General features: G+C 70.8%; 50 protein-coding genes (2 of these 50 cut by a window edge). 12 read left to right on the top strand and 38 right to left on the bottom strand.

The features are described 5' to 3' along the window. Positions 1-1,001: the 3' portion of a LacI family DNA-binding transcriptional regulator gene (locus ACFQS2_RS10005; RefSeq protein WP_377793602.1), read on the top strand. It extends 43 nt beyond the left edge of the window; only the last 1,001 of its 1,044 coding nucleotides appear in the window; the start codon falls outside the window, past its left edge; its stop codon occupies positions 999-1,001. Positions 1,002-1,154: 153 nt separating this feature from the next. Here ACFQS2_RS10005 and ACFQS2_RS10000 read toward each other — a convergent pair whose 3' ends face one another. From ACFQS2_RS10000 to ACFQS2_RS09985, 4 genes are all read right to left on the bottom strand, one after another. After that, complete coding sequence (locus ACFQS2_RS10000) at positions 1,155-3,521, bottom strand: TIM-barrel domain-containing protein (RefSeq protein WP_377793601.1); 2,367 nt, start codon at positions 3,519-3,521, stop codon at positions 1,155-1,157. 70 nt (positions 3,522-3,591) lie between these two features. Next, positions 3,592-4,542, bottom strand: a complete 951-nt coding sequence (locus ACFQS2_RS09995) for a carbohydrate ABC transporter permease (RefSeq protein WP_377793600.1) — start codon at positions 4,540-4,542, stop codon at positions 3,592-3,594. After that, the gene (locus ACFQS2_RS09990; protein ID WP_377793599.1) at positions 4,539-5,486 is read right to left on the bottom strand and encodes a carbohydrate ABC transporter permease; all 948 of its coding nucleotides are present in this window, start codon (positions 5,484-5,486) and stop codon (positions 4,539-4,541) included. The genes ACFQS2_RS09995 and ACFQS2_RS09990 overlap by 4 nt, the downstream gene beginning before the upstream one ends. 32 nt (positions 5,487-5,518) lie before the next feature. After that, a complete protein-coding gene (locus tag ACFQS2_RS09985) occupies positions 5,519-6,736 on the bottom strand; it encodes an ABC transporter substrate-binding protein (protein WP_377020229.1) in 1,218 nt (405 codons plus the stop codon). A 504-nt stretch (positions 6,737-7,240) separates the two neighbouring features. Between ACFQS2_RS09985 and ACFQS2_RS09980 the strand changes: the two genes are divergently transcribed. Beyond that, positions 7,241-8,680 carry an MFS transporter gene (locus ACFQS2_RS09980; protein ID WP_377793597.1) on the top strand — a complete coding sequence of 480 codons (1,440 nt, stop codon included), beginning with the start codon at positions 7,241-7,243 and terminating at the stop codon, positions 8,678-8,680. A 157-nt stretch (positions 8,681-8,837) separates the two neighbouring features. Continuing rightward, positions 8,838-9,410, top strand: a complete 573-nt coding sequence (locus tag ACFQS2_RS09975; RefSeq protein ID WP_377793596.1) for a pyridoxamine 5'-phosphate oxidase family protein — start codon at positions 8,838-8,840, stop codon at positions 9,408-9,410. Between the two features lie 228 nt (positions 9,411-9,638). Here ACFQS2_RS09975 and ACFQS2_RS09970 read toward each other — a convergent pair whose 3' ends face one another. The 9 genes from ACFQS2_RS09970 to ACFQS2_RS09930 all read right to left on the bottom strand — a co-directional run bounded on the left by ACFQS2_RS09970 (position 9,639) and on the right by ACFQS2_RS09930 (position 21,075). Beyond that, positions 9,639-10,109, bottom strand: coding sequence for a ribose-5-phosphate isomerase (locus ACFQS2_RS09970; RefSeq protein WP_377020226.1), 471 nt, complete (start codon positions 10,107-10,109; stop codon positions 9,639-9,641). A 128-nt stretch (positions 10,110-10,237) separates the two neighbouring features. Continuing rightward, the gene (locus tag ACFQS2_RS09965) at positions 10,238-11,941 is read right to left on the bottom strand and encodes a dihydroxyacetone kinase family protein (protein WP_377793594.1); all 1,704 of its coding nucleotides are present in this window, start codon (positions 11,939-11,941) and stop codon (positions 10,238-10,240) included. A gap of 286 nt (positions 11,942-12,227) precedes the next feature. Next, entirely contained in the window at positions 12,228-13,616 is a 1,389-nt protein-coding gene (locus ACFQS2_RS09960; RefSeq protein ID WP_377020224.1) for an RbtT/DalT/CsbX family MFS transporter, read from the bottom strand. Positions 13,617-13,756: 140 nt separating this feature from the next. Further along, complete coding sequence (locus tag ACFQS2_RS09955; protein ID WP_377793592.1) at positions 13,757-14,755, bottom strand: D-ribose ABC transporter substrate-binding protein; 999 nt, start codon at positions 14,753-14,755, stop codon at positions 13,757-13,759. A gap of 113 nt (positions 14,756-14,868) precedes the next feature. Then, positions 14,869-16,098: an ABC transporter permease gene (locus tag ACFQS2_RS09950; RefSeq protein ID WP_377793591.1), complete on the bottom strand. Its 1,230-nt coding sequence runs from the start codon at positions 16,096-16,098 to the stop codon at positions 14,869-14,871. 26 nt (positions 16,099-16,124) lie between these two features. Continuing rightward, positions 16,125-17,642, bottom strand: coding sequence for a sugar ABC transporter ATP-binding protein (locus ACFQS2_RS09945; protein WP_377793589.1), 1,518 nt, complete (start codon positions 17,640-17,642; stop codon positions 16,125-16,127). Further along, on the bottom strand, positions 17,639-18,310 hold the full coding sequence (locus ACFQS2_RS09940; protein ID WP_377020220.1) for a DUF2291 family protein: 672 nt from the start codon (positions 18,308-18,310) through the stop codon (positions 17,639-17,641). The genes ACFQS2_RS09945 and ACFQS2_RS09940 overlap by 4 nt, the downstream gene beginning before the upstream one ends. Before the next feature lie 438 nt (positions 18,311-18,748). After that, on the bottom strand, positions 18,749-19,852 hold the full coding sequence (locus ACFQS2_RS09935; RefSeq protein ID WP_377793588.1) for a zinc-binding dehydrogenase: 1,104 nt from the start codon (positions 19,850-19,852) through the stop codon (positions 18,749-18,751). Between the two features lie 272 nt (positions 19,853-20,124). Further along, positions 20,125-21,075, bottom strand: a complete 951-nt coding sequence (locus ACFQS2_RS09930; RefSeq protein ID WP_377793586.1) for a sugar-binding transcriptional regulator — start codon at positions 21,073-21,075, stop codon at positions 20,125-20,127. A 299-nt stretch (positions 21,076-21,374) separates the two neighbouring features. Between ACFQS2_RS09930 and ACFQS2_RS09925 the strand changes: the two genes are divergently transcribed. The 4 genes from ACFQS2_RS09925 (at position 21,375) to ACFQS2_RS09910 (ending at position 25,176) form a co-directional block, all read left to right on the top strand. After that, a complete protein-coding gene (locus ACFQS2_RS09925) occupies positions 21,375-22,865 on the top strand; it encodes an FGGY-family carbohydrate kinase (protein ID WP_377793585.1) in 1,491 nt (496 codons plus the stop codon). A gap of 137 nt (positions 22,866-23,002) precedes the next feature. Continuing rightward, complete coding sequence (locus ACFQS2_RS09920; protein WP_377793583.1) at positions 23,003-23,329, top strand: cupin domain-containing protein; 327 nt, start codon at positions 23,003-23,005, stop codon at positions 23,327-23,329. Positions 23,330-23,511: 182 nt separating this feature from the next. After that, positions 23,512-24,258 carry a FadR/GntR family transcriptional regulator gene (locus ACFQS2_RS09915; protein WP_377793581.1) on the top strand — a complete coding sequence of 249 codons (747 nt, stop codon included), beginning with the start codon at positions 23,512-23,514 and terminating at the stop codon, positions 24,256-24,258. A 69-nt stretch (positions 24,259-24,327) separates the two neighbouring features. Further along, entirely contained in the window at positions 24,328-25,176 is an 849-nt protein-coding gene (locus tag ACFQS2_RS09910) for an SMP-30/gluconolactonase/LRE family protein (RefSeq protein WP_377793580.1), read from the top strand. Positions 25,177-25,212: 36 nt separating this feature from the next. On the opposite strand, the gene putP is transcribed toward ACFQS2_RS09910, so the two are convergent. The 4 genes from putP to ACFQS2_RS09890 form a co-directional block, all read right to left on the bottom strand. Then, positions 25,213-26,772: a sodium/proline symporter PutP gene (gene putP, locus ACFQS2_RS09905; RefSeq protein ID WP_377793579.1), complete on the bottom strand. Its 1,560-nt coding sequence runs from the start codon at positions 26,770-26,772 to the stop codon at positions 25,213-25,215. 419 nt (positions 26,773-27,191) lie between these two features. Then, on the bottom strand, positions 27,192-28,727 hold the full coding sequence (glpK, locus tag ACFQS2_RS09900) for a glycerol kinase GlpK (protein WP_377793578.1): 1,536 nt from the start codon (positions 28,725-28,727) through the stop codon (positions 27,192-27,194). A 53-nt stretch (positions 28,728-28,780) separates the two neighbouring features. After that, on the bottom strand, positions 28,781-29,500 hold the full coding sequence (locus ACFQS2_RS09895) for an MIP/aquaporin family protein (RefSeq protein ID WP_377793577.1): 720 nt from the start codon (positions 29,498-29,500) through the stop codon (positions 28,781-28,783). Between the two features lie 125 nt (positions 29,501-29,625). After that, positions 29,626-31,368, bottom strand: a complete 1,743-nt coding sequence (locus ACFQS2_RS09890) for a glycerol-3-phosphate dehydrogenase/oxidase (RefSeq protein WP_377793576.1) — start codon at positions 31,366-31,368, stop codon at positions 29,626-29,628. 105 nt (positions 31,369-31,473) lie between these two features. On the opposite strand from ACFQS2_RS09890, the gene ACFQS2_RS09885 reads away from it, so the two are divergent. Continuing rightward, complete coding sequence (locus ACFQS2_RS09885) at positions 31,474-32,433, top strand: sugar-binding transcriptional regulator (RefSeq protein ID WP_377793574.1); 960 nt, start codon at positions 31,474-31,476, stop codon at positions 32,431-32,433. A gap of 11 nt (positions 32,434-32,444) precedes the next feature. On the opposite strand, the gene ACFQS2_RS09880 is transcribed toward ACFQS2_RS09885, so the two are convergent. From ACFQS2_RS09880 to thiD, 16 genes are all read right to left on the bottom strand, one after another. Next, positions 32,445-32,861: an ASCH domain-containing protein gene (locus ACFQS2_RS09880; protein ID WP_377793815.1), complete on the bottom strand. Its 417-nt coding sequence runs from the start codon at positions 32,859-32,861 to the stop codon at positions 32,445-32,447. A 192-nt stretch (positions 32,862-33,053) separates the two neighbouring features. Then, a complete protein-coding gene (gene fdhD, locus ACFQS2_RS09875) occupies positions 33,054-33,926 on the bottom strand; it encodes a formate dehydrogenase accessory sulfurtransferase FdhD (RefSeq protein ID WP_377793573.1) in 873 nt (290 codons plus the stop codon). A gap of 178 nt (positions 33,927-34,104) precedes the next feature. Beyond that, positions 34,105-34,560 carry an ArsR/SmtB family transcription factor gene (locus ACFQS2_RS09870; RefSeq protein ID WP_377793571.1) on the bottom strand — a complete coding sequence of 152 codons (456 nt, stop codon included), beginning with the start codon at positions 34,558-34,560 and terminating at the stop codon, positions 34,105-34,107. Further along, on the bottom strand, positions 34,557-35,051 hold the full coding sequence (locus ACFQS2_RS09865; RefSeq protein WP_377793569.1) for an SRPBCC domain-containing protein: 495 nt from the start codon (positions 35,049-35,051) through the stop codon (positions 34,557-34,559). Before ACFQS2_RS09865 ends, ACFQS2_RS09870 begins: the two co-directional genes overlap by 4 nt. Positions 35,052-35,206: 155 nt before the next feature. Beyond that, positions 35,207-35,677 carry an SRPBCC family protein gene (locus ACFQS2_RS09860; RefSeq protein WP_377793568.1) on the bottom strand — a complete coding sequence of 157 codons (471 nt, stop codon included), beginning with the start codon at positions 35,675-35,677 and terminating at the stop codon, positions 35,207-35,209. Between the two features lie 151 nt (positions 35,678-35,828). Next, a complete protein-coding gene (locus ACFQS2_RS09855; RefSeq protein WP_377793567.1) occupies positions 35,829-36,665 on the bottom strand; it encodes an SDR family oxidoreductase in 837 nt (278 codons plus the stop codon). Further along, positions 36,665-37,615 (bottom strand): ABC transporter substrate-binding protein, encoded by a 951-nt coding sequence (locus ACFQS2_RS09850; protein WP_377793566.1) that lies wholly within the window; start codon positions 37,613-37,615, stop codon positions 36,665-36,667. The genes ACFQS2_RS09855 and ACFQS2_RS09850 overlap by 1 nt, the downstream gene beginning before the upstream one ends. Positions 37,616-37,709: 94 nt before the next feature. After that, the gene (locus tag ACFQS2_RS09845) at positions 37,710-38,381 is read right to left on the bottom strand and encodes an ABC transporter permease (RefSeq protein WP_377020200.1); all 672 of its coding nucleotides are present in this window, start codon (positions 38,379-38,381) and stop codon (positions 37,710-37,712) included. Beyond that, positions 38,378-39,028 carry an ABC transporter permease gene (locus tag ACFQS2_RS09840; protein ID WP_377020199.1) on the bottom strand — a complete coding sequence of 217 codons (651 nt, stop codon included), beginning with the start codon at positions 39,026-39,028 and terminating at the stop codon, positions 38,378-38,380. The genes ACFQS2_RS09845 and ACFQS2_RS09840 overlap by 4 nt, the downstream gene beginning before the upstream one ends. Continuing rightward, complete coding sequence (locus ACFQS2_RS09835; RefSeq protein WP_377793565.1) at positions 39,025-39,843, bottom strand: ABC transporter ATP-binding protein; 819 nt, start codon at positions 39,841-39,843, stop codon at positions 39,025-39,027. The genes ACFQS2_RS09840 and ACFQS2_RS09835 overlap by 4 nt, the downstream gene beginning before the upstream one ends. Positions 39,844-39,935: 92 nt before the next feature. Next, the gene (locus ACFQS2_RS09830; protein WP_377793564.1) at positions 39,936-40,805 is read right to left on the bottom strand and encodes a class II glutamine amidotransferase; all 870 of its coding nucleotides are present in this window, start codon (positions 40,803-40,805) and stop codon (positions 39,936-39,938) included. A gap of 95 nt (positions 40,806-40,900) precedes the next feature. Continuing rightward, positions 40,901-41,731 carry an amino acid ABC transporter permease gene (locus ACFQS2_RS09825; RefSeq protein WP_377793562.1) on the bottom strand — a complete coding sequence of 277 codons (831 nt, stop codon included), beginning with the start codon at positions 41,729-41,731 and terminating at the stop codon, positions 40,901-40,903. After that, positions 41,728-42,429, bottom strand: a complete 702-nt coding sequence (locus ACFQS2_RS09820; protein WP_377793560.1) for an amino acid ABC transporter permease — start codon at positions 42,427-42,429, stop codon at positions 41,728-41,730. Before ACFQS2_RS09820 ends, ACFQS2_RS09825 begins: the two co-directional genes overlap by 4 nt. A 176-nt stretch (positions 42,430-42,605) precedes the next feature. Beyond that, positions 42,606-43,298: a glutamate ABC transporter substrate-binding protein gene (locus ACFQS2_RS09815; RefSeq protein ID WP_377793814.1), complete on the bottom strand. Its 693-nt coding sequence runs from the start codon at positions 43,296-43,298 to the stop codon at positions 42,606-42,608. 431 nt (positions 43,299-43,729) lie between these two features. Further along, positions 43,730-44,524, bottom strand: coding sequence for an amino acid ABC transporter ATP-binding protein (locus ACFQS2_RS09810; RefSeq protein WP_377793559.1), 795 nt, complete (start codon positions 44,522-44,524; stop codon positions 43,730-43,732). 338 nt (positions 44,525-44,862) lie between these two features. After that, a complete protein-coding gene (gene thiD, locus ACFQS2_RS09805; protein WP_377793558.1) occupies positions 44,863-45,663 on the bottom strand; it encodes a bifunctional hydroxymethylpyrimidine kinase/phosphomethylpyrimidine kinase in 801 nt (266 codons plus the stop codon). Positions 45,664-46,063: 400 nt separating this feature from the next. On the opposite strand from thiD, the gene ACFQS2_RS09800 reads away from it, so the two are divergent. Together ACFQS2_RS09800 and ACFQS2_RS09795 are read left to right on the top strand one after the other, a co-directional pair. Continuing rightward, on the top strand, positions 46,064-46,585 hold the full coding sequence (locus tag ACFQS2_RS09800) for a GtrA family protein (protein ID WP_377793557.1): 522 nt from the start codon (positions 46,064-46,066) through the stop codon (positions 46,583-46,585). 176 nt (positions 46,586-46,761) lie between these two features. Beyond that, entirely contained in the window at positions 46,762-47,985 is a 1,224-nt protein-coding gene (locus ACFQS2_RS09795; RefSeq protein ID WP_377793556.1) for an aminotransferase class I/II-fold pyridoxal phosphate-dependent enzyme, read from the top strand. 229 nt (positions 47,986-48,214) lie between these two features. On the opposite strand, the gene ACFQS2_RS09790 is transcribed toward ACFQS2_RS09795, so the two are convergent. The 3 genes from ACFQS2_RS09790 to ACFQS2_RS09780 all read right to left on the bottom strand — a co-directional run bounded on the left by ACFQS2_RS09790 (position 48,215) and on the right by ACFQS2_RS09780 (position 52,710). Further along, positions 48,215-49,234 carry a hypothetical protein gene (locus tag ACFQS2_RS09790; RefSeq protein ID WP_377793555.1) on the bottom strand — a complete coding sequence of 340 codons (1,020 nt, stop codon included), beginning with the start codon at positions 49,232-49,234 and terminating at the stop codon, positions 48,215-48,217. Between the two features lie 183 nt (positions 49,235-49,417). Then, positions 49,418-51,640 (bottom strand): 3-hydroxyacyl-CoA dehydrogenase NAD-binding domain-containing protein, encoded by a 2,223-nt coding sequence (locus tag ACFQS2_RS09785; RefSeq protein ID WP_377793554.1) that lies wholly within the window; start codon positions 51,638-51,640, stop codon positions 49,418-49,420. A 155-nt stretch (positions 51,641-51,795) separates the two neighbouring features. Beyond that, positions 51,796-52,710: a hypothetical protein gene (locus ACFQS2_RS09780; protein ID WP_377793553.1), complete on the bottom strand. Its 915-nt coding sequence runs from the start codon at positions 52,708-52,710 to the stop codon at positions 51,796-51,798. 285 nt (positions 52,711-52,995) lie between these two features. On the opposite strand from ACFQS2_RS09780, the gene ACFQS2_RS09775 reads away from it, so the two are divergent. Then, the gene (locus ACFQS2_RS09775) at positions 52,996-53,409 is read left to right on the top strand and encodes a hypothetical protein (protein WP_377793552.1); all 414 of its coding nucleotides are present in this window, start codon (positions 52,996-52,998) and stop codon (positions 53,407-53,409) included. A gap of 134 nt (positions 53,410-53,543) precedes the next feature. Here ACFQS2_RS09775 and ACFQS2_RS09770 read toward each other — a convergent pair whose 3' ends face one another. After that, a complete protein-coding gene (locus tag ACFQS2_RS09770) occupies positions 53,544-55,199 on the bottom strand; it encodes a hypothetical protein (RefSeq protein WP_377793551.1) in 1,656 nt (551 codons plus the stop codon). Then, entirely contained in the window at positions 55,196-55,966 is a 771-nt protein-coding gene (locus ACFQS2_RS09765) for a hypothetical protein (RefSeq protein WP_377793550.1), read from the bottom strand. Before ACFQS2_RS09765 ends, ACFQS2_RS09770 begins: the two co-directional genes overlap by 4 nt. Before the next feature lie 258 nt (positions 55,967-56,224). On the opposite strand from ACFQS2_RS09765, the gene ACFQS2_RS09760 reads away from it, so the two are divergent. Continuing rightward, positions 56,225-56,311: the 5' portion of an ArsR/SmtB family transcription factor gene (locus ACFQS2_RS09760; RefSeq protein WP_377020183.1), read on the top strand. It continues 384 nt past the right edge of the window; only the first 87 of its 471 coding nucleotides appear in the window; its start codon is at positions 56,225-56,227; its stop codon lies off the right edge, out of view.

Raw genomic sequence — 56,311 nt, 5'->3', positions numbered from 1 at the left:
TCTCGATGAAGACGGTCTCCAATGTGGTGCGCGGGTATCAGCACGTCAGCGACCCCATGCGCACTCGGGTGCAGGCCTCGATCGATGCGCTGGGTTACCGCCCGAACGTCTCCGGGCGCAGCCTGGCCACGGGCCGGTCGAACATGCTGGCCTTCGCCTTCGCCGACCTGCGCCGGCCCTACTTCGCCGAGCTCGCCCACGTCATCTCCCGGGTCTGCGCGGCTCGTGGCTACCACCTGCTGTTCGAGGAGACCGGCGGCACGGCCGACGGCGAGCGCTCCGCAGTGCGCGGGCGTGAGGCCGGGGTGGTCGACGGCGTGATCATCCACCCCCAGGACCTCACCCCGGCCGAGCTCGACGAGCTGCGCGGGGACACTGCGGTCGTCTTCCTCGGCGAGGCCGAGCGCCCGCGCCATTCCGACCAGGTCGCCATCGACAACGTCCGCGCAGCGGCCGAGGCGGTTGCGCACCTGGTCGCCCTCGGCCGCCGCCGCATCGGCTTCCTCGGGCACGAGCCCGCTGCGCTGTCGCAGACCTCGCTGCTGCGCCTGCAGGGCTACCGCGACGGGCTGGAAGCGGCCGGCCTGGCCGCCGAGGACTCACTCCTGGTCCCCCGCGGGGTCGGGGACGCCCAGGGGGCCGAGGCGGCCTTCGGACGAGCGCTGGATACGGGCCTGGAGATCGATGCACTGCTGTGCCGCGACGATCTCGCCGCTCTCGGTGCCCTGCGGGCCATGCGCCTGCGCGGGCTCGAGGCCCCGAACGACATCGCCGTGATCGGGTGGGATGCGATCGGTCTGGCGGCGAGCCTGGCCCCCAGTCTCACGTCCGTGGCACCGGACACCGTGGCCCTCGCCGAGAGCACGCTGGAGCTGCTGCTCGAGCGGATCGAAGGGCACGACGGGCCCGGCCGGCACCGCACGGTCGGCCACCGGTTGCTGGTCGGAGAGAGCGCCCCCTACCCGGACGGGTCGGTCGACGAGCCTGGCGCTGGCGACTGACTCGCCGCTGCCCCGTCGGCCGGCTCCGGCACGCTGACCGGTCGGCTCCGGCTGAACGGTACTCCAGCGGCACGGTGCGACATATATGTGCTCCGCTGGACGCTGGAGTACCGCCGGGCCGGGTCGCCGGCCAGCAGCGCCGGCCAACAGGCCTCAGGCCTCGCCGGTCTGGATGCTGCCGAGCAGCTCGATGATCACGGCGCGCAGCGAGGCGGGCAGGCCGACGGTCTCCAGCTCGGCGATCCGCTCCGCCACCGGCGCGTCCCGGGAGACGATCTCCCAGGCGCGCAGCTTCTCGGGGTTGCCGGCCTGGGCCTGCTCGAGCACCTCGCGCACCACGCGGCGGGCATCGAGGCCGATGCGCGGGGGCCCGGCCAGCTCCAGCACCGCACCGTCTGCTGCCTGCACCGGGAGATCGACGCTGAAGCGGCCCGGCGAGCGCTCTGCGACCTCCTGCCCGGTGGCCGGTTCGCCCAGCACGGTGATCCGCCAGGTGCGCTGCTGCGGGACGACGCCCGCCTCACCCTCGACCGGAGCGATCCGGAGGGTGGAGGTGGCGGCCTCCCAGCTCAGCCGGGTGCGGGCGACGTCGTGCTCGGCGCCTTCGCGGTCCTCGACGAGCTCGAAGGTCCCGTCGGCCGTGGGGTTCAGGAGCAGCTCGAGCGTGTCGGGGTTCTGGGTGACGTCGAGCTGGTCCTCGGCCGCGAGCGGGAGGATGCCGCCGGAGCGGAGCAGGGCGGGGATGGTCTCCAGTGGCCGGTGGAGGTCCGCGATCCGGTCCCCCGCGTAGGCGGCGGAGGTGAAGATGTCGATCCACTGGCCGGGCGGGAGCCAGGTGCGCGCGCTGCCGTGCAGGCTGGCCGGATCGCGGGGCGAGACGATCGGGGCGATGATCAGCTCCGAGCCGAAGGCGTAGGCGTTCGGGGCGCGGTAGGCCTCGTCGCGACGGGGGTGGAGGTGGTACAGCGGCCGCACCAGCGGGGTGCCGTCGGCCGCCCGGTGGTTCATGGTGTGCAGGTAGGGCACCAGGCGGTGCCGCAGCCGCAGGGCCTCGCCCATCGCAGCCCGGTGGCCGGCCGGGAAGGTCCACGGCTCCTTGCGGATGAAAGGGTTGTTGGCCGAGTGCAGGCGCATGATCGGCGAGAACACGCCGAACTGCACCCACCGCGTGGCCAGCTCGTCGTCGCGGAGGCCGCGGGTGTGGCCGCCGATGTCGTGACTCCACCAGCCGTAGCCGATGTTCGCGGCGGTGGCGGTGAACTCGGGCTGGAAGGCCAGCGAGTCCCAGGAGACCACGGCGTCGCCCGAGAAGCCGACGGCGTAGCGATGGCTGCCGGGGCCGGCGTAGCGGGAGAAGGTCATCCCGGCGCCGCCGTCGCGGGCCGAGTCCAGCTGATGGAAGTGGTTCAGCAGCCACAGCGGGTCCACCCCGGGCAGGCGGCTGGTGCTGCCCTGCTGCCAGTCGATCCACCAGAAGTCCACGCCCTGCTCCTCGAGGGGGTGGTGGAGGTGGTCGAAGTAGGCGCGCAGGAAGTCGCGGTCGGTGGGATCGAAGGGGATGGTCTGCTCGGTCCCCGGGTCGATCCCCAGCTCGCGGGCCATCTCGGGGTAGGCGTCCTCGAAGGCGCGCACGCCGTCGGCCGGATGCAGGTTCAGCGTGGTGCGCATGCCGCGCCGGTGCAGCTGCTCGAGGAAGCCCGCCGGGTCCGGGAACAGCGAGGGCTCCCAGGAGTAGCCGGTCCAGCCGCTGCCGAAGCGGGAGGGGACGGACTCGACCCGGTGCCAGTCCATGTCGATCACCGCGACCGAGAACGGGATCTGCTCCGTCTCGAAGCGGTCCATCAGCTCGAGGTAGCTCTCCGCGCTGTAGGGGTGGTAGCGGCTCCACCAGTTGCCCAGTGCCCAGCGCGGCAGCAGCGAGGGGCGCCCGGAGACGGCGTAGAACGCCGCCAGCGCGGCGTCGTAGTCGCGCCCGTAGGCGAAGATCGTGAGGTCACGGCGGCCCGGGGCGCGGGTGCCGATCCATCCGTCGGCCTCGAACAGGAACGAGTCGCTGTCATCGAGCATGGTGATGCCGTCGCGGGCGAGGATGCCGGGCTCCAGCGGCATCCGCCCGTCGACGTCGTCGAGGGTCCGGCCGGTGCCGCCGAGGTCGCGCGGCTCCTGCCCGTAGGTCCACCGGTTCGCATCCGGGCCCAGGGTCTCCACGCTCAGCCCCGCCGCGGAGAAGCGCTGCCCGTCGTAGCGCAGCTGAGCACGGCCGGTGCTGATCTCGACCCCGGCGCCGCTGCGGACCACCGAGAACTCCGGCACCTCCAGGCGCCGGCGGATCGCGAACGTGGAGGCACGGTCCTCGAAGCCGCCGTCCTCGCTCCACTCCAGCCGGAACAGACCGTCGGCCAGGACGCTGATCCGCCAGTTCTCCCCCGTGACCACGGCCTCGGGATGGGCCACCGGGTCGGTGCCGGGAAAGGGACGGACGACGGGCAGGGACGCGGCATCGTGCCGGGAGGGGGTCATGCTGGCTCCTGGTAGGTCTGCGACGGGGAGGGCGGGCGACCGTGGCCGCACGGCCCCGGGATATCGGGGATCAGGACTTCACGGCGCCCTGGGTGATGCCGCTGATCACCCAGCGCTGGGCGATGAGGTACACGATGACCGTCGGCGCCATCGCCATCAAGTAGGACGCGAAGGCGACGTTGTAGTTGGTGCCGAAGTCGCTCTGGAAGATGTTCTGGACCACGGGCAGCGTCTGCAGGCGCGGGTTCGATGTGATCAGCGAGGCCAGCATGAAGTCGTTCCAGGAGGCCAGGAAGGCGAAGATGCCGACGGTCGCGTTCATCGGGCCCAGCAGCGGCAGGATGATCCGCCAGAAGATCTGCCAGGTCGAGGCGCCGTCGATGCGGGCGCTCTCCTCGAGCTCGCCCGGGATCGAGCGCAGATAGGCCGAGTAGAGCAGCACGGAGAAGGAGAGCTGGAACATCGCGTGCAGGATCGCCACCCCGACGGGGTTGTCCAGACCCAGCTGAGCGGTGAGCTTGATCTGCGGCAGTGCCACCACCGGGAACGGCAGGAACATCGCGGCCAGCAGGTAGATGAACGACCAGCGGAAGAACCGCCGGTGCCAGTTGCGCACGATCGAGTAGGAGGCCAGCGAGCTCAGCAGCAGCGTCAGCGCCACCGTCAGCACGCACACGAGCACCGAGACGCCGAAGGCGACGGGGAAGTGCGTAAGCTTCCAGGCCTCGGCGAAGCTCCCCGGATTGACGGGACTGGGCAGGGAGAGAGCGTTGCCGTCGGCCGACTGCGGGCTGGTCTTGAAGGCCATCGCCACCGTGACGTACAGCGGGATGATCACGGTCAGCGCGGCGAGCGCGAGCAGGATCGTCAGCGGCCAGTTCGCCCGGCCGCCCTGGTGGCGCAGGAGACCGGTGCGGCCGGGACCGGAGGGCGTGCTGCCGCCCGGGGCGCCGGCCGGGGCGCCGGCGAGGGACGGAGCGGCCGGGCCGGTGCCGGTGGAGGCGGTGTCGAGAGTGCTCATGCGAGTCGGAGGTTCCTTCCTCGTACAACGACCAGCTGCACGACGGAGATGAGGACCGTGATCACGAAGAAGATCGTCGCGTTGGCCATCTGGTAGGCGTACTCACCGCCGGTGAAGCCGGAGAAGATGCTCATGGCCACGCTGCGGGTGGAGGTTCCCGGCCCGCCGCCGGTGAGGCCGACGATGACGTCGTAGGCGCCCAGGTAGCCCTTCACCCCGAGGATCGTGTTGATCAGCACGAAGCCGCTGATCAACGGCAGCGTGATCGCCCACAGCTGCTTCCAGGTGGAGGCGCCGTCCAGGGAGCTGGCCTCGTAGAGGTCGTCCGGGATGGAGGTGAGCCCGGCGGTGTAGATCAGCAGGGCCCCGGGGACCGTCTGCCAGGCGGTGACGATCACGATCGAGAGCCACGCGAGGTCGGGGTTGCCCAGGATGCTCTCCTGGAGCGGCCCGATGCCGAGCGCGGTCGCCAGCGCCGGGACGGTGTTGGAGAACAGATAGTTGAACACGTAGGCCACGACGATGCCGGAGACCACCATCGGGATCACGAAGATCGTGCGCAGCCCGGCCGCGAACCGCACCCGCTTGGTCAGCGCGATCGCCAGCGCGAGGGCGATGGTCTGCGTGACCACCACGGTGACCAGCGCGAAGCCGAGCGTGAACGAGTAGGAGCTGAGGATGGAGGGATCGGAGAACAGGGCCTGGTAGTTCGCCAGCCCCAGCAGCTTCCACTCGCCGAAGCCGACGTAGTCGGTGAAGCTGTAGAAGATGCCCACGCTCGCCGGGACCACGACGAACCCGGTGAAGGCGAGCAGGGCGGGGACGAGGAACAGGTAGTGGATCAGATCGGTGCGCGGCCCGTGGCGGCGCGAGCCGCGGCCGGCGCTGGTGCCGCGGCCGGTGCTGGTGCCGCGGGTGGCGGACGTGGTGTCGGTGGTGGTCATGTTCGCTCCTGGATCGACGTGTGCCATGGCGCTCAGACCGTGGCGTCCCGGCCGGCCACGCGGCGCCAGTCGGCATCGAGCTGGCGCAGCATCGTGGTGAAGTCCCCGCTGCGGATCGCCGCCTGGAGGTAGTTGCCCAGCGGGATCGAGGTGGGCACGAAGGTGCCGGCGCCCTGGTAGAACGCCGCCTCGTCGACGTAGGCCTGCAGGCCCTCCAGCCGCTCATCGGTCTGCGGCGGCGCGTCCTTCGTGGTCGAGTAGGCGAGGTTGTCGCGGTTGTAGGCGTCGATGATCTCGGGCTGCATGAGGAACTCGACGAGCTCGCGCGCGGTCTCGACGTCCTGCGCCTCCTCGGGGATCCACAGTCCCAGGTCGACGTTCACGCGCGCCTGCCGGTCGGCCGGGTCGTTGGTCACCGGCAGCGCGAAGGTGCCGATGTCGAGCGTCTCGTCGATCAGCGCGATCTGGCCCAGCGCCCACGGCCCCTGGAGGTACATCGCCGCCTCGCCCTTGCCGAAGGCGAGGTTGCCGTCGGCGTAGGACCGGGTGGCGTGGTCGGGGTTGAAGAACGAGGAGATGGTCTTCGCGCGCTCCATGGGCACGGCGAAGTCCTTCTCGAAGGAGACCTCCGAGTCGGGGCCGACGTCCTCGCCGATCTCGGTCATCTTCGCGAAGAACTCGGCGGGATCGACGAGGCTGCCCACGGAGTAGTCGAACAGGCCCTGCCACAGGGTCCAGGTGTCGCGGTCGGTGGCGTAGATCGGGGTGATCTCGGCCTTCTGCAGCTCGGTGCACACGTCGACGAACTCGTCCCAGGTCTCCGGCACCGGCAGGTCGTGCTCGGCGAAGATCGTCTTGTTGTAGATGACACCGGCCGCGGCCAGGGAGTACGGCAGCACGCTGGTGCGGCCGGGGTAGTCGGCGTACTGGGTGGCGAGCACGCCGATGCTGTCGCGGATCCGAGCGGCCGACGGCAGATCCGAGAGGTCGCGCAGCACGCCGCGCTCGATGTACCGGGCGAGCTCGAGGTTGGTGTTGAAGCAGCCGACGTCCGCCGGGTCCCCGCGCACGAACTGCGGGGCGATCGCCGTGGTGGAGTCGTGGACGACGGAGGTGCCCGGATGGGCGCTCTCGAACTGAGTCAGCAGGTCACCGAAGTACCCGATGACCTCCTGCTTCTGCATGAAGAAGCGCAGGCTGCCTCCGCTCGCGGCTCCACTGGAGCAGCCGGCCAGGGCGAGCGCGCCCACGCCGAGGCCTCCTGCGGCGCCGGCGAGGAATCCTCGCCGGGCCACCTGCTCTGGTCCACCACGTGTTCTCGTTCGCACTATCGGGCCTCCTCGGGCGCACCGTCACGCGTCGTCGTCGCGCGTGCTCGCGCCGACGTCGCGCAATCCTCCTCGGCCGCGGGCACCGGCCGGTCGAGGAGACCGGGCAGTGCGTCCGCGACCGCGGTTGCCACGCCCGGCCAAGTTTGCAGCGCTGTAAACCGGCTGTCAAACGTTCTTCCCACGTGAGCATGACGTGATGTGAGACACGCGACGCTGCCGACGGTGGCCGCCTCGCGCCCGGACACGCCGCGGGCGGACTTTCGCAACGGATCCGAGACCTTCGAGGCTTTTTATCACAGTGACCAGGAGTCTTGCGGGGCCGGCCGTGCGCGATCGGCCGCGCGGGGCCCCGAGAGGGGGTTGCGCCCGGTGGGGCGTGCGCCATCATGGCTCGGGAACCGCCCAGCCATCCCGGAGATGACGATGAGCCCCACCCCCGCCTCGCCCGACGCCTCCCCCGTCGGCGCCGCCCGCCCCCTGACCAGGTCGCAGCGCCTGGATCGCCTGCCCTTCACCCGCAAGCACGGGCGGATGCTGGGCGCCTCCGGCATCGGCTGGGCGCTGGATGCGATGGACGTCGGCCTGATCTCCTTCGTCATCGCCGCCCTCAGCGTCCACTGGGAGCTGAGCAAGGGCGACGGCTCGCTGATCGCCTCGGCGGGGTTCGCGGGCATGGCCATCGGGGCGAGCCTGGGCGGGCTGCTCGCCGACCGCCTCGGCCGGCGCAGCGTCTTCGCCCTCACCCTGCTCGTGTACGGCCTGGCCACGGGCGCCTCCGCCCTGGCGATGGGCGTCGGCGTGCTGATCCTGCTGCGCTTCGTGGTGGGCCTGGGACTGGGGGCCGAGCTGCCTGTCGCCTCGACCCTGATGAGCGAGTTCGCCCCGGCCCGCATTCGCGGACGCGTGGTCGTGTGGCTCGAGGCGTTCTGGGCCCTGGGGTGGATCCTGGCCGCGGTGATCGGGACGTTCGTGGCCGCCTCCGGGCCCACGGGCTGGCGCTGGGCGCTGGCCATCGGTCTGGTGCCGGCGCTGTACTCGGTGGTGGTGCGCCTGGGGATGCCGGAGTCGGTGCGCTTCCTGGAGAAGCAGGGCCGTCACGACGAGGCCGAGACCATCGTGCGCGGGTTCGAGGACTCGGCCGGACTCGCCTCCCCGGTGGCCGCTGAGCAGGACTCCTCCGAGTCCTCGCAGCAGGTCTCCCCGGAGTCGCCCGCAGCGCCCGCCGCGCGGGTCACCACCGAACCGCCGCCCGCCGATCCCCTCAGCTCCGAGACCGCCGGGGGGATCTGGTCGCCGCTGCTGCGCCGCCGTACCGCCGGGCTGTGGGCGGTGTGGTTCTTCATCAACCTCTCGTACTACGGGGCCTTCATCTGGATCCCCACGCTGCTGGTCGATCGCGGCTTCACCCTGACCCAGTCGTTCACCTTCACGCTGATCATCACCCTCGCCCAGCTGCCCGGCTACGCCGTCTCCGCGTGGCTGATCGAGGTCATCGGGCGCCGCTGGACGCTGACGCTGTTCCTGGCCGGCTCCGCCCTCTCCGCCACCGCCTACGGCCTGGCGGACACCGAGGTGCTGATCATCGTGGCCGGCTGCTGCCTGAGCTTCTTCAACCTCGGAGCCTGGGGCGCGCTGTACGCGATCGGCCCGGAGCTCTACCCCACGGCCGTGCGGGGCACGGGCACCGGCGCGGCGGCCGGCTTCGGTCGCATCGCCTCGCTGCTGGCACCGTTCATGGTGCCGCTGCTGCTGGCCACCGGCGGGCAGGTGCTGTCCTTCGCCGTCTTCGCGGTGGCCTTCGCCCTGGCGGCGGGCGCCGCGTTCACCCTGCCCGAGCAGCGGGGGCGGGCGCTGGCGGAGTGACGGCCCGACCCCGGGGCGCGTGACCTGGCGGACTGCGCCGAGGTTCGCGGGGCGGACGTCGTCGACCATTGGGCCGCCCGACGGTGCCATCGCGACCGCGGACGCATCAGCCTTCCGGCACACGGGGACGACGGGCCTCACCCCGTAGCCTCGTGCCATGGCAAAAGTCTTCGACTCCATCGACGAGGGTCTCCGGGGCTGGATCGCCGAGCAGCCGATGTGGTTCGTCGCCACCGCCCCTCTCGGCGCCGAAGGGCACGTGAACGTCTCGCCCCGCGGCCATGATTCGTTCTCCGTGCTGGGCCCGCACCGCGTCGCCTGGGTCGACTACACCGGCAGCGGCGTCGAGACCATCGCGCACCTCCGCGAGAACGGGCGCGTGTGCCTGATGTTCCTCTCCTTCGAGGCACGGCCACGTATCGTGCGCCTGCACGGCAACGGCCGTGTCTTCGTCCCGGGAGACACGGAGTTCGACGAGGTCGTGGCACTCCACCCCGCGCATCCCAGCACGCGGGCCGTCATCACGGTCGACGTCACGCGGATCAGCGACTCATGCGGCTGGGGAGTGCCGGTCATGGAGATGAGCGGCGAGCGCGACCTGCTCCGGCTGCAGGCCGAGAAGAAGGGCGAGGACGGCATGGAGCGCTACCGCGCGGAGAAGAACACCCACAGTATCGACGGCCTGCCCGGCCTGCCAGGCCTGCCGGGCCCGCCCGGCCTGCCTCAGTGACGCCTCGACCTCGGCGCGCGTGACCTGGCGGACTGCGCCGAGGTTCGCGGGGCGGACGTCGTCGACCATGGGCACGCCCGACTACTGGCGACATAGCGGGTGCCGTGGCGTATATGGCCACGGCACCCGCTCACACGCCAGTAGTCGGTCACGCCGCGATACAGCACTGCCGGGCGCCGAATCCGGGCTTGCGACCCGGCCGCCGCCGCGCGGCGGCCGGGTGTCGGGTCAGGACTTGTCGAGCGACCCGTCGTAGGCGCAGATCGCGTCGACCTTCGCCGCCGAGGAGGAGTTGGGGTCGAACTCCAGGTCCAGCCACACCTTGACCAGCTCCTTGGCGAGCTCGAGGCCCACCACGCGCTCGCCCATGCACAGCACCTGCGCATCGTTGGAGAGCACGGAGCGCTGGACGGAGTAGAGGTCGTCCGCGGTCACGGCACGGATGCCGGGGACCTTGTTCGCGGAGATCGCCACGCCCAGGCCCGTGCCGCAGATCAGCAGCGCCCGGTCGGCCTCGCCGGCGGCGATCTTCTCCGCCGCCTCGATGGCGACGTTGGGGTAGTAGGTGCCGTCCTCCCGGCCGGTGACGCCGACGTCGATCACGGAGTCGACGCGGGAGTCGGATTCGAGCAGTTCCTTCAGTGCACTCTTGTGGCCGAATCCGGCGTTGTCGGATCCGGTGATGATCTTCCAGCCCATGGCTGCTCCTTCGGGTGATGGATGAGGATGGCTGATGGAGACGATGTCGGTCTATGCAGTTGTCAGCGGGCCGGCGGGGCTGCGGCCCGGGACCGGCCCTGCCGGACCGTCGCCGGTCGACCGAGCGGTCAGGCCGAGAGCAGCTCGCCGAGGCGGGTCACGATCCGTGCGAAGGAGATCGCGCCCGGGTCGGGCGTGCCCTTGGACTTCTCGCCGTGGGTGCGTGCTCGGCCCAGGTGGGCGACGAGATCCGCGGTGGATTCGGCGGCCGCTGTGGCGTTCTCGGCGGCGGCGGTGACCGCCTCGGCGGCGGGTCCGTCGGCCGACTCCAGGGTCTCACGGAACGGCACCGCCGCGTCGACCATGGTCTTGTCCCCGGGCTTGGCCCCGCCCAGGCGCTCGACCGCCTCGACGGCCTGTGCCAGGGCGGAGGGGATCTGCTCGTCGCTGACGGCCTCGTCGTCGCGGAAACCGCCGCCGACGCTGGTCAGCACCGCGCCCCAGAGGGCACCGGAGGTCCCGCCGGCCTCGGCGGACCAGGCGGCTCCGGCCTGGACCAGCACGGTGCGGGCGCCGGCACCGCGCTCGAGCGCGCGGGAGGCGGCGGCGTGGGCACCGCGCGCGCCGAGGACCATGCCCTGGCCGTGGTCACCGTCGCCGGCGATCGAGTCCAGCTGGCCCAGCTCCGGCTCCAGCTCCTCGAGCAGGCTCTGGAGGTCGGCGAGGATCTCGGTGATGCGGCGGGCGCTGTCACGCGAGGCGTCGGTGGCCTCGGGGATCGGGTCCTCGCCGGGGGTGTAGAGCTCGCCGCGCTCCTGGCCGGCCGACCCTTCGACCGTGCCGCCGCGACGGAACGCCGGGGTGTCGGCGGGGGCGAGCCAGTGCTGCTCGAGCTCGTCGTCCAGCCGCATGACCGTGAGCGAGAGGCCCGCCATGTCGAGGCTGGTGACGTGCTCGCCGACCTCGGGGCGCACGAGCGTGAGGCCCTTGTCCTGCAGCAGCGCCGAGACGTGCTTCCACACCACGAACATCTCTTCGTACTTCACGGTGCCCAGTCCGTTCAGGACCACCGCAGCCCGCTGCGAGTCGAGCTCGGGCGTCTCCTTCAGCACGCCCTCGACCAGCACCTCGGCGAGCTCGGCGGCGCTGGGCATCGGCTTCTCGTCGATCCCGGGCTCCCCGTGGATGCCCAGGCCGATGGCCATCTTGCCCTCGGGCACGTGGAAGAGGGCATCCTCGGCCCCGGGCAGCGTGCAGCCGTCGAAGGCCACGCCCAGGGAGCGGGTGGCGTCGTTGGCCTTCCAGGCCAGGCGCTCCGCCTCGTCGAGGTCGGCGCCGGCCTGGATGGCGGCGCCGGCCACCTTGAACACGACCAGGTCACCGGCGATGCCGCGGCGGTCGCGGTGGTTGTCCTCGGAGTTGGAGGCGATGTCATCGCTGACCTTGACGATGCGCACGTCGATGCCTTCGGCGCGCAGCTTCTCGGCGGCGACCCCGAAGTGGAGCACGTCGCCGGCGTAGTTGCCGAAGCCGAGGATCACGCCGCCGCCGTTGTCGGAGTTGCGGGCGACGGAGTAGACCTGGTCGGCCGACGGGGAGGAGAAGATGTTGCCGCACGGGGCGCCGTGGGCGAAGCCGGGACCCACCCAGCCGGCGAAGGCCGGGTAGTGACCGGATCCGCCGCCGACGACCAGCGCCGGGGCGCCCTCCGGAGTGGCCAGTGCGCGCACCACCCCGCCGTGCACCTGCAGCAGTTCGTCGGGGTGGGCGGCCACGAGGCCTTCCACGGCGTCGGCGGGGAACGACTTCGGGTCATCGAAGAGGTAAGTCATCGTCGAACTCTCTCTGCAGGGATATGAGGGGCGGGTACAGGGCCAGCCTGCCTGATGGGCGGTGCGCCGACCAGATGGGCCCGGGTCGTCGGCCGGCCGCGGCCGACACGGCGCCCGTGCCGGGCGATCAGCCCGGAAGGACGGGCGGACCGTCGACGTCGGCCACTGCGTCGGTGCCGCCGGGCGGGACAGGACGGAACGCCTCGCACGCAAGATCCTATAGGAAAGTGTGTGCCGGGAGGCAACCAGGCTCCGTTCGACCCGTCAGACATCGGTGGGCCGGCTCTCAGCGGGCAGCCGCCGGCGTGGCGGCCTCGTCGGAGGACCGGTCCTCACCATGAAGGCTCGGCTGATGGACCTTGAGGAAGTAGGTCATCACGAAGGCGCAGGCGTACAGCAGCACGAACGCCCAGACCACGCCGACGTTCCCGCCCCACGGGCGGACCACGGCGACCACGGCCGAGCCGAGGAACGTCGCCCCGCCGGCAGCCGTGGTGTACATGGCCATCGCCGCGCCGGTGTGCTTGGGGGCGATGGCGGGCATGATCGCCCCGAGCGGCACGAAGCCGGCCAGCAGGATGCCGAACACGGTGCCCGCGGCGACCGCGACGACGAAGCCCCAGTCGGAGCCGGCGGGGACCCAGTGCGGCACGTACCACCACAGCAGCAGGCCGATCGAGGAGCCGACGATGCCGAACCAGCGCACCGTCCTCGTCCAGCCCCAGCTGTCGCCGAGCGCACCGAAGGCTGCGTTGAACAGGATGTTGCCGGCATAGACCACGCTGGTCATGACCAGCCACTGCGACATGCTCCAGCCCAGCCCGCCGTCGGCGATGGAGCCGGCGATGACGCTCGGCAGGATGATGAACATCCCGAACTCGGGGGCGGTGTTGATCAGGCGCGTCAGGAAGCCCATGGCGATGCGCTTGTTGGTGAAGGTCAGCCGCAGGCCGGAGAGGATCACGGAGCCCCTGCTCTCGCCCGCGGGGGCCAGGCGCATGCTGCCGTGGCGTTCGCGCACCCCGAACCAGGCGATGAGGAAGCCGATCGTGACGATCCCGGTGGAGGCGAGCATCGCCCAGTACTGCCCGAGGAACCCGCCGCCGAAGCCGTCGATCAGGAACACGGCGACCAGCGAGCCCAGGGTGGGCAGACCGCCGGTGAACATGACGTAGAACCAGCCGACGGCCGCCCCGTTGCGCGCCTTGTTCACCACGGCGTTGATCCACACCAGGAACGCGAAGGCGAACAGCGGGAACCCGAAGCCGCGCAGGAAGTAGGACAGCGCCACCAGCGGCACCGACTCCAGTTGCAGCGAGCCGAGGAAGGCCAACTCGAACACGACCCACACCCCGAAGCCCAGCGCCATCACGCGGCGCGGGCCCCAGAGATCGGACAGGGCGCCGGCCAGGTAGGAGCCGACGAGCACGGCCAGGCTGTAGGCGGCGATGATCCGGGCGGCGAGGTCGATCTTCGCATCCCCGCCGCCGAAGGTCTCGGCGATGTGCGGGGAGACGATGTTGGACTCGACGCCGTTGCCAGTCATGAAGATCAGCACGCCGAGGAAGCCCCAGCGCAGTGGGTGCGGGATCCCGATCCGGTCCAGGAAGCCCTCGCGGACTCCCGCCTCGTCGTCGGCGCCGGCTGCGCCTGTCGCCATCGGTGCCGAACTCATACGGACACTCCTTCGTGTGCGGTGGTCGCTCTCGCGGCCGTCACTGCGGTGCCGGGCGTACCGCCCGGCGGTCGACGCGGCGACCCTAGGACGAGCACCGAACATCCGTCAAGCACAAATGTTCCGCCGCACCCTCCTCCTCACTCGGTGTAGGTGAACGGTGCAGTCATCTTGTCGACGTTCTCCTCGGTGATGAGGATGCAGTCCAGCGCCTGCTTCTCCTGCTCCGGCTCGGTGCCGTTGCGCAGCAGATCGTCGGCCATCTCGATGACCTGCTCGGCGAACTGCGCCACGGGCTGGAGCACGGTGTAGGCGAGCTCGCCGTTCTTGATCGCCTCCACGGCGTCCGGCGAGCCGTCGAAGCCGCCCACCACGATGTCTTCGAGGACTCCGGCCTCCTGGAAGGCCGCGATCGCGCCCAACGCCATCTCGTCGTTGCCGGAGATCAGGCCCTTGATATCGGGATTGGCCTGCAGCAGCGACTGCGCCTTGTCGTGCCCCAGGGTCCGGTCCCAGTCCGCGACCTCCTCACCGACCTTCTCCAGGTCGGGGTACTGGCTGATCGTGGTCGTAAAGCCGTTCGAGCGGGTCTGGGCGTTGTTGTCCGAAGGCAGGCCGAACAGCTCGACGTAGGTGCCCTCCTCCCCCATACGTTTGACCCATTCCTGGGCGCCGAGCGCCGCGCCCTGCGCGTTGTTCGAGACCAACTGCGCCTTGGCGACGCCCTCCTCGTTGATCTCGGCGTTGATGAGGAAAACGGGGATGTCGGCCTGGACGACCTTCTTAATGGTGCCGATCGAGCCGTCCGCGTCGGCCGGGTCCATGATCACCGCCACCGACTGGTTCGAGATGGCTGTGTCGACCAGCGTGTTCTCGGTGTTGGTGTCACCTTTGTGGGCACCGACGGTGGTGGTGTAGCCGAGCTCCTCGGCCTTGGCCGCGGCGACATCGCCCTCGGTCTTCCAGTACGGGTTGGAGGGATCGTTGACGATGATCGTGATCAGGCCGCCGTCGGACGAACCGCCGCCGCCAGCACTGCCGCCGTCGGACGAACCGCCGCCGGATCCGGTCGAGCACGCCGCCAGGCCGGCCGCCGCGGCGCCGATGCCGAGTGCGGAGAGGAAATGCCTACGTTCCATGATGTGTTCCTTTCGAGGGGATGCAGCCCGGCCGGGGTGCATCGGGGCTCTTGCAGGGTTCTGGTCCCGGGTCTGTGAGGGCCCGGAGGGGGTCATTCCGGCGGTCGAGCTGGTCAGTGCCGACGGTCTGGTCCCGGGTCCCTACTGCCCGACTTCTCGGCCCGGTCGGGGGCCGGCGTACCGGGCGAGGGGTCGCTGTCGGCCGTGGCGCCGTCGGCCGACGTCGCACCGGCGGCGGGAGCAGGCGTGGGCGTGCCGCTGGGCGGTGTCGTCGTCGGGGTCTGCTTGGCCCTGCGCGGCCTCCCGTACTGCAGGGAGTTCAGCAGTACGGCGACGATGATCACTGCGCCGACGAACACCGTCTGCCAGTACTCGGAGACGCCGACGAGGACGAGCCCGTCGGAGAGGAACCCGATCACGAAGGCGCCCAGCAGGGTGCCACGCACGGTGCCGCGACCGCCGGAGAGAGCGGCGCCACCGATGACGACGCCCGCGATCGCGGTCAGCTCGTAGGTATTGCCGGCGGTGGGGCTGGCACTGGTGAGGGTCGAGGCGAGGATCAGCCCGGCCACGGCGGAGCAGAGCCCGGAGATCACGTACACCCAGATCTTCACCGAGCGCACGGGCACGCCGGAGAGCTGGGAGGCGCGCTCATTTCCGCCGGTGGCGTACAGCCAGCGCCCGAACGTGGTCCGGGCCAGCACCACGGCGAGGACCAGCGCGATCACCGCCATGATCAGGACGCCGGCGGGGATTCCCAGGATGCGGTTGAACCCGAGCCACTCGAAGCCGGAGTTGCCCAGGCCCTCGGTGCCGGAGAGGTCGTTGATGGTGCGGCCGTTGGTCATCAGCAGCGCGAATCCGCGCACCACGTAGAGCATGCCGAGGGTCGCCACGAACGGGGCGACGTGGAACCGTGCCACGAGCAGGCCGTTGACCAGGCCGATCACTCCGCCGAGGGCGACGGAGATCAGCACCGCCACGGGCACGCTCGGGTAGAGCGTCACCCCGAAGATGTCCAGCGGCACGCCGCGCAGCAGGAAGCCGGCGATCACGGCGGTGAACCCGAGGGTGGAGCCGACGGAGAGGTCGATGCCCCCGGTCAGCACCACCAGCAGCATCCCCAGCGACAGCAGCGCGAAGATCGCGACGTGGGAGGCCATGATCAGCAGGTTGTCGACGGTGAGGTAGTTCGGCGAGAGCAGCGAGAAGACGACGATGATCAGCGCGAGGGCCAGGAAGGCCCGTCCCTCGATGAGGAGCTTGGAGAGGTCGAGCTTCTTCGCACCCTCACCTGCGGCGGTGGAGGTCTCTGCGGGGGTGGTCGCTGCGGTGGAGGTCATCGTGCTGTCCGTTCCTGGGTGCGGGATCAAGAGGTGACTACTTCGCCGGAGGCGGCCATGACGTCGGACTTCGCGGCGTCGGGTCCGAATTCGGCGGAGATGCGACCGCGTCGCAGCACCACGATGCGGTGGGCGATGCTGAAGCACTCCTCGACCTCGGAAGTGGAGTAGACGACGCCGAGGCCCTCGCGGGCCCGGTCGGCGAGGAGGCCGAAGACCTCGGCCTTCGCCCCGATGTCGATGCCCCGGCTGGGCTCGTCCAGGAGCATCACGCCGGGTCCGGTCGCCAGCGCCTTGCCGATAACGACCTTCTGCTGGTTGCCGCCGGACAAGGAGCCGATCGGGGTCTGCGGCCCGGGCGCTTTGACGGTGACGTCCCGGATCAGCCCGTCGGCCAGGGCAGTCTCCTTGCGGCGCGAGAGGAAGCCGCGCGTGAGGAACTGCCGGATGCTGGATAGGGTGAGGTTCTGGCCGACGGACATGGTCTGGACCAGCCCATCGCGCTGGCGATCCTCCGGCACCAGCCCGATCCCCATCGCGATGCGTTCGCCGATCGATTCGGGGCCGAGCTGCTGCCCGCGGTAGAGGATCCGGCCACCGGCGATGCGGCCGCGACCCGCGACGGCTTCCAGCACCTCGGTGCGGCCAGCGCCCATGAGCCCGTAGAGGCAGACGATCTCGCCTTCGCGCACCGTCAGCGACAGTTCGTCGACGACGGCACGCTCGGGGTTCTCGGGGTCGCGGACGGTGAGGTCCTGGATCTCCAGCACGGGATCGCCGAACGCGTGGCCTTCCGGTGGGGAGCCCAGGTCGAAGTGTTCGCCGACCATGTGCTGGACGATCCAGGCCAGGTCGATCTCCTCGCGGTCCCCGCGGGCGGTCATGGTGCCGTCCCGCAACACCACGGCATGGTCGGTGACCTGCAGCGCCTCCTCGAGATGGTGGGAGATGTAGACCAGGGAGACGCCGCGGGCCGTGAGCTCCTCGATGATTCCGAAGAGGATCTCGACCTCCTTGGCCGCCAGGGCCGACGTCGGCTCGTCCATGATGAGGATGCGGGCGTCGATGGACAGGGCCCGGGCGATCTCGACTATTTGCTGCTGGCCCACGCGCAGGTCGCCGACCATGGCCGCGGGACTCACATCCAGTCGCAGGTCGGCCAGGAGTGCGGCGGCCTGTCGCGTCTCCTCGGCGTAGTCGACGCCGCCGGCGCGGGTGATCTCCCGGCCGAGGAAGATGTTGTCGCGCACCGAAAGGTTCGGGGCGAGGCTCAGCTCCTGGTGGATGATCGCGATGCCGTGGTCGCGGGCGTCGTTGGTGGTGGCAAAGGTGACCGGCTGCCCGTCGAGGATGATCGATCCCGAGGTGGGCTGCTCCACGCCCGAGAGGATCTTCATCAGCGTCGACTTCCCCGCGCCGTTCTCCCCGAACAGCGTGGTGACCTGGCCGCGGTGGACGCCGAAGTCCACGCCCTTCAGCGCCCGGGTGCCCCCATAGGTCTTGACGATGTCGCGCGCATGAAGAACCACGTCGTCGGTGTTCACTGGACCTCCAGGGAGACGGGGGTGACGAGCCAGCCCTCGGGGTTGATCGCGGTGAAGGCCCCGGTGACAGTGACCGTCTCGCCCGGCAGCGAGGTCGGGTCCACGGGCTCGAGGACCTGCTTCTTCGCCTCATCGTTCAACGCGGCGCCGGCGTCCTGGTACTCGATCTGGTTGGTGAACTGGCCGAAGCCGTAGGAGCCGGTGGCATCGCGCAGGTCGGTGCCGTTGATGGCCGGGCCGGTCTGGATGCGCACGGTGACGTCCTGGGGCATACCCTCGACGTCGACCTCGTAGATGCCGGCCTCGCCCTCGCCGACGGTGCCGGTGAAGGTCGTGGAGTAGACGGTGTTCCCGGCGGCCTCGACCCCGTGCTCGGAGGCCGCGGCGTCTGGGTCCTCGGCGATCGCGGCGGCCAGCTCGGGAGCCTCCACGGCGCGCTCGGTGATCTGCTCCTGGACCTTCGGGAACTCCTCGGCTCCGAACGTGGCCTTGTCGAACTCCTCCGGTCCGGCGGCCTGGGACTCCTCCCCCTGAGGCACCACTTTCGTGCCCAGGACGACGACGAGCAGGGCGATCAGGGTCAGGGTGGCCGCGACCCAGCGGCCGGTGTGCTTCCTCGGCGATGCCGGGCGCCCGGTGCTGGGTGCCGCGGCGGATGCGGTGCTCATGGTGAGCCTTCCTCTGGTAGCTCCGACCGGTGGGTGTCCGGCCGGTGGGTGGTCAGCCGGTGGGGCCCGGCCGGTGGGTGTCCGGCCGCCGGATGACCGGCGGGTGCGTGTGCTGCGACGGGCACCGTGCTCCGCTGGCGCCGTGGAGGGTGGTGTGGCTGGTGCGGTGGAGAGTGGTGCCGTGTTCCGGCTGGTGCATTGCGGGCCGAGCACGGAGCGGATACGCGTCCGTCAGCATCGACGGGGTGCCGGATGTGCGTTCGGCCGGCGATGTGGGCGATCAGGTGGAACGCACCGCCGGATCGGATGGATAGGAGACCGCGGCTGTGCACGGCAGCGTGCACGGGACGGGAACCGCCGGCTCGAGAGACGGGGCCCAGGTGCGGGACGACGAGGGGCGGCGCCGCACCCGGGCTGCGAAGGCCGTCCGCAGACGGCTCAGATACCGGGCAGGATGGAGACCTTGACGGAGGCGCCGGCGGAATCGGCGACCTGGTCCAGGGCGGTCTGGACCTCACCGAGGCCGTACTGGTGGGTGCAGATCTCGTCCATGGGCAGCTCGCCGGATTCGATCATCTTGATCGCGGCGGGCCAGCAGTTCGGGCCGAGGTGAGCCCCGAGGACGTCGAGCTCCTTGTCGTCGGAGATGATCGACCAGTCGACCTTCACGTCCTCCTTGAACACCGAGTACTCGACGTAGGTGCCGAGCTTGCGCAGGAGGTTCAGGCCCTGGCCGACCGCGCTGGGGTGACCGGTGCACTCGATGTACACGTCGGCCCCGTAGCCGCCCGTCAGGCCGCGGATCTCCTCGTAGATGTCCGTCGTGGACGGGTTCAGGGTGAGGTCGGCGCCGCACTTCCTCGCCAGCTCGAGCTTGTGCTCGTCGAAGTCGAGGGCGATGACCGTCTTCGGGTTCTTGTGGGCGGCGCCGATGATGGCGCCGAGCCCGATCGGCCCGCAGCCGGCGACCACGACGACGTCGTCGAAGCTGAGCTGGGCGCGCTCGACGGCGTGCAGCGAGCAGGACAGCGGCTCGGAGAAGGCGGCGTGGTGGGCGGGGATCTCCTTGGAGACCTGGTGGGCGCGGGCCTGCGGCGGGACCAGCATGTACTCGGCCATCGCGCCGTTGAAGTGCTTGAAGCCGAACATGTCGTGCGGACCGCACATCCAGTACCAGCCGCGCTGGCAGTACATGCACTCACCGCACGGCACGATCTGCTCGCAGGCGATGCGGTCACCGAGCTGGACGCCGTGCTGGGCGAGCGCCTCGGTCGAGCCGGAGACGACCTCGCCGACGAGCTCGTGACCGGGCGTGATGCCCGGATCGACCCAGCGATCACGGTTCTCGTCGCCCCAGAACTTGGCGGCCCCGTGGTAGCACTTCAGGTCGCTCGCGCAGACGCCGACGGCCTCGACGCGGATCAGCAGCTCGTCGTCGCCCGGCTCCGGGACCTCGAGCTCCTCGAGGCGGTAGTCCTCCGGGGCGTGCATGACCACGGCCTGCATGGTCCGTGGGATCTCGTGCTGGGGGGTCTCGGTCATCTCGACACATCTCCTTCGATACGTTCCGGGCGCCGTCATGGCGCCTGCCGGATCGGGGTGCGGCTCTGCGGTGTGCCCCGTCTCGGTGTGAGCGTAGGCACCGTCCCGCACATTCGTCAAGCACAAATGTTCCGCCTCGAACCGCGCGGCGCCCGCGGGCATGGGGCGGCGGGCGTGGGGACCTGCCCCACCTGAATAGCCCGGTGACGGTGGTGATGATTCGGAGTCGACGGCGTCTCGGACGCGCGGGGACGCCTCGGGGCCGGCCGCGACTACGCCGGGTCCGCGTCCCCGTAGTCGGCCAGCACCTGCTCTGCGGTGGGGGCGTCGGTGATCAGCGTCGTGAACAGCCCGGCCTTTGCGCCCGCCCGGATCGAGGCGGCCTTGCCGCGGCCCGCGGCCAGCGCGATCGAGGTGGGGATCTGTCGCAGCTGGTCCAGCGTCGGGCGTACCAGCAGATCGGAGCCGGGATAGACGACCGGCTCGCCGTCGGCGTCGAAGAAGTGCAGGCAGATGTCGCCGACGGCGCTGCGCAGCGAGGGATCATCCCGCGGCACCACCGAGGTCAGCGACTCCCGTTCCAGGTACGGGGCTCCGATGCCGGTGACCAGCACGCTGGCACGCGCCCACAGGTCCATGATCTCCACGAAGCTCGGGTCCGCCTGCAGCGACCGCCACAGGCTCCGGCTCGGAAGGGCCGGGGCGAAGATGAATCGCGGCTGCGCCCCGGTGCGGGTGGCGAGGTTCCGCACCGTCTCATTGGTCTGGAACGCGGGATCGGACTCCTGCTGGCCGCCGACGGTGGGGGCGACGACCACCCCGGCGAGCTGGGGCAGCTCCATCCGGCTGACGGCATGGGTGGTCCGGCCCGAGGAGACCAGCAGGACGTCGTCGCGGCGCAGCGCCAGACGGCGCAGCTCCTCCCCCAGCTGGTCACCGAGACCGCGGTAGTCGCGCTGCGCCTGGTCGCCGGGCGCGATCCGCACCCGTTCGACCCCGAGCAGAGCCCGCAGGCGGCTCTCGAGCTCGGTGACGTCCTCCTCGGGGACGTCGAGCACCTCGAAACGCACCATCCCGATCCGGCGCGCCTCGCTGAGCAGCTTGCTCACGGTGGGCCGGGAGACGCCGAGCTTCTCGGCGACCTCGGCCTGGCGAAGATTCTCGACGTAGTAGGCGGACGCGGCGCGGTGCAGGAGCTGCAGATCCATATGGCTCTCGAGCACGTCCACCTCATTCACCGTCATCGCGTTGTCGTCGACCGCTGCGTCGGCGCCTTCGAGCCGCGGACGGGTCGTCCGTGAGCGCTGATCCTATAGAGTCCGACGGCCCCTCACGCAACCGCCGGACCATCGCCCGACGGGCGCAGCGGCGCCACCCCTCCTGGTCGGCGGCGTGGAAGCTCCCCTCGGCGAGGGGTGCACACGGCTCGGTCCCGGCGCCGACAATGGCAGGATGGGCACACCCCGCCGGACCCGGCGAGGGCTGCCGCACACCGAGGTGACGATGAGGAGAGGGCGCGCCGATGGCAGATCGCGCTGAGGCCGTGCTCGGCATCGACGTCGGCACCTCGAGCACCAAGGGCGTGCTGGTGGCCCTCGACGGCACCATCCTGGCGTGCGCGGTACGGGAGCACGCGGTGGATCGGCCCGCTCCCGGCCACGTGGAGATGGACGCGGAGATCTGGTGGGACGAGTTCGTCTCCCTGACCGCCGAGCTCACCGGGACCGCGGACGCCCGGATCACGGCGGTCGGCGTCTCCGGGATGGGCCCGTGCGTCCTGCTGACCGATGACGACGGACACCCGGTGCGACCCGCGATCCTCTACGGGGTCGACACCCGCGCGGAGGCGCAGATCGCCGACCTCACCGCACGGTTCGGCGACCAGGAGATCTTCGGGCGCTGCGGCAGCGTGCTCTCGGCGCAGGCCGCCGGCCCCAAGATCCGCTGGGTCGCCGAGCAGGAGCCGGAGCACTTCGCCCGGGCATCCAGACTCTTCATGCCCGCCTCGTACCTGGCGTTCCGCCTGAGCGGGCGATATGTGCTGGACCATGCCAGCGCCAGCATGGTCACCCCGCTGTACGACACGGGGACGCTGGACTGGCACCGGCCCTGGTCGGATCACGTCGCGCCGGGTCTGGAGCTGCCGCCGCTGCAGTGGGCCGGCGAGGCCGCGGGCACCGTCACCGCAGCTGCCGCGAGCGCGGTGCCCGGCCTGTCGCCCGGGATCCCCGTCATCACCGGCACGGTCGATGCCTGGGCGGAGGCGATCAGCGTCGGCGCCACCGCGCCCGGCGACGTGATGCTGATGTACGGCACCACGACGTTCCTGGTCGCGATCACCGACGAGCCCGCTCCCAGCCGCACCCTATGGGTCACCGCCGGCACCTCCGCGGGGACGTTCACCCTCTCCGGCGGGATGGCCAGCTCGGGCGCGATCACCGCCTGGATGCGGGAGCTGACCGGCGAGGCGGACTTCGCCACGCTGATCGACGAGGCCGCCACCAGCGGCGTCGGCGCGAACGGCCTGCTGATGCTGCCCTACTTCGCCGGGGAGCGATCGCCCATGCACGACCCGTCGGCCCGCGGCGTGATCGCCGGGCTCACGCTGTCGCACACGCGCGGAGACCTCTACCGGGCGGCGCTCGAGGCGGCGGCGTACGGGGTGCGCCATCATCTCGAGGCGCTGCGCGAGGCGGGTGTGGTCATCGAGCGGATGGTCGCCGTCGGCGGCGGGATCCGCAACGAGCTGTGGCCGCAGATCGTCTCCGACGTCACCGGGCTGCCGCAGGAGATCCCGCGGCGCACGGTCGGTGCCTCCTACGGCACGGCGATGCTCGCCGCGCAGCTCGCCCACGGCTCCGACACCAGTGCCTGGAACGGGATCGATCACGTGTGCGTGCCCGATCCTGACGCCGGTGCCCGGTACGACCAGCTGTACCGGATGTACCGCGAGCTCTACCCCGCGACGCGGGACGTCACGCACGCCCTCTCGGAGATCCAGCAGCACGGGTGAGCGCGCGGTGCCGCAGCAGGCCGCGGCAGCCGCCGACCGTCCACCGGCGGCTCGCCTTCTCGGCCGCCGCGTCGGGATCCGTTGTCGACCCGCGCCCCCGGTGCTAGCGTCGAGAGCGCGAGCCGAAGGGGGCTGTCATGAGCATCGAGACCATAGACCTCGCAGACCTGCCGAGCGGCAACTTCGAGGGCCGGGATCACGGCGCCTCCATCTCGATCATCGTCGAACGTGATCTCGGCCGGGGGCTCGGTCCCCGGCTGCACCGCCACCCCTACGACGAGACCTTCGTGGTCCAGGCCGGGTCAGCCGTGTTCACGGTGGCCGATCGCCAGGTGACGGTGTCCGCCGGGCAGCTGCTGGTCGCGCCCGCGAACACCCCGCACCGCTTCGAGTCGCTCGGCGGCTACAGCGGGATCCACATCCACAGCAGCGATCGGTTCATCACCGAGTGGCTGGAGGAGTAGGAGCGCCCTCCCGCGTCCCGTGAGCACCGGCGGGGACGACGCCGTGCGCTGCCGAGCTCCCGCCCGGCCCCCGAGACGAGCGCCCGGGGACCGGGCACCGCGGGCCCCTGGCCGACCGATATCATGGCAGGTCACAGATCCTCGCCGGCCCTCGAGCCGGTGCGCGCGGCGAAGGAGGTCACATGGATCCCGGGGTCCAGGAGTTCCTCGACATGCTCGTGCGGGAGGGCGTCGAGGTCGAGCGCGGTCTCCTCATCCCCAGCGAGCGCCGGCTCGCCGAGCTCAGCGGCATGTCCCGCGCCCGGGTGCGGGAGCAGCTCTCCGGCCTGCAGATGCTGGGCATCCTGCAGAAGGTCCAGGGATCGGGCAATGTGCTGGTCTCCCCCGGCACCCCGGGGGCGGGCTCCGGGAACGGCTTCGAGATGATGCTGCGGGCCGGGCTCGTGACCGTCTCGCACATCAACGAGGCTCGCGAGACGCTCGAAGTGGCGATCGCCCCGAAGATCACCGAGCACGTCACCGACGAGCAGATCCAGGGCCTCGAGGACCAGGTGCGCGCCATGGTCGACGCCTCCTCCTCGCGGGACTTCGCCGGCGGCCTGGCAGCGGACCACACCTTCCACACGTCACTGCTGCGGATCTTCGCCAACCCCATCACGACATATGTCGTCGACGGCATGAACCGGGCCCTGCACGACCTGCTGCTCGAACGTCGTCGCATCGCCATCAGCCGGGAGATCGCGCGCAACCACGGCGACCTCCCCCGGAGCTTCGAGACCGATACCGTCCACTTCGAGATCACCCGTGCCCTGCGCTCGCGGCGGAAGGAGGCGGTCACCGCGGCCATGGAGGAGCACTTCGAGCTGTGGCGGCGCATCTGTCGCGGCTCGGAGCTCCCCGTCGGCCGCGCTGCTGCGCGGGAGAGCTGACGCCCTGCTCACCCTCCCCAGCGGCTACCGTAGGGAGCCACCGCTGCACCGCCGGCATACGGAGGCCCCATGCACGCCGAACGCATCACCGAGTCGATCTGCCACCACGCCGAAGGCCCGTACTGGTCGAACAGCTGGGGCGGACTGCGGTGGGTCGACATGCTCGCCGGCGACGTCATGCACCTGGACGAATCCGGCACCGTTCGCCGCATTCCCACCCCGAGCAACGTCGTGGCCTGCGTGCGCCCGGCAGCCAGCGGCGGCGCCGTGCTCGCCCTGGAGAAGGGCTTCGCCCTCGAGGACGCCGACGGAGCGATCGATCCCCTGCCCCCGCTGTGGGAGGAGGACGTGCGCATGAATGAGGGCGCCGTCGCCCCCGACGGCTCCTTCCTGTGCGGCTCCATGGCCTACGACGCCCGCGAGGGAGCGGCGGCCATGTGGCGCCTGCTGCCCGACGGCACCACCAGCCGGATGCTGACGGGACTGACGATCTCCAACGGCCTGGCCTTCTCGGCCGACGGCAGCTGCGCCTACTACGTCGACACCCCCACCGGGCGGGTCGACCTGTTCGACTGGTCCGACGACGCGGGCCTGACCGGCCGCCGGACCTTCGCGGACCTCACCGGCCAGGACGGCCACCCCGACGGGCTCACGCTCGACGCCGAGGGCAGGGTCTGGGTGGCGATGAACGGTGCCGGCACGGTGCTGGGTCTCGACGAGCACGGCGGCATCGCCGAGCGCGTCACGGTCGATGCCCGCCAGACCACCGCCTGCACCTTCGGCGGTGCGGATCGCGGCACGCTGTACATCACCACCAGCCGGGAGAACGTCCCCGACGGCGAGGACCTCCAGGCGGGCTCGCTCTTCGCGGTCCGGCCCGGGGTGCGCGGCGCCGAGGATCGCCTCTTCGGGCAGTGAGCCGGCGCCGCCGACGGCACCGGGGCACCCGCCCTCTCAGACGGTCGAGGCGGGGCGTCCGGTCTCCCCGTCGGCCGCGTGGGCCGGGATCTCCCCGGTGGTCACCGTCTCGACCGTGTCGTCGAACTCGCGCATGGCCAGCGCCGGCGGCTGCGGGGTCACCAGGCTGACGAGGGTCGCCAGGACCAGGCAGATCAGGAAGCCGGGGATGATCTCGTAGAGGTGCTCGTCGCCGAACAGGCCCCATGCGACATCGGGCGTGAACCAGCCCCAGATGAAGGCGACGGCGGCGCCGGAGACCATGCCGACCGCGGCGCCGGCCATGGTCAGGCGGCGCCAGAACAGGGCCAGCAGCACGATCGGGCCGAAGGCCGCGCCGAACCCGGCCCAGGCGAAGGAGACCAGTTCCAGCACGGAGCTGTCCGGGGCGAGGGCGAGCAGCATCGCGACCACGGAGACGGCGAGCACGCCGATGCGGCCGCCCCACAGCGCGCCCTTGTCCCCGAGCTTCGCGCCGAAACCGCCGACGAGATCCTCGACGAGGGCGGAGCTGGTCACGATCAGCTGCGAGGAGATGGTGGACATGATCGCCGCCAGCACCGCGGCCAGCAGCACACCGGCCACGATCGGGTGGAACAGGATCTGGGAGAGGTCGAGGAAGACGGATTCGCCGTTGGTCTCGTCGGTGAGGACCGCGTCGGCGTTCTGCTGGAAGTAGGCCAGGCCCGCGAGCGCGGTGAACACGGCCCCGATCACGCAGATGATCATCCAGACCATTCCCACGCCCAGCCCGTAGCGGGCGTCGCGGGAGGAGCGCAGCGCCATGAAGCGCACGATGATGTGGGGCTGGCCGAAGTAGCCCAGGCCCCAGGCCAGAGCGGAGATGATGCCGAGGGCGGAGCCGCCGGCGGTCAGGCTGGCGAAGTCGGCGTCGACCTCGCGCACCGACTCGAACATGGCCACCGGCCCGCCGACGGCGAACATGGCGGTGATCGGCACGATCAGCAGCGAGACCAGCATGACCAGCCCCTGGACGACGTCGGTGTAGGTCGCGCCGAGGAACCCGCCGAACAGCGTGTACAGCACCGTCACGCCGCCGACGATGAGCATGCCGGTCACGTACGGGCCGCCGAACATCGACTGGAAGAACACGCCGCCGGCGACCATGCCGGAGGAGACGTAGAAGGTGAAGAAGACCAGGATGATCAGGCCCGCGGCGATCCTCAGGATGTTCGTGCGGTCGTGCAGCCGGTTGCCGAAGAAGCTGGGCACGGTGATCGCGTTGCCGGCGATCTGCGTGTACTGCCGCAGCCTGGGGGCGACGAAGAACCAGTTCAGTCCGGCGCCGATGGTGAGGCCGATGGCGATCCACGCCTCGACCAGCCCGCCCATGTAGAGCGCTCCGGGCAGACCCAGCAGCAGCCAGCCGGACATGTCCGAGGCGCCGGCGGACAGAGCAGCGACGAACGGGTGGAGCTGGCGCCCGCCGAGCATGTAGTCCTCACCGCCGCGGGTCTTGCGGAAGGCGTAGAGGCCGATGCCGATCATCGCGGCGAAGTAGACGGCCAGGGCGACGAGTCTGAAGGCGAGATCCATGAGGAGGCTCCGATCTCAGAGTGGGGTCTCAGGGGAAGCGGGGGTGCGATGGGTGGCGCTGAGCCTACGCGCGGGTAGCCGGATACTCACCCGGATCACGAGCTGGCGCGGCAGTCGTAGCCGGATCGTCACTGGGCACGGGCGCCACCTATCTCACATCCCGTCCCCTCCCGCAAACGGCCGCAGGGCCAGTCCCGGCGCGCACCCACCCCGTGCACGGAACGTCTCGCGTGGAGCACCCCATGCACGGAACACCTCGCGTACCTCATCCCGTGTACGGAACGCCTCGCGTGGAGCACCCCCTCCAGCGGGCCGTTATCCATGTCGGATTCCGGCCCCTGGGAGGGGGTGCTCCACGCGGCGCGCGGTCGCAGCCGTGCAGCCGTGCATTGGCGCGCGGTCACAGCCGCGCAGCGGCGTCAGCCGAACAGCGCCTCGGTGTCGTCGTCGACCCAGTCGAAGGTGCGCTCGATGGCCTTGTTCCACAGGCGCAGGTACCGGTCGCGGGTCTCGGAGTCCATGTCGGGCTCCCAGCGCTTGTCCTCGGCCCAGTTGTCGATGACGTCCTGCTCGCCGTCCCAGAAGCCCACCGCGATGCCGGCGGCGTAGGCGGCGCCGAGCGCGGTGGTCTCGATGACCTTCGGGCGCACGACGGGCACCCCGAGGATGTCGGCCTGGAACTGCATGAGGGTCTCGTTCATGACCATGCCGCCGTCGACCTTGAGCTCGGTGAGGTCGACGCCGGAGTCCGCGTTCATGGCGTCGAGCACCTCGGCGGACTGGAACGCGGTCGACTCCAGCGCGGCGCGGGCGATGTGGTTCTTGTTGATGAACCGGGTCATGCCGACGATGGTGCCGCGGGCGTCGGGCTTCCAGTGCGGGGCGAACAGGCCGGAGAAGGCGGGCACGATGAAGCAGCCGCCGTTGTTGTCGACCTTCTTGGCGAGGTCCTCGATCTCCGGGGCCTCCTTGATGATGCCCAGGTTGTCGCGCACCCACTGCACCAGCGAGCCGGTCACCGCGATGGAGCCCTCCAGGGCATAGACCGGCTTGTTCTCGCCGATCTTGTAGGCCACCGTCGTCAGCAGCCCGTTCTCGCTGCGCACCAGCTCCTCGCCGGTGTTGATCAGCATGAAGTTGCCGGTGCCGTAGGTGTTCTTGGCCTGGCCGATCTCGAAGCAGGCCTGACCGAAGGTGGCCGCCTGCTGGTCGCCGAGGATGCCGGCGATCGGGGTGTCGATGAGCAGGTCGTTCTTGCGGCCGTGACCGTACACCTCGGAGGAGGACTTGATCTCCGGCAGCATGGAGAGCGGGATGCCCATGTCCGCCGCGATGTCCTCGTTCCAGTCGAGGGTGTCGATGTTCATGAGCATCGTGCGGGAGGCGTTGGTGACGTCGGTGACGTGCACGCCGCCGTTGAGGCCTCCGGTGAGGTTCCACAGCACCCAGGCGTCGGTGTTGCCGAACAGCAGGTCGCCGGCCTCGGCGCGCTCGCGGGCTCCGTCGACGTTGTCGAGGATCCACTTGATCTTGGGGCCGGAGAAGTAGGTCGCCAGCGGCAGGCCCACGCGCTCCTTGTACTTGTCGGGACCCTCGTCCCCGGCGAGCTCGTTGCAGATGCGCTGGGTGCGGGTGTCCTGCCAGACGATCGCGTTGTAGACGGGCTCACCGGTGTTCTTGTCCCAGACCACGGCGGTCTCGCGCTGGTTGGTGATGCCGACGGCCGCCAGCTGGTGGCGGTTGATGTCGGCCCCGGTCAGCGCCTGGCCCACGACGGTGCGGGTGTTGCGCCAGATCTCCACCGGGTCGTGCTCGACCCAGCCGGACTTGGGGAAGATCTGCTCATGCTCCTTCTGGCCGGTGGCGACGATCTGGCCGCCGTGGTCGAAGACGATCGCGCGGGTCGAGGTGGTGCCCTGGTCGATCGAGAGGATGTACTGCTGCTGGTCGTTCATCGGGACTCCTTCGTGTGATGAGCGGGTTCTTCTGAAAAGGGTGACGCGGTGGCTCAGAACGCCATGCTGACGACGCCGGCGAGGATGCCGCCGATCAGCGGGCCGACGATCGGGACCCAGGAGTAGGCCCAGTCGCTGCCGCCCTTGTGCGGGATGGGCAGGATGGCATGGGCCAGGCGGGGGCCGAGGTCACGGGCCGGGTTGATGGCGTAGCCGGTGGGACCACCGAGCGAGGCGCCGATGCTGACCACGAGCAGGGCCACGGCCAGCGGGCCGAGTTCGTTCGGGGTGTTGCCGAACATGAGGATGATGAACACCAGCACGAACGTCCCGATGATCTCGGTGACGACGTTCCAGCCGTAGGAGCGGATCTCCGGGCCGGTCGAGAAGGTGCCCAGGATCGTGCCCGGGTCGGTCTCGGCGTCGTAGTGGGTCTTGTAGGCGAGCCAGCAGACGACGGCGCCGAGGAAAGCGCCGATGATTTCGGCGGCGAAGTAGGCGATGGTGTTGGCGACGGTGATCGGGATCCCGTCGGCGTATTCACCGGCGCCGCTGGAGAGCAGTCCGACGGTGACCGCGGGGTTCAGGTGCGCGCCGGTCTTGTAGGCGGTCCAGACACCGGCGAAGACCGCCAGGCCCCAGCCGAAGTTGATCAGCAGCCAGCCGCCGCCGTTGCCCTTGGTCTTGCCCAGGATCACGTTGGCGACGACACCACCGCCCAGCAGGGTGAGCATCGCCGTGCCGGCGATCTCGTAGAGAAAAATGGTTGCCATGGGTCCTCCTCATCGAGCGACCCCGCTGCGGTGCGGGGCCGGTGGCATCCGTCGGGGTGCAGGCAGTGGCCTGCGGGAACCCCGACCGGCGCCGGCCGAGGCTCGGCCGGCGCCCGTGACTGCGGTCAGGTCCGGGGCGGCACCTCCGTCGTCTCGGCCAGGCGCGTCGAGACGAGCTCGTCGCTGGTGGCGCGCTCACCCTCGAGGCGGGCGGCGATGAACTCCCAGTAGGAGTCGATCTCGCGGCGGCGGGCGGCCTCGTCCCAGCCGAGGTCCGGGCCGACGAGGGCGGCGATCTCCTCGGCGGCGTCGGTCCCGCGGTCGGGCGTCTCGTAGTCCAGGCGGGTGCGGCGCTGGAGGATGTCGGCGAGGTGGCGGGCGCCTTCGGCGCGGACCGCGTAGAGCACCTCGGCGCGGAGGTAGCGGGCGTGCTCGAGCGGCTCCCCGAGGGAGGGGTCCTCGTCGATCAGCGCGAGCACGTCGGACAGCAGGGCGCCGTAGCGGGACAGCAGGCGCTCCATGCGCACCTCGTCGAACCCGTAGCGGGCGGCGAGGCGGTCCTTCTCGCGCTGCAGGGCGGTGAATCCCTGGGCGCCGATCACGGGGAGGGAGCGGGTGAGGCTCTTGCGGTCGGGCTCGGAGTCCTTCAGGGCGAAATCGACGACGTCCTCGGCCATCACCCGGTAGGTGGTGAACTTGCCGCCGGCGATCGCGCTGAGGCCGGGTTCGATCTCCATCACGGTGTGCTCGCGGGAGACCTTCGTGGAGCCGGAGTCGTTGCCCTTCTTGACGGGCTGGAGAAGCGGGCGCAGGCCGGAGTAGACGCCGATGACGTCCTCGCGGGTGAGGTCGTCGGCGAGCACGGCGTTGGCGTGCTCGATCACGTAGTCGATGTCCTCGGCAGTGGCGCCGACGGTGCGCGGGTCGTGCGTCCACGGGGTGTCGGTCGTGCCGATCACCCAGTACTCGTCCCAGGGGATGATGAACAGGACGGACTTCTCGGTCTGGGTGATGATCCCGGTGTCCGGGGCGGCGGGGATGCGGTCACGGGCGACGGTGATGTGGATGCCCTTGGAGGCGAGCACCTCGAGACCGGCGTCGGCCCCGGCGAGCTCCTGCTGCTCCTGGGTCCAGACGCCGCCGGCGAGGATGGTCTCGCGGGCGTGGGCCTCGAACTCCTCGCCGGTCTCCTGATCGCGCATGCGAGCACCGGTGACGCGGCCGCGCTCGTCGTGGAGGTAGTCGATGACGGCGGTGTAGTTGGCGACCGAGGCGTCCAGCTGCGCGGCGGAGCGCACCAGCATCATCACGAAGCGGGCGTCGTCGACCTCGGCGTCGTAGTACTCCAGCGCTCCCACTGCCTTCTCGCCGTCCAGGGCGGGGAAGACCTCGAGCATCTTCTCGTGCAGGAGGTGGCGGTGCATGGGGACGGCGCGCTTGCGGCCGACGGACTGCATGGCGTCGTAGAGCATCACGCCGGAGCCGATGAAGGCGCGGTCGACGACCTTCTTGAAGAAGGGGAAGACGAACTTGATGGGCCGCACCAGGTGCGGGGCGGTGTGCTCCAGCAGCAGGTCGCGCTCGCGCAGGGCCTCGGCGACCAGCTTGAAGTCGAGCATCTGGAGGTAGCGCAGGCCGCCGTGCATGAGCTTGGAGGAGCGCGAGGAGGTGCCATTGGCCCAGTCGCGCGACTCGACCAGGCCCACGCTCAGGCCGCGGGTCGCGGCGTCGAAGGCGGCGCCGGCGCCGTTGACGCCACCGCCGACCACGAGGATGTCCAGCGGGTTCTCCGCTGTCGCGGCGCGCAGGCGCGCCAGGTGCTCCGTCCTGTTCTCCGGGGTGAGGGCGGACCGATGCAGGTCGGACACGTGACGCTCCTTCGCGAATGACGACTTCTGTGACGACTCCGCTCATCGTCGAACCTCCGTGCAGCGTCGCGCAAGTGTGGTGCACGAACGTGCAAGACTGCCCGTATGACGCCGGGAACACGCCTCGAGACGGCCTTCGATGCTGCACGGATGTACTACGACGAGGGCCAGACCATGGAGGCGGTGGCCGGCGCGCTGTCCGTCTCGCGCTCGACCGTCTCGCGGCTGCTGCGCGATGCCCGCGAGGCGGGACTGGTGCAGATCTCCCTGCGCCCGCCCAGCGATCACCGGGTCGAGGCGCTGCGGCGCCGGATCGCCCAGCTGTACGGGGTGACGGCGCACGTGATCGCCGCCGGCCCGGCCGACGGGGAGCGCGAACGCCTCGAAGCCGTCGCGGAGGCAGGGGCCGGGTACCTCGACGACATGCTGGAGCCGGGCATGACGATCGGCATGGCCTGGGGCACCACCATCGCTGCGCTGGTGGGCGCCGTGCGCCCGCGCCCGGTGCCGGGGCTGCGGATCGTTCAGCTCAACGGGGCCATCAACACCGAGGGCTCCGGGCTCACCTATGTCTCCACGGTGCTCTCGCAGGCGGCGACGCTGTGGGACGCGACCGTCCACCACTTCCCGGTCCCCGCGTTCTTCGACTACACCGCCACCCGCGACGCCATGTGGCGCGAGCGTTCCGTCCAGCGCGTGCTGGAGACGCAGCGCCAGTGCACCCTGGCCGTCTTCAGCGTCGGCGCCTTCGACGCCGAGGTCCCCAGCCACGTCTACACCAACAACTACCTGACCAGCGAGGACCTCCGTTCCCTGCGGGCCGACGGCGCCATCGGGGATGTGTGCACGGTGTTCCTGCGGGCCGACGGCTCCTTCCGCGGCATCGACATGAACGCACGGGGTTCGGGGCCCGACCCCGTCCAGCTGGCCCGCATCCCCCGCCGGCTATTGCTCGCGGCCGGGACGCGCAAGGCCCTGCCGCTGCGGGCCGCGCTGCGCGCCGGCGTCGCCACGGACGTCGTGGTCGACGAGGTCACCGCCGCGAGCCTGCTGTCCCTGCGGTAGCGCGTCGACCGTCAGCTGCGCTCATCGGCACCCGTCGGACCCGCCGACGTTCGGTGGAGGACGCGGAAGCGTTCGCAGACCACGGGCATGTCGGGCGCGAAGCCGCGCGAGGAGTGCTCACGCCAGAACGTCTCGTGGATCCTCCGCCAGCTTCCCAGGGTGCGGTCGTCCTCGCCCTCGGAGTGGGCATGGTCGTCGCTGACCTGATCGAAGGGAACGATGTCGATCGCGGTCACCTCGAGCACCGCGCGCGGAACGCCGGCACCGTCGAGGATGATCGAGAGATCGCCGACCGCGGGGATCGGCTCCCCCTCTTCCTCGTAGTCCCACAGCGAGGAGGCCGTTGCCGTCTTCGTCCCCTCGAGCACCAGTGCGAGCAGACCGTCGGCGTGCTCCGGAGTCGCGCCGAACGCCCAGGCCTCGGGCATCCCGGCCGGTAAGGACGGGCGCGCAGCGCGGGCCTCCGCCCAGAACTCGGCGTAGTCGGGAGCGACGGCAGGTTCGACGCATGTGACGGCGGGTTCGTTCGCGGCGGCTGGGGCGGGAGGTTCGTCGACGGGGGTCACGCGCCGAGAGTATCCCGCCGCTGGACGATCGATGTGACGTGCGAGGCGGCGGGATCAGCCGGCGACGTCGCGGAGGTCGAGGCGGTCGGGGTGGGTGTAGAGGTTCATCCGGCCATCGCCGTCCTCGCTGGCGCGCGTGAAGCCCACCAGGGTCATGCCGAACTCCTCGGCGGTGTCCACGGCCAGCGAACTCGCCGCGGAGACGCAGGCCAGCAAGGGGATCCCGGCCATGTAGGCCTTCTGGGTGATCTCGAAGCTGGCCCGCGAGGAGACCAGGAGGAAGGTGTCCCGCACGGGCAGGCGATCCTCGAGCAATGCCCAGCCGATGACCTTGTCGACCGCGTTGTGCCGGCCGACGTCCTCGCGCACCACCAGCAGGTTGCCCTCGAGGTCGACGAGAGCCGCGGCGTGGACGCCCCCGGTGCGGGCGAAGACGGTCTGCTCGGCGGACAGCGCGCGGGCGGCACCGAGGATGACGCGCGGGTCGAGCGACCAGTTCTGCATCAGTGTGTACCGGCTCTTCTGGCGCACCGCATCGATGCTCTCGGAGCCGCAGACTCCGCACGCGGACGTGGTGGTGAAGTTCTTCGTGGCCAGGGGCAGCAGCTGCGGGCGCGTGGTGGTGAAGTCCATGACGTTGTAGGTGTTGCGGGCGAAGCCGCTGTCGTCCTCGACCACGGCGCCGTCGCAGTAGCGGGCCTCGGTGATGTCCTCGCGGTGGGCGATCAGCCCTTCCCCGTGGAGGAAGCCGTGGATCAGCTCGACGTCGTGGCCCGGGGTGCGCATGGTCAGGCTCAGCTGCTGCCCGTTCAGGCGGATGTCCAGCGGCTCCTCGACGGCGACGTGGTCGCTCTTGCGGCCCGCATACAGCGTGCCCTCGCGCACTCGGACCGTGCGGATCCGCGTCCTCTCGGTGACCCTGCCCATGGTGCGAGCGTAGCCCTCTCACCTGCACAGCGGTCGTCGGCCGCGGAACTCGGGGCATCCGCGCGACGAGCGCGGCCATGCGGCGAAGGCGGCTCCCGGCCAGGACAGTCACACGGGGAAGGCGGCTACTCGACCCGCGCGACCATGCGGCGAAGACGGTTACCCGGCGAGCCAGACCTCACGCCCCGGGGCCGGAGCCCTCGGCCAGCTCCTTGATCCGTGCCAGTCGGCGGTCCCAGCCGCGGGCGACGACGCCGAGCAGGTCGGACACCTCCCGGATGCGAGTGGGGTGGACGTCGTGGACGCGGCGGCGGGCCTGCCGGGTGACTTCGACCAGCCCCGCCTCATCGAGGATACGCAGGTGCTTGGCGACGGCCTGGCGGGTGAGGTCGAGGTCGCGCGCTACGGCCCCGGCGTCATCGGGCTGCTCCGCCAGGCGCACGAGGATCCGCCGACGGGTGCGGTCGGCGAGCGCTGCGAACACCTCGTCGGCCCCCTCGGCGAGCAGACCGTCGAGGTCTCCCCGGTGGCGCCCTGCCGTCGCCTCGGACGCCGTGACATGGCGAGGTCCTGTGTGCCCGACGGGGTGACCGGGCGCGGCGGGATCGTCGGCAGCCCGTTGCGGCGCGTTCACGCAGACGCCTCCGCGAGCGTCCGCGCCACGGCGAGCTCCTCGATCCAGCCCTTCGTGTTGTCCTCGAAGCGCTCGCGGCGCACAGCGGCGTCGGAGCTGATCCCCGCGAAGCCTCGCTCGCGCACGGTCAGCTGCACGCCGTTCCCGTCCGGCTCGATCGTGAACTCGACGGTGTTCTTCGGGCAGTCGTCGAGTGCTCCGGCCTGGCCGCCGAGCCAGGTGAACACCGCGCGACGCGGCGGCTCGAGCGCCTCGATGCCGAGGGAGAACTCCCCATGGACCGGGTCGACCACCCGGGCGACGTCCCCGTCGGTCTCGATCTCATGCGGGCGATACTCGCCGTCATTGATGAACCATCCGGGCTCGCTGATGATGGCGAACACCGTCTCGGCCGACGCGTCGATGTGGATGCTGCGGATGATCTCGTCGGGCACGTCGTCCGTGGTCAGGCGGACGTCGTCACCCGGAAGGGAGGTGGGGTCGCTGGTCATGGCGGGCTCCTGTGATCGGGGCGCGACCGCCCTGGCCGCGTGCGACCAGCGTGGCACGACCTGCCCCGTAGTGCAACCTCCTGGCTGCACTACGGGGGTGCGCGACCGGGCTTCGATCCGCAGCAGGCGCGGACCGGGGCGGCGTGCGCGCGAGATCAGGGGTTGGTGACCGCGGCGGCGAGTTTGTTCAGCGACTCCTCCAAGTCCTCCTCCGGAACCCCGGGGAAGATCGGCAGCAGCTTCGGGTCGGTGACCGCGGACCAGTCGTAGGTCAGCGTGACCTCGGTGGTACCGGCGTCGAGGGGCTTGAGCTCGTAGAGCCATTCCCAGCCGGGCACGTCGTCCGGCGACTCCTCGCGAGCGGGCTTCCACCCGATCATCTTGTTCTCGTCGAAGGCGGTGACGTGGTTGCGCATGCGGTAGTCGCCACCCATGCCCTCGGCATACATGTTCATCGTGAACTGCTCACCGGCCTTGGTCACGCGCTCGGTGTTCTCGGCGGAGCGGACCATGCCGGACCCGTCGACGTCGGGGTGGCGTGCAGGCAGGCTCAGCAGGTCGAAGAGGTCCTTGGCGGGGGCGTCGATGACGCGGCTGACGACGATCTTGTTCTCTTCCGTGGTCATACCGCCACCCTAGGAGACCGCCGGCCGCTGCACGCGGTGTTCGGGAGGATCGTGACCGCCCGGTCCGGCCGTGGGCCGCGCCGCCGCCCACCCGTCCGAGCACAGGGACGGTGGCCGCCTCACCCCGCCTCACCGGCCAGCGGCGGCCGCCTCACAAGGGCGAGGCCACCGCCTCCGCGAGCGGGGTGGCCGGGCGGCCCAGCACCGTGGCGACGTCGTCGCTGACCACGTCGAGCTGCCCTGAGGCGATCGCGGTGTAGGTGCTGATCCAGGCCTCGACCATCCAGTCCGGCACACCGTAGGAGGACCGGGAGGCGTGAGCCTCCTCGAGAGTCTCGTCGACGTAGCGGTACTCCTCCCCCAGCGCGCCGGTCATGATCGCGGCGGCCTCGCCCAGCGACACCGCCGCGGGTCCGGTGAGGTCGAGGGTGCGCCCGGCCCAGCCGGAGGGGTCGCGCAGGATGGCGGCGGCGACCTCGGCGACGTCGGCTCGGGCCACGAAGGCGCAGCGGCCCTCCCCTCCTGGCCCGCGGACTGTGCGGTCCTCGCCGGCGAAGTCGAGCAGGACGTCGGCATAGAAGCTGTCGCGCAGGACGGTCCACGCCATGCCCGATTCCCGCAGGAACTCCTCGGTGGCGCCGTGGTCCCGCGCCAGCGTGAACTCCGCCTCGGCCGAGGCGCCGAGGAAGGACGTGTAGACGACGTGGCCCACGCCGGCATCGGCCGCGGCCCGGATCACGGTGCGGTGCTGCTCGATCCGGTCGGCGGCCTCCCCGGCGGAGACCAGGAACAGTACGTCGACGTCGGCGAAGGCGGTCCGGCACGCGTCGGCATCGGCGTACTCGGCGCGGACCACGTCGGCTCCCGCGATCTCCGGCGCCCGGCGCGGGCTGCGCACCACCAGTCGCAGGTCGGGCCCGAGGTCACTCAGCTCGCGGGCGACCGCGCCGCCGATCTTCCCGGTCGCTCCGGTGACGGCGATCCTCATCAGACCAGGCCCTTCTCGCTGAGCCAGCCGCTGGCGATGTCCGCCGAGGAGGCCTGGTCCTCGACGCTCTGACGGTTCAGCTCGATCAGGTCGTCGGGCGTCAGCGCCTCGATGACCGAGGTCATGGCGGCCTCGGCGGCCTCGTCGACCTTCTCGCTGACGACGGGGACCACGTTCTGCGGCAGGATCAGCGACTCCGGGTCCTCGAGGACGACGAAATCGTTCGCCACGATGGCCGGATCGGAGGTGTACAGATCCGCTAGCTGCACATCCCCGTCCGTCAGCGCCTGCACGGTCAGGGGACCACCGGAGTCCTCGACCGGGACCACCGTGATGTCGACGCCGTAGACGGACTTCACGCCCTCGGGCCCGTAGGGGCGGACCTCGAACTCGCTGTTGGCGGCGATCTTCAGATCGTCGATGCCCGCGAGATCGCCGATCGAGCTCAGGGAGTTCGCCTCGGCGAACTCGGACGTGGTGGTGTAGGAGTCCTGGTCGGTGGCCTCGGCGAACGGCAGCAGACGCAGGCCCTCCGGGAGCACCTCGCCGAGCGCGGAGTGGATCTCCTCGGGGCTGGCCGACGCGGCCTCGGAGTCGTAGAACTGCAGCAGGTTGCCGGTGTACTCCGGCAGCACGTCGAGGGCGCCGCTCTCGAGCTCCGGCATGTAGACCTCGCGCTGACCGATCTGGAACTGCCGGTCGACGGTGAGTCCTTCGGCTTCGAGGACCTGCGCGAACAGCTCGGCGATGATCTCGTTGGAGTAGTAGGCCTGGGATCCGATCACGATCGTGCTCGCGTCGGCCCCGCCGGAGCCGCCGCCGTCGGAACCGCCCTCTCCGCCGCTTCCCTCCTCGAAGGGGTCCGAGCTGCCGCAGGCGCCCGCTCCGAGGGCCACGCCGCCGATGCCGAACGCGCCGAGCAGACGGCGCCGAGTGCTGTGGATGGTCATGAGGATCCTCCTGGGGTGCGGAACAGCGGACGGGCGATGGAACGGTGGGCCGACGGGACGGGACAGTGGACCGATGGAACGGGAGGGGCGGTGCTCAGGCGGGACGGGCACCGCGCGGGGAGGTGGCGCGCTGGATGATCAGCAGCGCGAGGTCGAGCAGCAGCGCGAGGGCGATCACCAGCAGGGAACCGGCGATCATCTGCGGATAGTCCTGGGAGCCGAGCCCGAGGAAGATGTAGCGGCCCAGGCCCCCGTTGCCGACGTAGGCCGCGAGCATGGCGGTGGCCACGACCTGCACCGTCGCCCCGCGGAAGCCGCCGATGATCAGCGGCATGCCCAGCGGGATCTCGACCCGGGTGAGGATCTGCCACTCGGTCATGCCCTGAGCGCGGGCGGCATCGACGGTGGCGGGGTCCGCCGATTCGACCGCGGAGTACGCCCCGGCGAGCAGGGAGGGCAGCGCCAGGATCACGAAGGCCAGCAGCGGCGCGGTCAGGCCGATGCCCAGCACGAGGGCGAACAGAGTGACCAGTCCCAGCGTGGGCAGGGCGCGGGCGGCCCCGGAGGCGGCGACCGCGAGCCCGGCGAACCGACCGGTGTGGCCCACCAGCAGGCCGATCGGAATGGCGATCAGTGCGGCGATCAGCACCCCGAGGGCGGTGTAACCGAGGTGCTCGAGGGTGCGCACAGGGATGCCGGAGGGGCCGCTCCAGCGAGCGGGGTCGGCCAGCCAGACGAAGGCCTCGCCGTAGGGATTCTCGTTCACGGCCGGCTGACCACCTTCCGCCGGGTCCAGGGCATCAGCGCTCTGCCCAGCAGCACCAGCAGCGCGTCCGTGAGCAGGGCGAGCGCTGCCGTGAGCACCACGCCGGCCGCGATCTCCGCCACGATGCCGCGGCGGAACCCGTCCACGAAGAGCATTCCCAGGCTGGGCACCCCGAGCACGCCGCCCACGGTGACCAGCGAGATGGTGCTGACGGCGACGACGCGCACGCCCGCCAGCAGCACCGGCCCGGCCAGCGGCAGCTCGACCTGCCAGAACCGGGCCAGCGGGGCGTACCCCTGTGCGGTGGCGGAGCTGAGCACGTCGCGGTCTACGGAGCGGAACCCGTCGGAGGCGGCGGGGACCATCAGGGCCAGGCCGTACAGCGAGAGCGCGACGATGATGTTCACGGGGCTGCGCACTCCGGTGCCGATGATGCCCGGCAGCAGCACGAACAGCGGCAGCGAGGGGATCGCGTACATCAGTCCCGACGCGGTGGTGACACCCGGCCGCAGCCAGCCGGTCAGGTTGGCGAGCTTCGCGATCGGCAGCGCCAGCACGAGCGCGATGAGGATCGGCGGCAGCGCCTGGACCAGGTGGGCACCGGTGCGCGCCGCGAGAACATCGAGGTTGGCGAGCACCCAGCTCACGACGGGGTCTCCAGCACACCGGCCGCGCGACCGTCGGCGTCGACCACGACATCGCGTCCGTCGACCTGCTCGACGTGGAGGGTGCGGGCCCCGCGGTCGGCGCCGACGAAGCTCGCCACGAACTCGTCGGCCGGATCGGCGAGGATCTCCTGCGGGGTGCCGACCTGGGCCACGACGCCACCGGGCTTGAGGATGACGACGCGGTCGCCGACCAGGAACGCCTCGTCGATGTCGTGGGTGACGAACACGATCGTCTTGCGCAGCTCCCGCTGCAGGCGCAGCAGCTCCTGCTGCAGCTCACTGCGCACGATCGGGTCCACTGCACCGAAGGGCTCGTCCATCAGCAGGATGTTCGGATCGGCCGCGAGGCCACGGGCCACGCCGACGCGCTGCTGCTGACCACCGGAGAGCTGCGCAGGATAGCGGCGGGCGAGGGCGGCATCGAGGCCGACCGTCTCCATCAGCTCGTGAGCGCGGCGGCGGGCCTCCCCCTTGGAGGTGCCGCGCAGCACGGGCACGGTGGTGATGTTGTCCAGCACGGTGCGATGCGGCAGCAGCCCGGAGGCCTGCATGACGTAGCCGATGCTGCGACGCAGCGTCACGGGATCCAGGCTGGCCACGTCGTCCCCGTCGATGTGGACCCGGCCGGAGGTGGCATCGACCATGCGATTGACCATCCGCAGCAGCGTGGTCTTACCCGAGCCGGAGGTTCCCACGAGCACCACCGACTCGTGGGAGGCGATGTCCAGGCTGAAGTCCGCCACCGCGACCGCGCCGCCGGGGTACTCCTTGCGGATGTTCTCGAATCCGATCACCGGGACCTCCAGTCCTGTCGGGGCGACGAGCTGTCACCACCGGCTCTCTCAACCTTATCCAGATGGCGGCCTCCGTGGCGGCGCCTTGCCGTTCAGCGCACCTCGCAGTCCAGGGCGGGACGCACCGAGACGCTGAGGTCGCCCCGGTTGATCACCAGCGCCTGGCCCTCGCCCACGTCGAGATGGTCGGCCTGAGGGATCCCGGAGGAGGCCACGATGACGCGGTCGGCGTCGATGCGGTAGCGCAGCGAGTAGTTGTCGGCGGTGTGATGAGGCTTGGCCTGGGCCGGATCGGACTGCTGATAGGCGATCATCACGTCGGGCGTCATGTACAGGCAGTTCAGGGCCTCGGGAACGCGACCGGCGTGCTCGAGGCACAGCTGCGTGAGCTCGGCGGCGGCCCGCTGCACGGCGGTCGCCGGGTCCGTCTCGCGGACATGAAGCTCGACCAGGGAGAAGTACAGCTCCGAGTCCGTGGTGCCCTCGGGCGTGCGCCCGCCGCGCGCGAGGATCGCTTCACGCAGCGGGTCGGAGAGGTCGTACTGGCCGTTGTGCGCGAATACCGCCTCACCCTCGCGGAAGGGATGGGTGTTGTCGATCCGCAGGGGCAGGCCGGGGCTCGCCTTGCGCAGGTGCACGAGCATCATCGGGCCCGTGGCCTCGGCGACGGCGTCCCGGTAGGCCGCGGATTCTCGGGCCACATCGAGGTGGCGGTGGATGCGGGGCCGACGGGGGTCGACGGGCCGGTGCTCACCGGCCGGCCGAGGAGTCCCTGCGGCTGCGTCATCCCCGCCGGCCGCCGCCTCGTCGGCCGCCGCCTTCCCGTCGGCCGCGTCGAACCAGGCCACGCCCCATCCGTCGCGATGGATCTCGGACTGTTCGGTGAACGGTTCGATCTCGTCACGGACAGCACGGTCCAGGGAGATGGGCTCACGGGAGACGACGCCGAGCAGTCGGCACATGGCAGGACCAGCCTTCCGGGGAACAGTGGACGACGGGGACGACGAACAGGGCCGACGCGAGCGGCAGGGATGACGCGTCGGGCGGCGTGTCGGGCTCAGCTCGCGCCGGCGCGGGCCTTCATGTGCGCATCCAGTGCCAGCGCGATCCGGGTGAGCAGGAAGTTCACGGCGATGTAGATGACCGAGACGACGATGTAGGTCTGGACCAGGTAGCGCGTGATCGAGACCATCGTCTTGCCCTGGAACTGCAGCTCGTTGACGCTGACCACGTAGCCGAGGGTGGAGTCCTTCAGCAGGGAGACCAGGGCGAGGATGAGGCTGGGCAGGACCAGGCGCACGGCCTGCGGCAGGATCACGGAGAGCATGGAGTCGCGGTGGCTGAGCCCGATCGCGGCGGCGGCCTCGTGCTGCCCCACGTCGACCGCCTTGATGCCGGCCCGGAACACCTCCGCGGTGGTCGCGGAGGAGACCAGCACCATCGGGATCGCGAGCATCCAGAACCGTGGGAACGTGAACCCGTAGGCGGGCAGAGCCAGTAGGAACCCGTAGACCACCAGCAGCATCGGGATGCCGCGGAAGAACTCGATCCACACCGTGCTCGCTGCGCTGAGCACCCGCAGCCGCGACAGCCGCGCCAGCGCCAGCAGCAGCCCGAGGGGGAAGGCCACCGCTGCGGCGACAGCGGTGACCTGCACCGTCCCGGCGAGCCCTTGCCCGAGAAAGGCGAGGTAGTCGGCCCGGAGGTAGACGACCCACTTGTTCGGATCCAGCTGCCCGTTGATCGCGAACTGCCGCAGTCCCGCCGCGAGCAGGCCGAGGATCGCCAGGATACTGAGGATCGACAGCAGCAGGATCCGCCGGCGCCCCTTGGGGCCGGGGGCGTCGAACAGCACCTGGGTCGCAGTATTGCTGGTCGCGGCGCTCATGCCTGGGCTCCTGCCGTGACATCCAGAGCATTGCGGGTCCGGGAGCGGCCCGGCCGCTGCCCCGGGGAGACGGCGCGCTCGATGACGCCGCCGAGCGCGGCGCCGCCCAGGGACATCGCCAGATACACGGTCCCAGCCACCAGGAACATGATCACCGCCTGCGCGTACTGGATGTTGAGGGTCTGGGTGACCCAGGTGATCTCACTGACCGAGATCGCCGAGCACAGCGCCGATCCGATCACCGTGCCGATGAAGACGTTCACCAGGGGCTGGACCATGGCGCGGAAGGCCTGCGGGAGCACCACGTGGCGCAGCGTCCCGAAGAAGCCGAGCCCGATCGACCGCGCCGCTTCGGCGTGGCCGACGGGCACCGTGTTGATCCCCGAGCGGACGTTCTCGCACACGAAGGCGGCCGACGAGAGGGTCAGCCCCAGCACGCCGCACCAGAAGTAGGGCAGGCGCAGCCCGACGTCGGGGAGGCCGAACGCGACCAGGATCAGCAGGCTCAGCAGCGGGATGTTGCGGAAGATCTCGACGTAGACCGTCGCGGCCCAGCGCAGCGGCGGAATGGGGCTGACCCGGCACACCGCGAGCGCGGTGCCGACGACGAGCGCGAACAGATAGCCGAGCACGACCAGCGCGAACGTGGTCGCGATGCCCTCCACCAACAGGGGGATGTTCTCGCGGATGGCTTGCATGGGTCCCTCTCGAGATCAGGGGCGGGCTGACGGGCGGGGTGCGACCGTCGGCCGTGCATGTCGCACGGGGGCGGCCGCGGGCCGTGCATATCGCACGAGCGGCCGGATCCCATCGTCGCGCCGGGCCGACGGGCCGGTCGCGGCCGTCGGCCGAGCGCGTCCGCCGGTCCGTCGGCTCACGCCGGCATGTCGCCCGGGGTCGGGGGTTCGGGGGCCGAGCCATCCACGACCTCGCCGATGGTGGCGGCCCACAGCGCGTCCCAGGTACCGGAGTCGATGAGCTCCTGGAGGAAGGTGTTGACGAACTCGACGGCGTCCTCGTGGTCCTGCGAAAGGCCGATGCCGTACGGGTCGTCGACGAACGGTTCACCGACCACGGAGACCTCCGGGTCTGCGGCGGAGTTGCCCAGCAGCACGCCTTGGTCGAGGACGTACGCGTCGGAACGACCCTGCTTCAGTGCGGCGACGCAGGACTCGTTGTCCGGGAGGGTCTCGACCTCTCCCGGGTCGGTCACGAACTCCTCGATGGCCTGGATGCCGGTCGAGTTGGACTGGGTGACGAGGTTCTTGCCGGTGAGGTCCTCCGGTCCGGCGACGGTCTCGGCGTCCTCAGTCCGGACCTGAATGGCGGTGCCCGAGAGATAGTACGGGCCGGCGAAGTTGATGACCTCGAGGCGCTCGGGAGTGATCGAGTAGGTGGCGATCACGCAGTCCACGGTGCCGTTCTGGACCATGGTCTCGCGGGTCTCGACCGTAGTGTCGATGTACTCGATCTTGCCCTCGATGTCCTCGCCGAGGATGTAGCGGGCCAGCAGCTGGGTGATGCCCGCGTCGAAACCGGTGGGCTCGCCGCCACTGGTGCTGGCCAGGGAGAAGACCTGGTTGGCGAGGGTGCCACCACGGATCAGCTGGTCCTTGTCCTTGATGGCGCTCGCCCAGGCGCTGGCGGCGACGACGTCGTCCTCGGCGATCGGGCCGGAGGCGATGGCGTCGGTGAACGCCGAGCCTTCGGCGCCGCCGCCATCGGAGCCGCCGCCCAGTGAGGGGCCCTCACCCGTCTCGGAGGAGCAGGCGGCGAGGGCACCGAGGGGCAGGGCGGCAGCGGCCGCGACGACGGCGCGACGGCCGGGNGCTGGTGCGGGTCATGGATCTCTCCGATTCTCGAGTCGCCCGTGGGGCGGGGTCGGGGCTGTGGGGTGGGTCGGGGCTGGTGGGGCGTGGTCGCGGCTGGCGGGGCATGGTCGCGGCTGGCGGGGCCGGGAAGGAGCCGGTGCGGCACGGCTGGTGCTGGTACGGCCGGTCAGTGGGGCAGGATCTTGCCCAGGAACGCCTTGGCGCGCTCGCTGCGTGGTGCGGTGAAGAATTCCTCGGGCTCGCCCTGTTCGACGATCTCTCCCGCATCCATATAGATCACGCGGTCGCAGACATGGCGGGCGAAGCCCATTTCGTGGGTCACCACCAGCATCGTCATGCCCTGCTCGGCGAGCTCGGTCATCACGTCGAGCACCTCGTTGATCACCTCGGGGTCGAGCGCCGAGGTGGGCTCGTCGAAGAGCATGGCTTTGGGTCTCATGGCCAGTGCCCGGGCGATCGCCACGCGCTGCTGCTGCCCGCCGGACAGCGCCGTCGGCAACGCGTTCGCCTTGTCGGCGAGACCGACGCGCTCGAGCAGCTCCATGGCCTGCGCCTCGGCCTCCGCCTTGGAGGCTCCGCGCACCTTCCGCGGGCCGAGGGTGACGTTGTCGATCGCCTTGAGGTGGGGGAAGAGGTTGAAGGCCTGGAAGACCATGCCGACGTCGCTGCGCAGCTTGGTCAGCTCCTTCCCTTCCTCCGGCAGCCGCTGGCCGTCGATGGTGATCTCGCCGGCGGAGATCGTCTCGAGCCGGTTCAAGCAGCGGCACACGGTCGACTTCCCGGATCCGGAGGCGCCGATCAGCGCCACCACTTCACCGCGATGGATATCGAGATCGATGTTCTTCAGCGCCTGGAAATCGCCGAAGAACTTCTCCACGCCGCGCGCGGAGATCAGGGGCTCCCCGATCTGCTTCGATGCCTCCGGCCGCGTCGAACCCGTGGCTGTGCTGGTATCGGTCATAAGGGTGAGAATGCGGTGTCAGGAGGCGCCCTGTCCAGGCAGTGGGCATTCCGCTCACCGTTCGGAACAAGTTCGTGACCGGTGTTCACGCGATGACCGGAGATGGCGGCCCCTTTCCCTGGAGTCCCTGGCTCGATGAGGGGTAGCGCTGGCGCGGCCGGGTACTGGCGACATAGCGGGAACCGTGGCCATATAGGCAACGGCTCCCGCTATGTCGCCAGTTGTCGGGAGCGCCCCCGCCGGTCAGGGGTGGCGCGGCCCGGGCCGGGCACCCGTTCGGGGACAGCAGCCCGGGCCGGGCGCCCGTTCCGGGCCAGCGGTCCGGGCGGACTCGCCGCTCAGCGGTGGTAGGCGCCCTGGTAGACGGCGTCGAAGGGGGTGTGGCCGGCCTGGCGGTTCTCGATGGAGACGGTGACGATCTCCTTGGCCACCTGCGCCGCCTCGAGGGCGGTGGCGCCCTTGGCCAGCTCCGCGGTGACCGCGGCGGCCAGCGTGCAGCCGGCGCCGGAGACGCGCTCCTGGCCGATCTTGGGGCTGCGCAGCTCGACGACCTCGTCCCCGTCGTAGAAGATGTCGACCGCGTCGGACCCGTCCAGGACCACGCCGCCCTTGGCCAGGACCGTGACGTCGTAGGCCTCGTGGATGCGCCGGGCGGCCTCGGTGAGCTCCTCGACGGTCTCGATCTTCTCCATCCCCGACAGCGTCAGCGCCTCGAAGTGGTTGGGCGTGACGAAGGTGGCCAGCGGGAGGATCTTCTCCTTGAGGGCGTTGTCCGTGTCCAGGGCCGCGCCGGGCTCCTGCCCCTTGCAGATCAGCACCGGGTCGAGCACGACGTGGGTGAAGCTGCGCTCGCGCAGGGAGGCGGCGACGGTGTCGATGGTGACGGGCGTGCCCAGCATGCCGATCTTGACCGTGTCGATGTCGTGGACGGCGGTGGTCGCCTCGATCTGGTCCGAGATCACCTCCGGGTCGACGGGCACGAAGCGGTGGGCCCAGTCGTTCTTCGGGTCGAAGGAGACGATGCAGGTCAGAGCCGCGGTGCCGAACGTGCCGAGCTGGTGGAACGTCTTGAGGTCCGCCTGGGCGCCGGCGCCACCGGATGCTTCGGAACCGGCGATGGTCAGGGCGACGTGAGTCATGGGAACCTTCCTTCGATGCTGTGGGGCTTCGATCCTGTCGGGGGCGGTGCCGCGTGCCCCGATCGCGGCGCTGTGGCCACGACCCGGAGGTCGACGGGGGCGATGCACCCGTCACGGCAACGGAGACCGCGCGCTCCCAGGGTGCCGACGTCGTCGGCCCCGTCGCAGCGGCCTGGCCGTGCGCTCCCAGGATCCGGGTGCACGCGAGTGGGCGGGTCGGCGACCACTCAGCATCCGGACCCGTCGCAGGCCGGGCCGCAAGCCTATCGCCTCGGGTACAGTGCCGTGCGTGCTGAGACCCCAACCGTCGACGGACACCGCGGATCCCACGCGATCCGGCGATGCCGCAGATCTCGGGTGTACGACGTCGTCGCTCGAGCGGGCAGGTTCCCTGGAATCCGTGCCGGCCCGTTCCGCCGCGCGCCGTGCCCGCGCGCAGTTCCCGTCGGCCCCGAGGAGGCCCCTGCGCGAGCGGGCCCGTGATCTCGCCACCGACCATCTGGGATCCTCGATACGGTTCCTGCTCGTCGGCGGCATCGTCTTCCTGCTGGACGCGGCGATGTACAACCTGCTGGTGTTCTGGGAGCCTTCCGCCGGCTGGGGCCACGGGATCATGCACGGCCATCCCCTGACGGCGAAGCTGCTCACGATCGCGGTCGCGTCCTGCCTGACCTACCTGGGCAACCGGCTGTGGACCTTCGGGGACCGTCCCCGCCCGGACACCGCCCGCTCGGTCCTGCTGTTCCTCCTGATCAACCTGATCGCGGCCGGTCTGCAGCTGTCCTGCCTGGGCTTCTCGCGGTACGTGCTGGGCCTGGACTCGGTGCTGGCGGACAACATCTCCGGCACGATCATCGGCCAGGTCATCTCGACGTCGTTCCGGTACGTCACCTACGGGCGCTTCGTCTTCCCGCGACGCTGAGACGGCCGACGGGCCGTGACGCGGCCGGCCGGCCTGGTTCCCCGCGCGGCGCCCGGCCTCGCGCGGCGCCCGGCCCCGCCCGGCGCCCTGTCCCGTCACACGCCGGCGCACCCCGGCACACCGGCTCCGCCGGACTGCCCCGGCGATCCCGGTCCGTCTCTGACAGACTCGTGGCCATGGACACCACCGGCCCCTGGACCCGCGCCGCCGCCGCTGCCGGCCTGCTCGCCGGCGGCGAGGCCCGCCCCACCGTGTTCGCCCGCATGTCCGCGAAGGCCGCCGAGCTCGGCGCGCTGAACCTCGGCCAGGGCTTCCCCGACGACGATCCTCCCGCCGTGGTGGCCGACGCCGCGGTGAGCGCGATCCGTGCCGGCCGCAACCAGTACCCGCCGGGCATCGGCGAGGCCGTGCTGCGCGAGGCGATCGCCGAGCACCAGTCGCAGTGGTACGGGCTGCACTGGGACGCCGGCAGCGAGGTGCTGGTGACCACGGGTGCCACCGAAGCGCTGGCCGCGACCATCCTGGCCCTGGTGGAGCCGGGCGACGAGGTCGTGACGCTGGAGCCGTTCTACGACCAGTACGCGGCGCTGATCGCGCTCGCGGGCGGTGTGCATCGCACGGTCCCGCTGACCTCCCGCGCCGACGCCTCCGGCGACCTGGTGCTGGAGGTCGACGAGGTCGCTCTGCGTGCGGCCTTCTCCGACCGCACCCGCGTGGTACTGGTGAACACCCCGCACAACCCCACCGGCGTGATGCTGTGGGTCGGAGCGCTGCAGGCGATCGCCGAGGAGGCCGCCCGGCACGACGCGATCATCGTGACCGACGAGGTCTACGAGCACCTCACCTTCGGCCCGGCCCACCTGCCGATCGCCACCCTGCCCGGTGCGCAGGATCGCACGGTCTCGATCTCCTCGGCGGGCAAGACGTTCTCGGTCACGGGCTGGAAGATCGGCTGGATCACCGCCCGGCCCGAGCTGGTCACGGCCATCACCGGGGTCAAGCAGTGGCTCACCTACGCCTCCGGGGCGCCGTTCCAGCCGGCCGTGGCGGCAGGATTGGGCATGCCGACCTCTGCCTTCCAGGATCTCGCCGACAGTCTGCGTGCTCGCCGCGACCTGCTGACCCAGGGCCTGCGCTCGATCGGTTTCCGGGTCAGCGTGCCCGAGGCGGGCTACTTCACCGCGGCCGACGCCGCGCCGCTGGGCGAAGCCGACGCCATGGCTCTGTGCGAGCGGCTGCCCGAGGAGGCCGGCGTGGTCGCGATCCCGCTGTCGGCCTTCTACCGCGACGGCGCGGCCGGGGAGGCGAGCTCGTACCTGCGCTTCGCCTTCTGCAAGAGCCACGCCACGATCGAGCAGTCCCTGGAGCGCCTCGAGTCCTGGGCGCGGCACCGCTGCTGACTGCGCCGAGGTCGGCTCATCCGGCCGCGACCCAGATCGAGCCGGCCCCTTCGGTCCACGGCGTGTACACCTCGAAGGTGCCGTCCCGGCGCACTGTCGTCCTCGTGCCTCGTCCTCGTGCCTCGAGACCCTCTCGCCGGGGTGGCCGGGACCGACCGCACGACGACGGCCCGCCTCCTCACCGGTTCTCCAGGAGCAGGCGGGCCGTCGTGGTCCGCGCGGGATCAGATCAGGTGGCTGAGATCCAGGCGGGGTCGCCGCTGAAGTCGAGCAGGCTGCTGACGGTGAACGCGCCGCCCTCGACCTGGTCCTCCGGAACCAGCAGCGGCACTTCCCATTCGCCGGTGCCGCCGTCGTAGAGCGTGCCCACGTCGAGGCTGTCCTTGGGCGCCACGGCGCTGGTGAGCGAGTAGCTGTTCCCGGCATCGGAGACGTACTCGACCAGGATCGAGAAGCCCGGCTCGAGGCTGTCATCGCCGTGGTACGTCGCCGTGATAGGCACCAGGATGTAGGTCTCGCCCTCGGCGGGCTCCTCGTTGTACGAGTTGGCCTCCAGGACCTCGTCGGTGGCGTCCCAGTTCGGCTCGCCGAGGGTGACGTCGATGGTGCCGCCGTCGCCATCGTCGATGGTCACGGTCTCACCGAGCGCGGCCGGATCATCCTTCGTCGCGGCTCCCCCGGAGGATCCGCCCTGGGACTCCTCCTCAGTGGTCTCCTCCGCCGAGGTCTCCTCCTCGGTGGTCTCCTCCTCCGTCGGCTCCTCCTCGGTGGCCTCCTCCTCAGAGGTCTCCTCCTCGGTGGTCTCCTCCTGAGTCGTCTCGCCCCCGCCGCTGGTGTCCTCGTCGCCACCGTCGCGGGTGAACAGGAAGATGCCGCCGCCGACGATGACGAGCAGGAGCGCGAGGACCGCGCAGCCGGCGCAGATGATGATCGGGACCTTCGCGCCCCCGGACTTCTTCTCGCCGCCCTGCGGGGTGAAGCCCTCACCCGAGTCGCCGCCGAAGGACGGCGCGAAGGAGGCGTCCTGCCCGTAGCCGGCGTTCGGCGACGCCTGACCGTAGGGGGCATCTGCGGAGGCCTGACCGTAGTCGGCCTGCGGCGGCTGGCCGTAATCGCTCGGCTGCTCCTGGCCGAAGCCGCCGTTCGGGGACGGCTGACCGTAGTCCCCGTACCCACCGTCCGGAGAAGGCTGCCCGTGGGAATCACCGGAGGGGGGCTGACCCCATCCGTTCTGCGGTGGCTGCGACATATCTTTTCCGGCGCGTAGACAGCGCCGTCCCCTCTCTCCCGGTACGTCTTGTGCGGTCCGACCCCTGGGCCTGACCGTCACATAGTACGGGGCGTGCCCACCGGGAGCGATGCCTTCGACATCGCTATCCGGTTACGAACGGGCGAGAGAAAGCAGTCCCGCAGAAGCTCGACGGCGGCCGATTCAGAGCCGCCCTGTGAACAGTTCCCCGTGGAAAGTCCGACCCACGACACGCCGGGACGCACCGCTGACGTCGAGGTACGGCGTGATGCCGCCGCGATGGCGCGGGAAACCGGCTCCGAGGATCAGAGCCAGGTCGACCTGCTCGGGTCGCTGGACCACTCCGGCCTCGAGCATCAGGGCGATCTCCTCGGCCAGGCCGTCCTGGACCTTCTCGAGCAGGGCGTCGCCGACGGGGGCCTGCGCCGCACCGGCTCCCCCGCCGTCGGCGGCGAAGACCTCCGCGACCGACGGCGAGACCGGCGGGTGGACGGCAGTCCTGCTGCGCTCGGTGAAGCGGGCACCCCGCTCGGCCATGGCGGTCAGCCCCGGGGAGGCGTAGAAACGGGCGCCGAGCTCGTCGGCCAGCACCGCGCCGACGTGGTCGGCGACGGCCAGGCCCACCAGGTCCAGCAGCTCGAGGGGACGCATCGGCAGGCCGAGCGCATCCAGGGAGGCGTCGACCTCCTGGGGATCGGCGCCGGCGTCGAGGGAGGCGAGCACCGCGCCCAGCACGCGGAACAGCAGCCGATTGACGATGAAGCCGGGCGCGTCGGCGCTGCGCACAGCGAACTTCCGCAGGCGGCGCACCACCTCCAGTCCGGTCGCCAGAGCAGCGTCGTCGGTGACCTCGGTATGGACCACCTCGACCAGCGGCATCTTGGCGACCGGGTTGAAGAAGTGCAGGCCCACCACGCGCTCGGGGTGCTCGAGATCCTCGGCCATCCGCGCGACGGACAGCGAGGAGGTGTTGGTGGCCAGCAGGGCGTCGGGGGCGAGCACGCTCTCCAGCTCGGCGAAGACGGACTTCTTGACCCCCAGCACCTCGGGGACGGCTTCCAGCACGAGGTCGCAGCCTTCGAGCTCGGCCAGATCGGTCGTGGCCGTCAGCCCGCCGGCCACCCGGGTGGCGGTGTCCTCGTCGAGCTTCCCCCGGGCGGCGGCCTGGGCCACGACATCGCGGGCAGCCGCCAGGCCCTTCTCCGCGATGCTCTGGTCGAGATCGCGCATGACGACGGGGACCTGGAGACCGAGGGCGAGCTGCGCGGCGATCTGGGAGGCCATCAATCCGGCACCGGCCACGCCGACGCGGCGGATCTCGCGGGCGCCGTCGACCGGGGCGCGGCCGGGCTTGCCGCGGCGCAGCAGCTCGGCGGCGTACATGGAGGCCGCGGCGGCGTCGCTGCGGGCCAGCTCACCCAGGGCGGCGGCCTCGCGGTCCAGGGCGGCGGGCAGGTCGGAGCCGGGCAGCTGCTGGAGCAGTTCGAGGGCGCGGGCGACGGCGGGGGCTCCCTGCATCTCCAGCCGCGCCGCCCAGGTGCGGCGGGTCTCGGCCGCGCCGTGCGGGGCATCGAGTGCGTCGCGCAGCGCCTCGGCCTCGGGGGTGCCCTCGGCGGGAAGCGGGACGGCGCGACCGGCCCAGGCACCCGGGATGGTCGTCTCCGCGGCCAGCCGGGTCTCCACGGCGGCCTCGGCCACCGCGGGGTCGACGATGTCGGTGTCGGCCTCATCGACGTCGATGTGCGCGGCGACCAGGGCGGCGAACTCGTCGAGCGCTTCGTCCAGGTCCGCGGCGAGCTCGTCGGCCAGTCCGGTCTCGAGGGCCTGGTCGGTGCCGAGCTGCTTGTCGCGGGCGGGGTCCTCGAGGATCATCCGGGCGGCGGTCTCGGGGCCGACGACGGACTGCAGCAGGGTGGTGCCGCCCCAGCCGGGCAGGATGCCCAGGCTGGTCTCGGGCAGGCCGATGCCCGTGACGCCCGGGGCGACGGTGCGCACGTCGGCCATCAGCGCCACCTCGAGGCCGCCTCCGAGGGCGGCCCCGTTGAGGTGGGCGAGGATCGGGACGGGGCTGGAGCGCACGCGGATCTGGAGCGCGTGCGCGGCCCGCGTCATGGTCTCGACGCTCTCGAGCACGTCGGGGTCGGAGAACATCGAGAGATCGGCGCCGGCGAGGAACACGCGTCCGGAGCCGGTCAGGGCGATCGCCTGGATCTCGCCGGCCTCGGCGCGGTCCAGGGCGGTGGAGATCGCGCCGGTGACGGCCTCGAGCGAGCGCGGACCGAGGGTCGCGGGCCGCTTGTCCTCACCCTCCGGGGGCGCGAAGGTCAGCACGGCCACGGTGCCGAGCCCGGGGTGCTCGCGATCTGCGGTCAGGACTCGGGTGACGTGCTCGGTGTAGCTGCTCATCAGTGGCCTTTCGCGATCTCTTCGTCGAGTGCCGGCGGGCTCCGCCCAGTTGCCTGATACCGCCGGTTTCAGATAGATCATGCCTCAGCGCGTCGGCGGGTGTCCACCGCGCGCCCCGGCGGCGAGGCCCCCGCCGCGGAGAGCCACCGTCGATCTCACGCGCCGTCGAAGTAGAGCACTTCCCCGTTGAACGTCTCGACGCCGAGCCGGAACCCTGCGACTTCCGGCTCGGGCAGGATGTAGATGCTGCGGAAGGTCGCGCTCTCCCCGTCGCCGAGCGGCTCGATCGCCTCCATCGGGTCCGGGACCAGTCCTTCGGCGGCATCCTGGTAGTAGGAGCGCTCGGATTCGCCGGTCAGCCACAGCTCCTCGACGGGGGCGAGCCGGCCCGGCCCGTCGTAGCGGACCTCGAAGGTCACCATGACCATGCGGAAACCGTCCTCGACGACGTCCTCACCGGCCGCCCCGGGCAGGGTGGCCTCGGTGTCCACGTCCGTCGGGGTGACGCTGATGGTGCCGTCGGACCACGTGCTCCAGGAGACGGTGTGCTCGCCGACGGTCGCCGGGTCGTCGAAGCCGCCGGTCCCGTCGGTCACGGGCCGGCCTGCCGAGTCGGTGACCTCGCCGGGCTCTCGCTCCGGATCGGTCTCCTGCTCCGACGGGGTGGCCGCGGGAGGCTGGGCAGGTGCCGGCTCCCCGGTGTCGAGCAGTCGCACGGCGCCGCCGACGACCAGGCCGACGGCGGCGAGCATGCCGACCACCTGCAGGGCCACGATCGCGACGATCGCCCAGGGCGGGATGCCGCCCTCCGGGCGGGCAGGGCCGCGGTGGGATGGGTCCCGGCTGCCCGGGCCGCGGAGAGCTGGTTCTCCGCGGGCCGAGTCCCCGAGAGCCGCCCCGGGCGGCCCGCCGTCCCCGAAGGCGCTGAGCCTCTCGGGACCTGAGGGGTGGCCATCGGCGCCGTAGTCCGGCAGCCCGAGCGGTTCGTCGTCGGCGAGTGGTTCCATATCGGACGGGACCGGGGAGGGGTCCCGGTCCGCGCCGGTCGGAGGCGGCCACTGCTGTGCCATGACTCGAGCATAGGCGCCTCGGGCCCGCGACACTCCCGGTGTGCTCAGGTGGCATGACGAAGCGCGAGGCATCGAAAGAGGTGTGACCGTGGTGAGCAGACGAGGCGCACCGAGTGCTGCTGCCTGCGGCGCGCAGCTGGCGCTCCGCCGTCGAAAGCGCTGTGTGCGTCAGATGCCTATGCTCGTGACTGCGAAGACCGCGCTGGGCACGGGAACGAACCGCGGGCACGACCGGAGCACATGGCATGCTGGAACTCGACCCGTGTGGAGAGGTGGGGGAACGTGGTGAGCCGACGAACTGTGCTGGGGTCCATCACGGGCCTGTCAGCGCTGCTGCTGGCTGCCTGCGGCCAGACGGACGACGGCGTCACTGACCAGCTCATCGCCGCCATCTCGGAGATCCCCGATGTCGATTCCGTCGAACTCGAGATTCGTCGCGGTGCCGAGTTCGGCGTCGGTCTCTCGGGGACGGTGCACATATCCCCGGGAACGGGTGGACCGGTCGATGTCTTCGATGAGGCAGTGGGCGCGATCGCCCGCGTGGCTGCTCGGGAGAACGGATACGACCACTTGGACGTCTCGTCGTTCACCGGTCGGGACGGTGGCGAAGAGATCACGGTCTTCGACCTGGACCACGAGCTGGTACCGGACTCGCGAGTGCGCATCGAGCTGCTGTACGAACGATACGGCCTCGCCTGACAGCGGTGATGACGCGCAGCGCCCCGAAGATCCCGGCGAGATCGTCTGGACTCCGGGCCGTTGCCGGCTCCATGAACCAGACCGTGCGCCCAAGGGCGACACGGAGCGAGACTGTTCTGCCGACCCCTCCCGAATCAGTGGTCGCCGCGCCCGACGGTGACCACATGAGACTCGGCGACGTAGGTGCCGTCACCGATGTACGAGCCCGAGATGTCTTCCTGCAGCTCTGAGAGCACCGGTTCTGCACCCGTGGCGGCCTGCACACTTCCGTAGTAGCCGTACGCAGGATCGTTCGGGTCGTAGGAGTCATGATTGCCGAACAAGGGTTCGGTGCCATCGCTCACACGCCCGGGGCTGCCCTCGAGAACGACCTCGTGCACATTCGGTGCCTGCAGACTGCCGCCACCGACTTGAGCCCCCTGCAGATCGGATTGCGCGATCGGGTCACCGGTGTACTGCACGTCGGTGGGGACGGGCACCTCGACCGGCTGACCGATAGGACCGCCGACCGCGACCGGCACCTCGCCGACGCCGTGCGGATCCAGCCCCACCGGTCCGTGCGCCACGTTGACCACCTCGGTCGACCCCTGAGCCGGGACGACCGTCTGGACAGGCGAACCCACCGAGAAGCTATGGGTCACGTTGTATGTCCCGGACTCGCCGGAGGAGCTGTTGAAAGTGGGATCGGCTGCCAGATGGGAGGCCACGATCCCTCCCTGGGAATGCCCGACGAACATGACGTTCGACCCGTCCGGGACCCCAGCCTCCTCTATCGCCGCACGGACGTCGTCCATCGCCGCCGGATGCTGGCCGGCGACCAAGCGCAGATTCGACCCCCAGTCCCGAGAGTTCCCCTGGCCCCCATATGCCTCCGGCACCTCGCCGAGCCCGGCCCCCTCCGTCGGCGGGACCTGCACGATGTACGAGGGATCTCCACCATCTGCGCTGCGGACCTCCTGGATGCCGATCTGACCGGACTCGAGGGCGCCGCCGTCATGGGACATCCTCAGAGCGTCGTTCCCGATCACCAGGTCGCCCAGATCCTGCGGACTCGCCACCGGTTCCGTGCTCGTCTCGACACCTTCCACGATGCCGCCCGGGCGGTCATCGAGAAATGCCGTGTCGTTCCCGGTGACGGCCTCGTACGCACCCACACCGGCAGAGCCCGTGGTGACCAGGCCCGCCGAGACCAGTTCGGCGTAGGTCGGAACCCGCTCGCCGGTTGCCCAGTCCTCGAGGATCCCGCCGGCGTGGTTCGCATCCCGCTGGAACTGTGCGATCCCGTCGGTGTTCACGCCGAGCCCGCCGAGCCCCGTCTCCAGGAGGTCTATCCCGCCGTCGACGCCCCAGCCGATCGCGTCGGAGGCGAGCCCTGCGACATCGGACAGCGCCCCTTCGGCGGGGCCCTCGAGCCAGTCCGGGAGCCAGGAGCTGTCGTCCTCCAGATACCCATGGGCCATGTCCGCCGCCACGGCGTCCGGGATCGATCCGGGAGTCTCGGCCGGGCCGGATTCGGTGCCGTCGCGATCGGAGACCACGTCCTGCTCGTCGGCCTCCCCGAGCGCCCGGTCCCCCAGGGTGGTCAGGTCGTCGCACAGGGTGGAGAGGTGGGTGGCGGCCAGAGCGTCCCATCGACCGCGGAAGTCCTCGGCGTCGGGCCCTTCCCAGGCCGTGCTCCGGATGACGGCGTCCAGCCGCTCCCGCAATCCTTGCACGTCGCCGGAGACGTGGCGCAGCCGGTCGGCATGGGAGCGGACCTGTTCGGTGTCCATGCCGTAGAACGCGGTCATCGCGCGCCTCCTCGCGCCGCGCACGCGGCCTCGAACCGCAGGCCTTCCTCGAGCACCGGAAGCACTGTGCCCAGTACATCTCCCGGGGCCACGGGATGGATGGCGCCGATGGAGGACTCGGCGGCGTCCATGCGGTAGAGGTCGCGGTCGCCGCGCACCCAGAGCCGGGACCAGGACACCGGCGCTTCGGTGACGCGGCCGCCAGGGTCGTGCAGGGTGAGGGAGACCGATACGCGCGGGCCGCTGGTGGTGAGGGCGTCGCGCAGCCGGTCATCCAGGTCGGGCACGGAGGCGAAGGCGTCCTGCGGGGACTCGCCGCGGGCCAGTGCGTCTCGGAGGAGTTCGATCTGGGCGGGGGTGGGCCGCAGCGCGTGCTCGGTCCGTTCGACGGTGAGCCGAGGGGCTTCCGGGTCGACGCCGGCGGCGTCGAGCAGTTCGGTAATCAGGCGAGGCACCTGGTCGATCGGGACCGTCGACCACTGGGAGGCGCCGCCGTCGATGGAGGCCTCCACGGTGGCGCCGGCCGGGTCGAGCGCGACCCGTGCCCGACGGGTCGATTCCTCGTGCGTCACCGCCACGACCAGGAGAGCCCGGGCTGTGAACTGGTGCCGGACGAGCTCGTCCGAGCCGTCGGCGGGTGCCGGCTCGCCGGTCGGAGCCGGGCCGGGGACCAGTGCACGGTAGACCGGGTTCCAGTCCCGCGCCGGGGTGGTGGTCTCGGCCGCCCAGTGGGCCGCTCGATCGACGGTCGCGGTCAGTGTCGCCATCGGTGTGCTCCTCGAGCAGAGGGCGGTTCGGTGCCCCGAACCCCTGTGCTTCGGTGGCCGGAGCCCCTGTGCTGCTGCGAGCGTACGAGCCGTGGGCCCGACCGGCCATGGGTAGTTCTCCCCACCGCCTGCTGGTCGGCTCCGCCCAGTCGCCGGCAGCCGCCCGGCACCGGAACCGCGCGGTCGCCGGAACAGCGCTCCCCCGAAAAGATCGGCGACCCCTTGAATCTCACAACCACACGGTTGTACGTTTACGGTGTGCATCAGATCGACGACGACCACGCCGATGCGTGGTTCCACGCGCTGTCGGACCGCACCCGCCGGGACATCCTGCGGCGGGTGCTC

The organism is Brachybacterium sp. GCM10030267, assembly GCF_042666875.1.
In the GTDB taxonomy this organism is placed as follows: domain Bacteria; phylum Actinomycetota; class Actinomycetes; order Actinomycetales; family Dermabacteraceae; genus Brachybacterium.
Note: the sequence above shows the minus strand (reverse complement) of the source record. Positions and strands in the feature narration are given on the sequence as shown.

Excerpts from the sequence above, each read along its gene's own strand:
- ACFQS2_RS10000 (WP_377793601.1), bottom strand. The coding sequence starts at position 3,521 with ATGACCCCCTCCCGGCACGATGCCGCGTCCCTGCCCGTCGTCCGTCCC.
- ACFQS2_RS09995 (WP_377793600.1), bottom strand. The coding sequence starts at position 4,542 with ATGAGCACTCTCGACACCGCCTCCACCGGCACCGGCCCGGCCGCTCCG.
- ACFQS2_RS09990 (WP_377793599.1), bottom strand. The coding sequence starts at position 5,486 with ATGACCACCACCGACACCACGTCCGCCACCCGCGGCACCAGCACCGGC.
- ACFQS2_RS09980 (WP_377793597.1), top strand. The coding sequence starts at position 7,241 with ATGAGCCCCACCCCCGCCTCGCCCGACGCCTCCCCCGTCGGCGCCGCC.
- ACFQS2_RS09975 (WP_377793596.1), top strand. The coding sequence starts at position 8,838 with ATGGCAAAAGTCTTCGACTCCATCGACGAGGGTCTCCGGGGCTGGATC.
- ACFQS2_RS09970 (WP_377020226.1), bottom strand. The coding sequence starts at position 10,109 with ATGGGCTGGAAGATCATCACCGGATCCGACAACGCCGGATTCGGCCAC.
- ACFQS2_RS09965 (WP_377793594.1), bottom strand. The coding sequence starts at position 11,941 with ATGACTTACCTCTTCGATGACCCGAAGTCGTTCCCCGCCGACGCCGTG.
- ACFQS2_RS09960 (WP_377020224.1), bottom strand. The coding sequence starts at position 13,616 with ATGAGTTCGGCACCGATGGCGACAGGCGCAGCCGGCGCCGACGACGAG.
- ACFQS2_RS09955 (WP_377793592.1), bottom strand. The coding sequence starts at position 14,755 with ATGGAACGTAGGCATTTCCTCTCCGCACTCGGCATCGGCGCCGCGGCG.
- ACFQS2_RS09950 (WP_377793591.1), bottom strand. The coding sequence starts at position 16,098 with ATGACCTCCACCGCAGCGACCACCCCCGCAGAGACCTCCACCGCCGCA.
- ACFQS2_RS09940 (WP_377020220.1), bottom strand. The coding sequence starts at position 18,310 with ATGAGCACCGCATCCGCCGCGGCACCCAGCACCGGGCGCCCGGCATCG.
- ACFQS2_RS09935 (WP_377793588.1), bottom strand. The coding sequence starts at position 19,852 with ATGACCGAGACCCCCCAGCACGAGATCCCACGGACCATGCAGGCCGTG.
- ACFQS2_RS09925 (WP_377793585.1), top strand. The coding sequence starts at position 21,375 with ATGGCAGATCGCGCTGAGGCCGTGCTCGGCATCGACGTCGGCACCTCG.
- ACFQS2_RS09920 (WP_377793583.1), top strand. The coding sequence starts at position 23,003 with ATGAGCATCGAGACCATAGACCTCGCAGACCTGCCGAGCGGCAACTTC.
- ACFQS2_RS09915 (WP_377793581.1), top strand. The coding sequence starts at position 23,512 with ATGGATCCCGGGGTCCAGGAGTTCCTCGACATGCTCGTGCGGGAGGGC.
- ACFQS2_RS09910 (WP_377793580.1), top strand. The coding sequence starts at position 24,328 with ATGCACGCCGAACGCATCACCGAGTCGATCTGCCACCACGCCGAAGGC.
- putP (WP_377793579.1), bottom strand. The coding sequence starts at position 26,772 with ATGGATCTCGCCTTCAGACTCGTCGCCCTGGCCGTCTACTTCGCCGCG.
- glpK (WP_377793578.1), bottom strand. The coding sequence starts at position 28,727 with ATGAACGACCAGCAGCAGTACATCCTCTCGATCGACCAGGGCACCACC.
- ACFQS2_RS09895 (WP_377793577.1), bottom strand. The coding sequence starts at position 29,500 with ATGGCAACCATTTTTCTCTACGAGATCGCCGGCACGGCGATGCTCACC.
- ACFQS2_RS09885 (WP_377793574.1), top strand. The coding sequence starts at position 31,474 with ATGACGCCGGGAACACGCCTCGAGACGGCCTTCGATGCTGCACGGATG.
- ACFQS2_RS09880 (WP_377793815.1), bottom strand. The coding sequence starts at position 32,861 with ATGCCCGAGGCCTGGGCGTTCGGCGCGACTCCGGAGCACGCCGACGGT.
- fdhD (WP_377793573.1), bottom strand. The coding sequence starts at position 33,926 with ATGGGCAGGGTCACCGAGAGGACGCGGATCCGCACGGTCCGAGTGCGC.
- ACFQS2_RS09865 (WP_377793569.1), bottom strand. The coding sequence starts at position 35,051 with ATGACCAGCGACCCCACCTCCCTTCCGGGTGACGACGTCCGCCTGACC.
- ACFQS2_RS09860 (WP_377793568.1), bottom strand. The coding sequence starts at position 35,677 with ATGACCACGGAAGAGAACAAGATCGTCGTCAGCCGCGTCATCGACGCC.
- ACFQS2_RS09855 (WP_377793567.1), bottom strand. The coding sequence starts at position 36,665 with ATGAGGATCGCCGTCACCGGAGCGACCGGGAAGATCGGCGGCGCGGTC.
- ACFQS2_RS09850 (WP_377793566.1), bottom strand. The coding sequence starts at position 37,615 with ATGACCATCCACAGCACTCGGCGCCGTCTGCTCGGCGCGTTCGGCATC.
- ACFQS2_RS09830 (WP_377793564.1), bottom strand. The coding sequence starts at position 40,805 with ATGTGCCGACTGCTCGGCGTCGTCTCCCGTGAGCCCATCTCCCTGGAC.
- ACFQS2_RS09825 (WP_377793562.1), bottom strand. The coding sequence starts at position 41,731 with ATGAGCGCCGCGACCAGCAATACTGCGACCCAGGTGCTGTTCGACGCC.
- ACFQS2_RS09820 (WP_377793560.1), bottom strand. The coding sequence starts at position 42,429 with ATGCAAGCCATCCGCGAGAACATCCCCCTGTTGGTGGAGGGCATCGCG.
- ACFQS2_RS09810 (WP_377793559.1), bottom strand. The coding sequence starts at position 44,524 with ATGACCGATACCAGCACAGCCACGGGTTCGACGCGGCCGGAGGCATCG.
- thiD (WP_377793558.1), bottom strand. The coding sequence starts at position 45,663 with ATGACTCACGTCGCCCTGACCATCGCCGGTTCCGAAGCATCCGGTGGC.
- ACFQS2_RS09795 (WP_377793556.1), top strand. The coding sequence starts at position 46,762 with ATGGACACCACCGGCCCCTGGACCCGCGCCGCCGCCGCTGCCGGCCTG.
- ACFQS2_RS09790 (WP_377793555.1), bottom strand. The coding sequence starts at position 49,234 with ATGTCGCAGCCACCGCAGAACGGATGGGGTCAGCCCCCCTCCGGTGAT.
- ACFQS2_RS09785 (WP_377793554.1), bottom strand. The coding sequence starts at position 51,640 with ATGAGCAGCTACACCGAGCACGTCACCCGAGTCCTGACCGCAGATCGC.
- ACFQS2_RS09780 (WP_377793553.1), bottom strand. The coding sequence starts at position 52,710 with ATGGCACAGCAGTGGCCGCCTCCGACCGGCGCGGACCGGGACCCCTCC.
- ACFQS2_RS09770 (WP_377793551.1), bottom strand. The coding sequence starts at position 55,199 with ATGACCGCGTTCTACGGCATGGACACCGAACAGGTCCGCTCCCATGCC.
- ACFQS2_RS09765 (WP_377793550.1), bottom strand. The coding sequence starts at position 55,966 with ATGGCGACACTGACCGCGACCGTCGATCGAGCGGCCCACTGGGCGGCC.